We start from the raw sequence: 45617 nt of genomic DNA, 5'->3' as shown, positions 1-45617 counted from the left end.
TGTCACCTATAGCTTATAGGAAACATGTTATCTAGGTGTTTTTTCTTTGTCTCACCAAATGGGGTCAGACCACTGTAAAATCATAGAAAAGAATAGCGTTTTTCATTTTGAAATCGTTTCATTTTGCTACTTGCTAGCTTCACGTTAAGAGTAGCAAAAAAATTGTCCAACAGGATGCCTATATCATTTAAATAAATAGTGTTATGGATAGTTATATAATTTGTTACTGCGAAGTCTAGCAAGTCATCATTTATACTAAACATGCCAATATTGATTTTGTACGATTGTCCGTTACTTCATAATAAATTTCTAATCCTTTTCGAGTACCTGTTACGATTTTAGCAGCCTTTAGTTTGGATAAATGTTGACTAATTGTACTTTGGGGCATTTGTAAATTCCCATACATTGTTGTTACATTCGTAGCGCCTTTTGCAAGCATTATTTTTACTAAGGATAAACGGACAGGATGTGCCAATACCTTTAATACTTCAGCGATTTCTACATACATTTCTTTTTTTTCTTTCATGTTTCTTTCTCCCCTTTTATATAAATATTAATGATATCCATATATATAATTCGAAAGCATATACGTTTTTGTGTCCGTCATTTTAAAAAAATATAAAAAAACTTTAGCCCGAAAACAAAGGAGTGTCTTAACATAACGTTTCACTATCAGTAATGAATAGAAATCTCGTTATGGAAGCAGAAGGTTTTATGTTACTACTCTATATTCAACTAGCTAAAATCAATGAAAAAGAGAGCAGATAATCTGCTCTCTTATGATGCTTCCTTATGTTCCGTGGAATGTTTAACACTCCCCATTCTCTTTAGTTTATTCCACCCTACTGCTACTCCTCGAATCGATGAGAATATAGATTTAATGACAACATACGTCATAAATTGACGATAAATAAAGCGTTGTAAAATTAACCATGCTAATGGTTTTGGATTCTCTTTCTCTAATTTAAATGCAAATAGTGAAGCGAGAAGATCTATGACAAAGAATACAAGATAAAATCCTAATACTTTTAGCGGATTGCTACCAAAAATCCCCATAATCATTAATATATCTGCTAAAGGTGCAATAAATTGCAGAACATATTGGAATAACCACATATTGGGCAATGCAATAAATCCTAATGCTTTATGTTTGGAATGAAACAGCGCTTTTCGATGTTTCCAAAGACATTGGAGTGTACCATATGACCAACGATATCGTTGTTTAATGAGACTTTTCACATCTTCAGGTGACTCCGTAAAAGCATATGCTTTTTCTTCATATACAATTCTATGTCCTTGACGTAAAAATGTAATAGTAAGATCCGTATCTTCTGCCAATGTGTCTTCGCTTAAATAACCAGATTCAACTACATTCTTTTTACGCCATGCTCCAATCGCTCCAGGGACTACTGTAATACAATTTAACTCATCAAAAGCTCTACGTTCTAAGTTAAATCCTGTAATATACTCAACATGTTGCCAAGTAGTCAATAAATTCCGTCTATTTCCAACTTTAACATTCCCTGAAACTGCCGCTACATTATGATCTTCAAAGTGTCTAATCATTAAAGAAATAGCATCTTGTGCAATAATAGTATCCGCATCTAACGTAACAATGATTTCTCCTCGTGATTGCTGAAACCCTAAATTCATTGCCGATGATTTTCCGCCGTTTTCTTTCTGAATTAAACGAACTTTAGGATGCTTATAAAATGTTTCTTCCATTACTTTTGACGTACCATCTTTCGATCCGTCATCCACAACAATAACTTCAAACTCTCTATAATCACTATCCAAAATGGAGCGAATCGTCTTAGCTATCACCTTTTCTTCATTATATGCTGCTATGACAACAGTAACGAAAGGTTGATAAGAAGAATTAGTAAATAAGCGGGCGCTTACTGTCTTTTTCTGCTTGTATGCAAAATAAATTAAAAATAGGAATCGAAAAATACCTAATCCAATAGCAATATAAAAAATCGTTGTTAATATATGCTTTGCATATCCCGCTCCTGAAAAGACAGCTTTATTGTAAAGTAAATATTGCTTACCCTCAGAAGAAACAGGTGGCATAATTTCATCTCGTTCTTTATTCATTAAATCTGAAATTGTTACAAAACTATATCCATGCTTTTTTAGGTCTTTAATAATGATCGGGAGCGCCTCTACTGTATGGGTACGATTCCCTCCCGCATCATGGAGAAGAATAATATTTCCCTCTCCCTTATAAATAGGATTAAGAGCACGTCTTACTAATTCATTTGTTGATGGTGTTGCCCAGTCTTCGGGATCAACTTTTTCCCCTACCATTGTATAGTTCATATTTTGTGCACGTAAAATAGGCAATATTTCATTTGATGAATCCGGGTTAGCATCCGCTTCATATGGTGGTCTAAATAAAACCGTAGAATGTCCAGTTACTTCCTGAATTAAACGTTGCGTCGTATTAAGTTCTACTTTCGTTCGTAGTAAAGACGTATCAGCTATGTTAGGATGCTTGAAAGTATGATTGCCAATTTCATGCCCTTCATCGTATATTCTTTTTACAATATTAGTATTTAGTTGCGCGTTTTCACCAAGTACAAAAAAAGCAGCATTTATTTTATTCTCTTTTAATATATCTAATATTTCTGGCGTATATTTCGGGTCTGGTCCATCATCAAATGTTAATACTACTTGTTTTCCATTTGGTTTTCCATATCGTTGCACTTCATACGCAGATGGTAAGGAGTGATATACTTCATCTGTAAGGTAACCATCTTTGCCTACTTTAAAATCTCTCAATCCATTTTTTCTTTCATTCTCAATCTGTAAAATTTCACCTTGTCCAGAATAATTTACTTCATCTAAACTATTGATTTTATGTAATACATTAGGATTTTTTTGTACCTCAATAGGATTTTTTAAAACCTTCCATATTGTAGGGTCTTCTGCTCCTAGTCTCCATAATGCAAACCCCTTTGCATTGTTGTCCATTGCGATTTTTACTTGATTATAGAGAGTAACACCGTCTAAGAACCAAGCAGTATGTTCTTTCTCTCCTGTTTTATATCTAAAATAAGGGTTTCCACTCATCTTATCCCATTGTATTTTCATATTTGAATCATGAGCCATTGCCATAACTTCTGAGAAAGTTAAAGACTTCGCAGCTACTTTACTATTTACTTCCCAATCATATCCATAGTTACCGAAAGCAACTATAAGCTTATTAGACGGAATATTCAGTTCTTTCAATGTATGTTGGAACCATTTATTTGAAGCAATTGGTCCTGGTTCCCCAGCTCCATAGTGCTCATCGTACATCATTACAATCATTCGATCTATTATTTTTGCTAACGCACTATAATCAAAAGCCTTATCATTAGCTGGAACATCTTGTGTAACGAGTAAATCATGTTCATGAAATTCCGTAGTAAGTTCTTTCATAAAATTTGTTAAGTTTTCTCTATCACTTTCAGGTACAGCCTCAAAGTCAATATTAATACCTGAAAACTGATTCTTTTTAACTTGGCTTACTAAATCATTAATAAACTTTGTCTTTACATCGTTTGAAGAATTCAGTAACTTATGAATTAGCCCACTATCAGGACCAGAAGCTTCCTCAGTATAGTTAGTAAGCAAAGGCATAATCTTCACTTGATTTTTTTCTGCCAACTTTACTATCTCAGGTTTTATCTCACTTCTAATCGTTAAATCTGCTTTTAAATGATACCACTCTGGTACTAACGTAGTTAATGAATCGATATTTTCTTTTAAAGAAGCGGTACTATTTTCATCCCAGTTTACATAAAAACCATACACTTCTTTAGGTTGTTTACTATCCTTCGGCGAATTCACCAAATTTTTATTATCCTTCGTTTCGGTATTTAGTTTAAATTCTTCCTTCTTTAACTGCTGATCACTAAGTTTTTGATTAATTGGTACAAGTTTAGTATCTTGTTGTACAGCGGTATTCATATTTGGAATTTCTGGTGTTGAAAAAATACTTTGAAAGAAAAAATAAAATACAACACTTACACTAACTATTGAGATACATAGAAACCAAATAAAGGCTATGTTTCTCCTTCCTTTCGGATCATAAAAAACAGGTTTTTCTTTATCTTTCTCTTGTTGAATGTTTTTCTCCATTATATTTTTCACATACTCCTTCTTAATAGAACTATAAAATAATAAAGTGCAACTTTAATCAGCCCTCACCAATTGTGCATTTACAAGCAGCCCAACTCCCACCTAACTTCTTTGCCCCAGCCAAATTTTGAGATGGGAGTTTTACTGCCCACAATAGCGAGATACATCCTTTTAGCTTTGAAATGACTCTCTCACTTCCAGATTCTATTGATTCTTCTTTTCATTCCCTTGCTGGTGGCCTCTATTTTCTTGTTGAGACCCCCTACTATTGTTCCCTTGCTCGTTTCCATCATTTTCTTTCTGGGATCCTCTTCCATTGTTCCCTTGCTGATTCCCATTATTTCCTTGTTGAGGATTTCTTCCATTGTTCCCTTGCTGATTTCCATTATTCTCTTGTTGAGATCCTCTTCCGTTGTTCCCTTGCTCATTTCCATTATCCCCTTGTTGGGATCCTCTTCCGTTGTTCCCTTGCTCATTCCCATTATTTCCTTGTTGAGATCCTCTTCCGTTGTTCCCTTGCCCATTTCCATTATTCCCTTGTTGTGATCCTCTTCCGTTGTTCCCTTGCCCATTTCCATTATTCCCTTGTTGTGACCCTCTTCCGTTGTTCCCTTGCTGATTCCCATTATTTCCTTGTTGAGATTCTCTACTGTTATTCTCCTGCTGATTCCCTCTATTTTCTTGCTGAGATCCTCTTCCATTGTTTTCTTTTATTTGCTTCGATGGCTGTTCCTCTGTTTTCTTTTGTTCTTTCTGCTCTTGCTTTTCATATTTTTTTTCGTCTACAGGAGACAAATCCAGTGATGCATTAGGAGATGACTCCGGCTGTGATTGCACCTCTTCTTCATTTTCCACCGGATTAGACGGCATGGCAGGGGGAGTAAGCGATTTGTTCTTTTCATTCTCTTGCTTTATATAGACACCTGTGCCAATTCCAGCTTTTCTAGCATTCTCTCGTACTTGCATCGTGCTACTTTGATATTCAACTGTAATATGTTTTAGCTCATATTCTTTCTTTAATTCTTTCATTGCCTTTTCCAACTGTGGTTCTAGTGCCTTGTCCTTTGCAACAGCTGTTAGCATAACTTGCTTATCATTCGTTAAATACTTATCCTCTTGGCTTTGCTTTATAATAGTACGTATTACTTCTTGCAATTGTTTATTTTCCCATTGCTTCAATTCTTTTAAAATACGCCTTCCATCATCATTACAAGCCTGTAAATCTATAACACGAAAATCCCTCGTTACGCTCACCTCTAAACTTGGATTTATATCAACTGAGACGTAAGCAAATACTTTTTCTTCTGGTTGGTTGTAGAAAAACAACACTGCAAATAGAAAACAAGCAACAAGTATTGATGCAGGCTTTAAAAAGGAAGGAATCGAAAAATGCGATGCTTTTTGTTCTTGCTCATCAAATGAGATTTCCTCCCCGATCATGCAAGAATCCCCTTTTCTTTTACACGTAATAAACTCTCCATTTGGTGTTAAAACAACTACGCTATGCTTTTTTATATCCATCACAATTCCTTTATTCATCATGCTTTTCCCCTCTTATGTAATCCAGAATATATGTATAGTTGTTTGCAAAAATAATACACATTGCAATAATGTATTTTCTATGTCGTTCCAACGTTTTACGACTTACCCTAACACGCGGTTCAATATGTTTAAGCGGTAACTTTTTCTTTCGGAACAGCTCTTCCATCATTTCCTCTTCTTTTATAATAATTTTCACAATTTCTATTAAGTGCTCACGCGTATCACGATGCTTAGGAGATTCTTTAGCAAGCTCTGAGAATGTGATTTTAAACTCAGCTAGCACACTTTGAAAATGAAGAATTTCCTCCTTACGGTTACTATTTTCCATCTCTTTCATATACTCCGTAAGCGACACTTGCATTTCTAACATTTCCTCTTGCTCATCTTCTTTTAAAAAGACAAAGTTATGTTTAGACTCTTTACGTATATAGTCAATTACATCTCTTTTTATAAGAAGATCAGCAAACGCTAAAAAGGATTTTCCTTTTGTATATGAATACTGTTCAATTGCTTCGTTAAACGCAAACAATCCAATGCTATATTCATCATCCTGTTCTGTAATATATCGGCGGCAGACAGATGAAATTGATTTTCTAATAAAAGGCTGATACTGTACGATAAATGCTTCTTTATCTGCTTCGTTGTTTTGTATGTTACATACGATATCTTCTATTTTCGGTTTTCTTAAGATCTTCATTACTAAACTCAACACTTGTAATCTCCCAGCCTCCTTCAAATAGCAAAATGGCCACTACACAAGTGACCATTTAACCAGATTTTCTTGGTACTTTTCTTCGGTCTTGTTTTCTTGCTGTTAGTTATATTTTTAGAGTCTAACTTTTTCCAACGTTTTCTTAATGATTTTCCTTTTCTCTCGGCACTAAAGTTAAGTTTGTATTTTTATCTACTTTCTTATTTTCTACCGTTCGTTTTGCTTATTCTTTTTCTATTTTATCTGCAATCCTTGAATAACTCTCCTCTATACCATTGGTAATTTCATCCTTTTATTTTAGATGCCCACCTAATCTAGTAATTTTATTAATACTTCTATATTCTTTCATAGTCATTTTTCTTCTAATTATTTTCTTCACTATACATATTCGGAGGAATACATAGTTTTATGGGGGTCAAAAAATATTTTTATAAAAAATACATATTTATTTCAAAAATAAAAAACCATCAATTTGAAAAAGGATAATCAAATTGATGGTTTTCTTATAATATCTATTAAATTAAGTTGGATTCTCATTATATCTAAAAAAGTACTAGCTATCCTCTGCCGATTTTCTCCATTTTTATCTTTCTTGGTTATCATAATATGTCTTATCTGCGTATTTTCTATCATTTCCTTTTAGATAAGCTAAAATTACTTTTGGATTTTTAAGTAAAGTCCAGTCTCCATATGTATCAAATCTTCTGCATGAAGTTATCATTCCATTTTTAATAGTACCGAATTTCTTATTATTTTTCTTTCCCCATTCTTTTAACCGTTTAGCGAAATCTGCATCTTCTGCCATAAGCATGTTTTCATTAAATCCGTTGATTGCCATAAAGTCTTTTCTATAGCACCAAAAAATCCCTACAGATATAGCTCCGTACTTAAAAAGTAAGGGAATTATTATTAACATTGCGGAGAGAAATATTCCTAAAGATATTCTTTCAAACTTCCCATTTACCCCACCACCAATGTATTTACCTGAAGTTAAATATTTATCTACATTAGACAACATAGACTCTGTCATTATGGTATCAGCGTCTATAGTGACGATTATTTCTCCATTAGCTATTTTAGCCCCTGCATTTCGAATTTTAGATAAGTTTTTATCGTTATTTTTCAATGTAACACAATTATAAGATTTTGCTATTTCCTCTGTTTTATCTGTGCAACGATTTAAAACAACTATAACTTCCGTTTGCTCTTTATATGCCTCTGATGCCTTTGCAATTGAATCTAAACATTTTCTAATGTACTTTTCTTCATTATGTGCAGGAATTATAATAGAAAATTTCACATCTTTTTTCAAATTGACTCCTGAAAATTTGTTTGTCTCAGTCATAATATTCCCCCCTTATTTTATAAGGTAAATATCTGCTATACATAACTTATATTAATATTTATTAGGTTATATTATAGAAACTGCAGATAAAGAGGCTCTTACTGTCGACGTTCAAAAGCAAGACGTACAGCAAGCCCCGTTAAAACACTTGCCATAAGCCAACGCTGTACTCGTAGCCACGTTGGGCGTGTGCCAAACCATTTTGCAATTTTACTTGCTGTACATACAATTACAAGGTTAACTATAAAGCTAACAGTGATTTGCGTAAGCCCCAAAACTGCACCTTGAAAAAGCAACGATCCCTTCTCTGGATCTTCAAATTGAGGTAGAAGTGATACATACAAAATAGCAATCTTTGGATTCAGAAGATTCGTCATGAGTCCCATCAGAAATAATTTCCTTGGTGGCTCATTAGAAATCATACGAGGTTCCATAATAGATGTAGCACCCGGTTTTATCGAATTCCAGGCGAGCCAGAGCAAGTAAGCAGCACCTGCCCACTTTACTGCTTCATATACAGCGGGAACAGCAACGAATAGAACTGTAAGTCCAAACATAGTTGCGATTATATAGATTACAAATCCGAGCATGATGCCCAATAAAGAAATAAATCCCGCCATACGTCCCTGCGTAACGGAACGGGAAATGAGGTAAATCATATTAGGCCCAGGTGAACAAACCATGCTAAGCGAAACAATTGCAAAAGCTACCAAGGTACTCAAGCTGACCATAAACCTTCCCCCTTTATGTTACATAAAATTTCCTATTGTACATTTTATCATGATTGAGGAGAGAAAAGATTCATACTTCTCGCTCCCTTAAGTAAAACTTTAAAATCTCCTTGAATAAATCTATTTTTTTAAATGAAATATCAACGGCATTTTATGTCTAATTCGTATAGGTGTTAGCAAGTTCGTTTGCAAACTTGTTAGCACTTTTTATTTGATCGAATACCAATGGTTATTTACTACACCGTTTAACTCATCCGCTAATGCATCCAATCTTCCCCCTTCCCCTTCACCAAGTTCTTTCAAATAATTTCCATGGTAATTTCTTTAAATCATTTTATTACATCCTATTCTTGTAAATCTAATTATTTGAATGTGAAATTATAAATAAGTTTTAACATTTTGAATCGAGGTGAAAATCATGAGAAGTTTTGGCTCATTAATGATCTCTACTGTTTGTTCAGTACTTCTTATAATTTGGAATGTCTATTCCTTCTATAACGGATTCACAACAGGACGCACATACTACTGGATTAATGGCATCGCAGCTGTTATCTTCCTTTTATTCTTTTTCCTCAACATGCGTGATTTTAAAAAGAAAAACTACAGAGCCTCATGACAATAAGAGTTGATACATATGTGGAAAAGAATTAAGAATTATAGATTGAGCTTAAAAGATTTAAAGTTCATGTTATGGTTGTTCAGTATAACTTGTTTTATATACAGCTACAATTTCATTACAGGATTAGCTTTTGACCACAAATTCCAAGTCTATTATTTAGGTGGTGCTATAGCTACATACGCCGCATTTATAGATACTAAAAATAGGATTAAAAATAAAATTTATAAGACAGCGTAATTTAAAAGGAATCCTTTATGGTTTCCTTTTTTCTATGCAAAATAAAAAAGAAGCGGATTCGCTACTTTTACTTGTTCCAATCTTTAAAATCGGTATATTTACTATAAGCTGTTTCGGTTGCATTTCCTTGCCAACGATTCTTAGCGTTTTCTCTTTTATCTTTCACATTAAGTTCGCTTATATCTTCATTTTCGCTTAGCCATTCTGGATTATCATAGCGTATTTATTGTTGAACATCCCTGTTTTAACGTTTTGAATCGTTCGCCTAAAATTTATTATACAAAATAAAAATAGCTACTCTTGAAAAGTTTCACATTTTATTTTAAATTAAATGCAATTTAATAAAATACACCTCTCATACATCACTGTTTTTTCGTTTATTGAGTCCGTTTGTTTTGTACAAAAAAAGCACCTAAATGGGCGCTTTTCACCGAATCATCTTTTTTTATATCTTTTTCTTCTGCTTCTTTTTACTTCCTTCATTTCTTCTTGCATAACTAGTTTTTCAAGGTATAAACGTACTAGCTTATAATCACTCTCTTTTCGCTGCTTTTCTTTCTCTTCTTTTTCTCTCTGCTCTCTTCTCTTTTCCTGCTCTTCCTGTTCTTTCTCTTTCTGCTCTCTTCTCTTTTCTTCTTGCTCTTTTTTCTGTTCTTTCTCTTCAATACATATGTCAACCAGTTTACTAAAGAAAATAATCTTACTATGCTTCTTTTTACCAGGTCTCAATACGAAAAGAATAAAAGTTATGATTGTAAAAATCCAGAAACCTGTTACGGTAAATCCACTAATCTGCATAGAATTAGTGGATCCATTAATCATCTTTGCATTAACGAAAAATCCAGTCGCAAGTACAGAAAATAAAACCGTAACAGCTGGTAGAATCATTGAATCCATTTTAAGTGGATCATGGTACTCAGATAAACTTTCTATTCTTGCTTTCACATACTTTAAATCATTTTTTTCTAACTCCATTAATTTATCCTTATTAGATAAACTATCAGTATCATTAGAAAACTCCTTGGTATGTACATAACTATCCACGATAAATTCAACAAATTTCTTATCTTTTTTATAAAGCAGATTTTTTTTAAAATCCTCTTGGTCCTGTTGTGTAAATTTAGACACTAGCATTCACCCTCAATTTCGACATTTAAAATTAATCAAAAGTAATACTATCTTTTTATCTAAATTTTAAAGTAATATTCAAAAAATGAATAGCAAAATCTTCACTATTACACTATCCTTGTATCTAAAGTTAATGAGAAGTAACCTTTTTTATAAATTCCTTTATATCACTTATGAATCTAGTATAGAAAACACTAAACTCAATAAGAAACACAAAAGCCACGACACTCACGCACCGTGGCTAAATATTTAAATGTAATTGGTCTTTTAGTCCTTATTGCGGATTCTTACCGCCCATGCCAGTTCTCCAGTAACATTTTGATAAAGCGGCTATGATCATTGATTATGAGCGCATAGATACGTTATCCCCACGTTATGCTCTTTTCAAAGAACGAGTAACTGTAGGAATATCGTATCATCGATTCCAATGTAAAAAGGCACCTGATTTAGTGCCCAAAATAGTGCCCTAAAGGGCGATACTGGGCCGCCTGGCATTATTTCACTGACATTTAACCAAAGTGATAATACTGCAACTAGCCCAACTACCCTCGTATTACCAGCTATTAGTGTAGGCGTTAATGAAATAGTAAAGTTAGAAGGGGTTTTCCGAACTAATTATACTTCTCTAATTCCTCTCACAGAATTTAGTGTATCTTCAATTCTTATTCTGAAAAGAGATGCCTTTATTATTACGGTTCAGTCAGAATCTCAAGATAATATTCAAAAACCAGCGAATGTTTCAACTAATTGAACACACAATGTTTCAGTAGTCTGGATAGATACCCCTCCCCCGGCACTTATATATACAGTCTAAATCTGAATGCCTCGGGAATTGGTACATCAACTAACACTATTAATGAAAGTAATTTAACTGCTACAGTAATTAACATTTAAAGTTTAATTACAACGTTAATTTATTTTATCTTTTACGACTTTAAGTTGTACCCTTATGCTAGAAGAACTCCTAGCTTTTTTGTTCACCCAACACAATCTTACAGTAATTCCCTTTTATCAGAATATAGTGTGTAGCTGACTATAAATATTATGTTCACAGAAAAAAGGCCAACAATACAAGATCGTTAGCCTCTACTTTCCATATTCGCACCTTTTATCACTTTACTTCCTAACAACCGGAATCCACATTTCACCAAATAATAAGCCATTTCTCTGCCCCATCTCAACCGTTGTATTCGGTCCACCAACATAGGCAAAATCCTTTGCTTCTGGTAAAGCTTGACCGAAGGCGATGCCAGTAAGCTTATTACTTAGCTCTTCAGCCGTCTTACCTTCACCTTTCACTACTACATATTCCCCCTTAGGAAACTGAATCACTCTAGATTCTTCTTCTATTTGTGCTTCTGTCATGACACCCGCATAATACATCATTTTGTTATTCACCGCTTCGCTCACGGAAAAAATGTATTCATTTGTAGCTAAAGCTTTTAAAGTGTCCAGCCTTCCATCTTCTTTAACAGCCGACCAAAAGTCTTCCTTTTCTTTATTTATTCCAGCAAAGTCTGTGTATTCACTCTTAATTTCAGTTCCAATACCTAACACAATAAAGCTATCTTTTTCTTCTATAGTATAATTTTTCATATACAAAACCTGCCTCTTTTTTTATTAATCAAACGATTTATCTTTTCATCTGATACGTTTATAATACCTTTAAACCATGTCAAAAAATGATACTGTTTAGGAGACCAAAATGAAAAAAGTCGAACGGATTAATACAATTATGCGGTATATCAACAACCGCTCCCACTTTACAATTTCTGAAATCATACGAGAATTTAACATCTCACGATCGACAGCTATTAGAGACATTAGAGAAATTGAAGCTATGGGGATGCCACTTGTCGCTGAAGTTGGAAGGACCGGAGGATATTTTGTTATGCATAACTCTATCCTGCCCGTTGTTCGCTTTACTGATAATGAAGTGAAAGCTCTTTTTATTGCCTTTATGGCTACGAGGAATCAACAACTTCCCTATCTAAAAAGTCGTCAGTCATTAGCAGAAAAACTACTAGGACTCATTTCAGAAACCCAGCAAGATGACCTTGTTCTTTTAAATCAACTCTTGCTGTTTGAAGGGACTAACCCTCATAATCCCGATCTACTTGAGCTTTCTGACCTCCCCCATCCTATGTTAGAAAAACTCATTCAACTCCTTCTTTTGGATAACCATTTATTGATTACCATCAAAGAAGAAAAGGAAATCAAATCTTATCCAATTTATCTACTACACCTTTATCAAGAAAAAAGCCATTGGATCATTGAAGGGTTTGACTTAAAAGAAGAAAAGAAGATAATGTTTCCTGTCGATGACCTCACCAATATCGAACCATACACGACGAAAAAAAGGCTAAATAAGAAAAAGATTTTAGAAAAACTAAGTAAGAAGGACGAAATAATCAACTTGGTACTTGAACTTGGACCAAAAGCGATTGCCCAGTTCAAAAAATACCATCCTTTAAAAGGATCAATATCTTATACAAATCCTTACCAGTCTACAGCCATTTTAAAAACTTTTATCAATGTTAACAATCCCGATGAAGTGACGGAAATAACAAATTGGCTACTTTTCCTAGGGAAGGATATTAAAATCAGGGAAATACCCGATGAAGTATTAGCAGATTTACAAAAACGAGTGTGCTTATATATTCCATAAGCAGTGAGCCTCAAATATTAAGCTTTATCACTGGACAATCATCCTATTTTTAAATACCATTTCATTTACTACAATGAGAGCATGAAAAATAATAAAAGCACGGAAAATCTCCCGTGCTTTTCTAAACGTATATATTATTCCTGAAGGTTTCGTTTATCTCGTTTCTTACCCTAACTGACGTTTAAATGCTTTACTAGCAAAGAAGTAAGCAATAACCATGATTCCGACGCACCAAGCGAGGGCAATCCAAATATCGTTTCCAACAGTTCCTTCATATAATAGAGCACGAATCGCATTCACAATTGAAGTCACAGGCTGGTTCTCAGCGAACGCGCGAACAATTTTTGGCATCGTTTCGGTAGGGACAAAGGCCGAACTAATAAATGGAAGAAAAACTAGCGGGTACGAGTAAGCAGTCGCCCCTTCCATAGACTTCGCTTTCAATCCTGGAATGATAGCTAGCCATGTTAGCGCCAACGTAAACATCCCTAGTATCCCAGCTACTGCAAGCCAATCTAGAATATTAGCGCTGGAACGAAAGCCCATTAAGAGTGCAACAAGAATAACCACCACGATAGTAAGTACATTAGCAACAAGAGAGGTTAAAACGTGGGCCCACAATATAGATGAGCGCTTAATAGGCATCGTAATGAAACGTGCCATCAGCCCACTCTTTACATCCGTAAATAGTCGCACGGAAGTGTAAGCTACACCGGATGCGATAGCCATTAGCAAAATTCCCGGCAATAAATAATTGACGTAATTTTCCGTTCCTGTTTTTATTGCGCCGCCAAACACGTAGACAAATAATAGCATCATCATAATCGGTGTAATCGCTACCGTAATAATTGCATCCGGACTGCGCATAATGTTACGCATTAAACGACCTAGTAATACACCAGTTTTACTTTTCATTTACATCTCCTCCTTTTTACCGATAATCGCAAGGAAGATTTCTTCCAATGTCGGTTGCTTTTCGATATACTCCACTTTTGCCGCTGGGAACATCTCTTTTAGTTCAGCAAGAGTACCTGTCGTAATAATTTTTCCGCCATGCAAAATAGCGATACGGTCTGCCAGTTGTTCTGCTTCCTCCAAGTACTGAGTCGTAAGCAAAATAGTTGTACCGCTACTGGCAAGTTCCTTAACTGTATCCCACACTTCGATTCGCGCTTCAGGATCAAGTCCAGTCGTTGGTTCGTCAAGAAAAATAATTGCTGGCGCTCCAATCAAACTCATCGCGATATCAAGCCGGCGCTTCATTCCGCCTGAATACTGATCTGCCCTTTGGTTTGCCGCATCAGTCAGGCTAAATCTTGCAAGTAGATTGTCAGCAACTTGAGCGGGATTGGAAACACCACGTAACTTGGCGATCATTATCAAGTTTTCCCTCCCAGTAAGCATACCGTCTAAAGCTGCGAACTGCCCTGTCAAACTGATACTTTGACGAACATGATCTGGTTGACGCTGTACATCAAATCCGCAAATGCTTACTTCACCGCCATCTTGCTTCATTAGCGTCGAAAGGATGTTGACCGTTGTTGTCTTTCCCGCTCCATTTGAGCCTAGCAGCGCGAAAATTTCTCCACGCTGCACCTCAAAATCTACCCCTTTTAAAACTTCCTTGTCTTTAAAGGATTTTTTCAAGCCTTTTATAGAAATCGCTGCATTACTCATACTTTTTTCCTCCCTATAAAGTGAAACTTTAATCAGTGGGGGTTTTGTTCATCCCCCACTGATTATTAGTTGAATCAATCGGACTTTTACGGGCAATTGATCCCCGACCTAACTTCTTTGCTTACGCTGAATTTTGAGGTGGGGGTCTTACTGCCCGTTAATGCGGGATAAAAATGTTTTGCGAAGATAATTTATTTACCTCTACCTATTTAGTATCACTGATATTCTGTATTACTTAGTACTGAGTTAAAAATATAACTGAATAGCTATGGTGGCAATTCATATGTGTAACCAGCTAATCAGTCGGTATTACTTATTCCATTTATTTTTTTCTCAATTTCGTCATAATACTTTCATTCAAATCTTCACGATACTTGGAGACGTAAGTTTTAGCGTTTGCCACTAGTTCGTCAGCAAAGGATGCCACGTCATCCCCAGTAATGTCAAGCACTTGTCTTCCTTCCGCTGCACCCGCTTCGAACAAATCGATTAATTCATACTGTATGTGTAACATATCCATCCCGTTACCCGCTGAGAAATTCCACATGTAGTTTTGAATTTTCTTAAATACAAATTGGTAGTCCTCTGGCAGAGCCTCAACTCGTGCCATCATCATTTTGTACTCTTTTTTATCACCAATTAACTTTTTAAACATTTCTAACATCTTATTTTCCTCCTTTTTTATAAAACCGAGCAAGAAATTCCCAAAGTATCGGCCGGAACATTTTATCTTATGAACCTATTTTGACTTCAAGACGTTAATTTTTGACGATACAAAATCCCATTTTTTCCAAAACAATTCAAGCTCCTGGCGGCCTTCTTCATTTAATGAATAAAACTTACGAGGCGGTCCCATATCTGATGGTTTCTTTTCAATATTCACAAGCTTTTTCTTCTCTAATCGTACGAGGATGGTATACACCGTACCTTCCACAACTTCGGTAAACCCAAGATCATTCAGGTGGCGGGTAATCTCATAGCCATACGTTTCACGGCGACTAATGATTTCCAGTACACACCCTTCCAGTGAACCTTTCAGCATTTCAGTTAAATTTTCCATGTCCTGATCCTCCTTTACCCCCTATTCTGTCTGACTTATATTCAGTATTACAGAGTACTAAGGCGAATTTTTTACTGAGTAGTTTTTTTGAATTCATACTATTCAGTATCACTTATTACATCTACATTGTATGACTAAGTAGTGATAGATGTCAACTGATTTTCAAATTTTTTCTAAAATCCGCTATTACCTATTGTCTACTGCAAATATTTTGAGAAACAACACTACTCAGTATTGCTTATTACAAGTACATTGTATGACTAAGTAGCGATGAATGTCAACTCGATTTTTATATTTTTTCTAAAATCAACTATTACCTATTCGATACAGCCTATTTTCTTTTTTTATTTTGCCCCATACCTATCCCACTAAGAAAAGAAAATACCCCAAAACAAAAATTCTACATTTTTATTTTGGGGCGCTATACTATACCAAAGTTAATGAATATGGCTAGCTCTTCTTATTAATAAGACAGATCATTTTTTATTACGATAACATCATAGCCATATCTTCTGCTGCATTTGTAATCAGTTTTAAACCGAATGTTTCTTGTAATACATCAAGTACGCCAGGTGAAATAAATTCAGGAGCCTTTGGACCGATGCGAATATCTTGAATTCCAAGACTAAATAGCCCGAGCAAAATGGCAACTGCTTTTTGTTCAAACCATGATAGGACAATACTTACTGGCAATTCGTTCACTTCACATTGAAAAGCATCTGCTAAAGCAGCCGCTATTTTCACTGTAGAAATGGAGTTGTTACATTGTCCTAAGTCAATGTAACGCGGAATTTCCGTGCCAGGTACAACACCGTAATCCACATCATTAAAGCGGAATTTCCCACAAGAAGTTGTTAAAATAACCGTTTCTGGCGGAAGTGACGTTGCTAATTCACGATAATATTCTCCGCCTTTTCCCGGTGCATCACAACCGGCGATAACAAAGAAACGCTTTATTTTCCCTTCTTTTACTGCATCAATAATTTCTGGAGCTAATGATAATACTGTATTATGATGAAACCCTGTAACTAACTGTTCATCCGACTCCATATGTACTTCTGGAAGTTCTAGCGTTTTTTGAATTAATGGTGTAAAATCATCATTTTCAATTTTTTGTATACCCTCTAAACCTGCAATGTCATATGAAAAGAATCGATCAGAGTACGAGCCTTTAATTGGCATAACACAGTTCGTTGTAGCTAATATGGCACCAGTAAATTTTTCAAAAAGGCGTCTTTGATCATACCATGCCTTACCGATGTTTCCTTTTAAATGTTTATATTTTTTCAGCTGCGGGTATCCGTGTGCTGGTAGCATTTCAGAATGCGTATAAATATTAATGTCTTTTCCTTCTGTTTGCTTTAATAGTTCTTCTAATGCAAATAAATTATGACCCGTAACTACAATTGCTTTACCTTCTACACGATTTTGTGTAATTTGTACAGGCTCTGGCACACCAAAATGATTCGTATGTGCCTCATCCAATAACTCCATCACCCGTAAAGCTGATTTCCCAACTTTCATAGCCATATCAATATGCTCTTGTTCGTTAAAATTAGAATTTGTTAATGTCATATATAAAGCTTCTTGTGTTGTAGCATCTACAAATGCATCCGTATACCCTAGCTGAGCAGCATGAGTACGATAAGCCGCAATTCCTTTTAGCCCAAACACAATCGTGTCTTGTAAACTAGCAATCGTTTCATTCTTTCCACAAACACCCATTACTTTACATCCGCCTGTTGGCGTTTGTTCACATTGATAACAAAACATATCATCCCACCCTCTCCCAATCATTCATTACACCTTAAGCATAATACCCATTGAAAAAAAGTGATGTGATATCAATCACAATAATATATAAAGATTTGTGACAGTTCATATTGTTGACATAATATTTTTATTGACACTAAAAAATATACATTAGTGTGTCCACATCTTTCGATACTTTTAAATAGCTAAATAATTAATTTGGAGAAATATATACAACGAAAAAAATTTTTGAATCCCTTGTACAAATAGTTGCAATTCATCACATATGAAAATAGACATAAAAATACGCTCTTCTTTCTATCATTCAATAGAAAGAAGAGCGTATTTTTAATTTTAAGGAACTGTCATTTTTTATTAAAATCTTTATTGTAAACCTTTTTATTTACAATACATTTACACTATCTTAACATTATTTACATTATTTATATGATATATTTAAATAGAACCTACTTAAGAAATTTCATGTATATTGTATCTTTGTGATCTCTTATCTGATTGATAAAAAGATCATGTTATATTTTTATAGCAGGGGTGAATTAGGATGACTGAAACTTTAAAAACACTTATAATGCTTGATGCTACTTACGTTGTTATTGCAATTATGACGGTACTAGTATTTGTATACTTGGAATTAAAATCTCAGTAATATATGCTGGCATAATCGACAAATTCAGCATTTAAATATAGTTAGAAGAAAGAGAGGAGAAAATTATTTCTCCTCTCTTTCTTCTAACAATGTCTTATTTTAGTAAATCCAATGTATGTAAAAGTAACCCTTTGTCCCCTACATCACCATGACCAGGTACGACAGAATTCATATTTTTATATCGTTTCAATACATTTCCAATCGATACAGACCATTCATTTACGTACGCATCCGCCACATTTCCTAAATCTTTTGCTTCCGCAGATTTTACTAAACAGCCTCCAGCTAAAATTTGATATTGTGGCAACCAAACAACAATATTATCTTCTGTATGTCCTTTCCCTGGATAGAACGTTTCTACTTTTGTATTGCCAAACTTCAAACTCGTAATTGTTTGTAAATCTCCAAGTGGCTCTTCATATCCACTTTTCTTTGCTAGTTCCGCAGTTAATGCTGTACTATGTGCTTTAATGCCTCTTTCTTTCAACGTTGTTATTCCGCCAATTCGATCAGCGTGCGCATGTGTAATAATGACATCCGTTACCCGCTTCTTAAATTTCTTTTCTACCATCTCGATCAATTCCTTCGTTAATTTGTCATCCCAAGAAGAATCAACAAGTACTAATCCTTTAGAAGTAGTAAGAACTAGACCGTTCGAAGGAACCGCTTCTCCATTAAAATAACCTAACTCCGTATGAACCCATACATTTTTGTTTAACTGAGATATTGAAATAGTTCCCGTCTCATTTTTTATTACTTTTTGCTCTAGCTTTTGTTCTGCTTTCACAGAAGAAATTGTACTAATAAATTGAGTTATTCCTAGTAAACTAACACATACCCCTAATTTTAATAATGTATTCTTTTTCATTTTCTCCATCCTTCCTTTCAAACTAAATAGTTATTACCTATATTAGACAATTCATCTCCAATCTTTGTTCCATCATGTCTTACATATTTTTTTAGAAATAATAAAAAAGCGTACAAAATGTTGTACGCTTTAAAACTTAACCTTTCACTCCATAATTCTCAAACTCTTCCTCATTCCCATAAAATACATTCAAATCAATATACTTTTCTTTTCCATTATAACCGCTTAATTTCCCACGATTCGTGTATTGCCAAAACGTCCATTTTCTCTCATCAGATAAACTTGTTTTTGTAAGAACACTACGAATCCATATATCACATTTGGGATACCCATCCTTTATATACAAATCATATGCCTCTTGAGTTGCATACAATATTACTTTCTTACCGTAATGTTTTTCTAGCATTTCAATCATGACCGACAACTCTTTCGCAACATCTTCACGCTTAGGCGGATTATCTTTTTTGTTAGCGTAAAACTCAACATCAATTACGGGTGGCAGTGCTTGTTTATATTTTGGAACAGTTCGTATAAATTGCTCTGCTTGTGTTTCACCCTTACTATCGAAACTAAAAAAATGATACGCTCCGATGCGCATATCTGTCTTATTCGCATTCGTCCAATTTTTCGAAAAGTACTCATCCACAAACGAGCTTCCTTCAGTCGCCTTTATAAACGCAAACTTCATATTTTGCTTTTCCAACTCTCTCCAATCTATATCCCCTTGATACGATGCGACATCTACACCTTTTATTTCATACTTATCAGCACTTATTTGATTCGGAATGAATATGCCTTGAAAAACTAAGTAAACGACAACACTTATTACACTAATTAAAGTAAAGATTCCTCCTATAAAAAGCTTCTTTTTCATTCATATCACCCATCTTTACAAATTAAAATTCTACTTACCATTCACGCTTTTTATTAATTTTCATTTTTTCTTCAAACGCCTTCTCTAAATCAACATTTAATTTATTTGCTAAATCACATACATTCCAAATTACATCAAACATTTCTAAACCGATCTCTCTTTTCGCATCTTGTATTGTATCACGCTTTAATATGACTTCCGCTAATTCACCTAATTCCGCCATCGTATATATGGTGCGCTCTTCAATTGTTGTATCTTGAAATCCTTTTTCTTTACTGAAATTTGATACATACCTCTGAAACTCCACAATATTCATACTTAATCTCCCCTCATTACCAATACTCCATTTTTCTATTACACTTAAAACCAAAATTATATTTTGTTAAATTATAACATTCGGACTATAATTTATTTATAGCCCATTAACGGAGGTGTTTGCAATGACTCTCTTCGCTTCCCCATCATTATTCATAGTGGCAATCCTTTCATTTGCACTAGCTTATTTCATTGGAGTAAAACAATACACTTGGCTCTTATCAGGATTCAACGAACGCCGCGTGCCTGATAAAGTGAAGTTATCAAAAATAGTTGGTCTTTATAATTTAGTTGCTGGTGTCATTGCCACAATCGGTAGTGTCTTCACTACTCCTAATGTCACGATCGTTATTCCTATCATTATAATTGGACACTTTATTATCGCCGCTTATGTAAATACACGCATGGTGCAGTGAAAAAAGATCACCCAAATGGATGATCTTTTTTATAATTTATCAACATATTGCTTCGCTTCTAGTAAGGAAAAACCAAAAGCTTCTCTTACTCTCTTAACTGCTGTAATTTTTTTGCCTTCTTCTACAGGCTGGCGTAGTTCTTTATTAATTTCAGGTTCTCTTTCTATAATTCCCATTTCTTTCGTAATTAATTGTAATCTATCTTCAATTCTCTTTAAACGCGCATCATTTTTCTTTTCAATTGTAGTTAATTTTTCAGCGATATAAATGAAACCAAAGGCTACTATCGGTATAACCATCCAGAATTCCATGAATGTTCCCCCTTACTAACTTTCATTTGTTTTATTTCACTAACTTATGTAAATTTTACCACATCAAACATTTAATGTATAATACTACTATATCAAACTGTTAATAAAACCTATTATTTTAGGGGGACACTTTATGAAAAGATTTTTAAATACGTTACTTCAATTTGTAGTTCTTTCAATCGTGCTACATTTATTATTTGATATAGTTGGTTGGCTTGTTTTCAATGCACCAATTAAAAACAAACAAATCATTATTTCTTTAATAACAATCTCATGGGTTATGTACATGTACCGAGACAAATTTTTTCAAAAGTTCACTTCAAACTAACTAAAAAAGAAAACACTTCATTGGTGAATGACGAAGTGTTTTCTTTTTTTTTACTACTGTATAATAAAAATAATATTCTGTCTTTAAAGAAAGGAGTCACCATGAACTTAAAAAGTAGCAATATATACGAAAAAATGAATCAATATTCCGTTGCAGGTTTAAGCCTCGCTGTTATACGTAATGGCAAACTAGATGAAGCGACTGCCTTTGGAACACTTGAAGCTGGAACAACTAGAGCTGTTACTACAAATTCTCTCTTTAATTCTTGCTCTATCAGCAAATTCATCACTACAATGCTCGTACTAACATTATCAGAGCAAGGTATCGTATATTTAGATGAAGACGTAAATGATAAACTCACATCTTGGAACATTCCTACCAATCTATTTACTTCACAAAAAAGCATCACTTCGAGAAACTTATTAAGCCATCAATCTGGACTCATTGATCCACCTAATAGTTTTGAACATTATACACCTGCAAAAGGATTACCTAATATGTCTGAGCTCCTTTCCGGTAAAACACTATATTGCCCCGTACCTATAGAAGTAGCTTATAAACCAGAAAGTGAATTTCATTACTCGGACGCAAACTTTTGTATAATCGAGCTACTACTAGAAGATATTACAGGAAAATCATTTAATCAGTTATTAGAAGAACATATCTTCCAGCCACTACCAATGAAAAATAGTACACTCTTCTCTCCAAAAGACATAGATAAAACTGATGTTTTTGCTTGCGGCCATAATAAAGATGGAACTGTAGCAAATGAGAGATTTCCATTTTATCCATTCGCAGCTGCTTCAGGCATTTGGACAACACCAACTGACTTATCAGCTTTAGTTATTGAAATCATTCATTCCTTACAAGGAAAGGGCAAACTAAAACTTTCTCAAAAATTAGTAATAGACATGATTTCTCCTCAAGGTTGCTCAAAATGGACTGGATTAGGTGTTTTTCTAGATGATTCTAATGGAAAATTACAGGTTTATTCACTCGGATGGGGCGTTGGATTTCAATGTATGATGGTTTGTTATCCATACTGCGGGAATGGTGCTGTTATTATGACTAATTCCGATTTAGGTGTTCATCAAATGGAAGGGATCATTGGTGAGGTTGTGAAAACGTTATCCTTATAATGAAAATAAAGAAGCTGTTCCTTCCAGCTTCTTTATCTATATAACATTTTTCGCAACAATTTTTATATGTTCTGGTGCGATAATCTCCGTTATACTTTCTTGGAAATCTTCCCGCAACATTTCTTCCAAATGTTCTAACTGCACTTCAACATGTGTGCATTCTAAATTATGTATATTTAACAGTGCATAATGATCTTTTTTCTTAATTACTAAATATTGATTTTCCTCTGTCACAAGTACAGAACCTAATCGGACTCCTAGTAAGCGTTGATCATCAAACTTCATAATTACTTCTCCTTCCCTCATATAAACAAAACTAAAATGAAAATAATTACATTTATGGAAAAACACGCTTATTTAGACTATATCATAATTTACTAAAATAGAAATATCTTTTTCTGTTTTAATAAAAATCCCTATTTTTTCATATATTTCGATACAAAAAACTTTCTCAACATTAAATTTGAATTTTCAGTTTTTAATTCTATGAAAATCTATTATAATAAAGTTAATAAATGTTTGACCTCTCCTAATTCATGTACATATGGATGATCAGTAGTTGCTGCTACTGATCTATTTTTTTGATTTCAGAAAGTACATACGCTGCATCCTTTCCTACACCACAAATAAGTGCGGACCCCCTTTGAGATTGCCATGGTAAACCGATATAATACAATCCTTTTACTGGACTGATTCCCTTTATATGATTAGGAAATCCTTTCTCATTCACTGCCTGTTCAATTTCAATCCAATTATAATTTTGTACAAAACCAGTTGACCATATAACGCTTTCTGCACTATAAGTATCACCATTCTGAAACATAATGTTATTTCCTGATGCACTTACTACTTTTTCTTGCAGTTTGATTGCTCCATTACGAATAAGTTTCTTACCTTCAAAACCGAAAATAGGGTCCTTTCTCTTCTGAAACCATCTTCCCCTCTTTGTATTTATTTCAGCGTACAATAAACCCACTTTTTCTAGCAGATTAAAAATACTTTTTCCAAAAAGTTGTAACGGTAAAAACGTTATAGGATGACTAATAGATACCGTAACTTCATGCGTTTTTGCAAGTTCTACTGCTATTTGCATTCCTGAATTTCCGCCACCTACTACAAGTGCCTTCCCCTGTGGAATTTGCGATGATGATCTATATTGTGATGAATGTATTTGAAAAATATGTGATGATAGATTTGCTGAAACTGAGGGAATAAATGGTTGCTGAAAACCACCTGATGCAATAATAACTTTTTTCGTTTGTAAAATTTCTGTAGGAGTATGTAATTCAAATATTTCTTTTTCTTTCTTTATTTTTAGAACTTCCGTTTGTAATTGTACCGGTAATTGAAAATGTCTTGCATATTCTTCTAAATAAGTTGCAATTTCATCTTTACATGGAAATTCATTTTTTTCACCTATTAACGTCATACCCGGCAAGCTACTGTAAGACCTTGAGGTAAAAAGCTGCAAAGAATCATATCGATTTCTCCATGAATCACCAACTCGTTTTCCTGCCTCAAGTAATAAAAAATTATACCCTTCTTGCTTCAAGTAATATCCCATTGTTAATCCAGCTTGACCCGCCCCAATAATAATTAGATCTTTCATTCTAATCCCTCCTCTCCTTAAACATATGAATACTTGTTCATATATTCATACGTTTCCATAATCATAACATTTTCTTTTTATATGATTCAATATCTACTCAAAATAAAAAAGAGCAGTTCACTGCTCTATGAACTACTCTTCATTCCATTTCTACAATTTTTCCTCGTACAGTGTAATTCTATTTGAAAACGGATCAATTACAGTTAATTCAATTGTACCCCAAGGTGTTTTTTCTATATTCGGCTTCGAATAAGCATATTCTTTACTTAATAATACAGAATGATAATCCTTTACATCATCTATTTTGATCCGAATCGCACCACCTGGTGAGGCATCACCATGATGTTCTGATAAATGTATCACAGCATCCTGTAACGAAATTTGCAAATATAATGGCCTATTTTCCTCATACCGATGTTCCCAATCCAGTTTAAATCCTAAAAAACCTAAGTAAAATAGTTTTGCTTTTTCAATATCAAAAATTCTAAATATAGGTGTTATCATTTATACTCTCCTCCTATTTATAAACATCTGCTGCCAATTCTCTCAAAACATCCACGTTTACTACTTCATAGCATCCATCGTTCTTCTTTATTATCTCTTTATCACAAAAAATATTTAATGTTCGCAACAAATGCCGATAGCTCGTTCCTAACAATTCCGCTATTTCCGTTAAATTCCCACTAAATACAATTCTATTTTCATGCTGAACTGCTCGTTCCCCTGCTGCTAACATGTAACTCGCAAGTCTATTTTCAAGCGGATACAATAAATTAATTGTACTATTTTTTGAAAGTCGATTTAACTTATGTGCTAACGATCCACAAATACATCTTAAAAATTTCGCATCATGAAATAGCTGATTTCTCACTTTTCCTAATGGTAAACCAACACAATATGAATCTGCCATTACTTGTACATTTGAAGTAATCCTTTGGGAATGAATTAACTCCACATCTCCAAGTAACTGCAAACTATCGTAAAAACATAATAATACGGATTTCCCGTTACTTAATGTGTTAAACGCTTTCGCTTTTCCTTCAACAAAGAAATATAAATAATCTATCTCTTCATTTTCTCTACAAATAAACTCATTCTTTTTAAAAAATATAAGTTCCATATATGGCTTCATATCATGACTAAAAAATGAATCAATATTATTTTTCTTCATATACTCTGCTAATTTAATAGAATTACATACTTTCTTCATAGTTCCCCACCTTTACAACTCATCCCCATTGTAATCAAAATTTTCTTCTTCCACTATGACATATGTCATAACAATACACAATTTCAGCATGATACAGTCATTACAAATATGAAATACAAAGGGGATATTACATTGTATAACTTTCTTTCTGTCTTTATTGGTGTGCTCATCGCCGTTATGCTTCCACTGAATGGGATTTTATCTGAGTTAATTGGCAAGTACACAGCAAGCGTTGTCATTCACCTTGTCGGTTTAATTGCAGTTATCTTCATTTTAATCATAAACAAAAATAAAATTCGTTTCGATAAAAGTATTCCACTTTTTTTATATAGCGCTGGAGCGATTGGAGTATTCACTGTTCTTTTTAACAATATAAGTTTCTCCGTCCTTGGTGCTTCTATTACGATCGCATTAAGTTTACTCGGTCAATCTATTGCTTCCATCATTATCGATCATTTCGGCTTATTAGGAATGAAAGTTGCAAAGTTTGAAAAGAAAAAACTAATTGGATTATGTTTCATCTCTTCTGGAATTATAATCATGACAATTTATTAATGGGGGCAAGAAAATGTTATATATTACGATCGCTATTTTAGCTGGTGTTTCTATCGTTGTTGCTAGAATTATTAACGCGAATTTAGCAGCGAAAATCGGAAATTGGGAAGGCACGTTTTTTAATTATATTACTGGATTATTTTTCTCTATGTTATTTTTAATTTTCAGTTCAGATTCATTGTATATTCCAATGCAGACGTTACAATCTATTCCTATTGCTGTGTACTTAGGCGGATTAGTAGGCGTTATCGTTATTTCATTATCCAACTATATTACTCCTAAAATATCAGCCTTTTATTTAACATTACTCATCTTTATCGGACAATTATTTGCGGGGACTATTATTGATTTCTTCCTGACAAATGAACTCTCAATCGGTAAAGTTATCGGTGGCATTTTCGTATTAATTGGGCTCACTTACAATTTACTCATAGATCGCCCGATAAAAACTGTGAAGCATAACCAAGTTCAACTATAATACTTTACGCTTACCTATCATATATTAATAGAAAAGCTCTTCACACGAAATAATAGAGAGGAGAAAACCCTATTAAAAAAATTATTTTATTGCTAGGTAGCGTATTAATTATTTGTGGAATTGTATGGTTTATAAACTCGGGGAAATCTATTCAAGATCTCTATACTGCAAATAAACCGAAAAAGAAAGCTACTATTATTTCAAGCTCGCGAGATCCAAATGAGCCTCCTGTTTTTTTAGGTAAACAGGAAATAAAAGATATACATGTAGAATCAATTAAAACAAAAAAGGATATCTTTCTCACAAAAACAGATGAATTAAAAACGTTTATTAACAGTATGAATACCGCAAAAAAAGGCAAATTAACATTAGATGAAGAAGGATCAGACTTAATAGATTGTGATATGTGGATTACTTTCGAAGATGGAACTTATAAAAAATATTTCATATGGGTAGTTGATCATCACAGCAGCGAAGTGATGATTGCTCAGCAAGATACTCCTGATGATGTAAACCTTACGTACTATCAGTTAAACGAAGATAGTTCAAAAAAAGTTTATAATTTATTTAAAAAAATTATTTAAACAAAAAAGTCATGAGCACGTAAGCTCATGACTTTTTGCACTATATATATTCCGGGAACACTTTACAGCTCTTTTCCTGCTCTATATCATGTCCAAAGAAAACAATTGGGTTCTCTTTCCTAACAATTTCTTTTAAACGCTTAATTGAAGATAAAGCTAATTCCGAATCAACCCCCGCGAACGGCACTTCATCTTCAAAATTCTCTTTCGTATACGATGCATCGATCGTTAATAACACTGGGCCAGAGTTTTCCGTCTCAATGAATAGTGACTGATGTCCTGGAGTATGTCCTGGTGTATACAATAATTGAACACCTGGTACGACTTCATAATCCCCTTCAATGATTTTGTAGTTTAAATTCGGCAATATACATTCTTTCAAATATTCTTCACTATGTTGTGCCGTCTCATATTCAGCACGCTGCACAAGAATCGGTGTATTTGTAAAAGTACCATTTCCCCCTGCATGATCAAAATGCAAGTGAGAACTAATAATATAAAGAAGGTCTTCCGGCTCATAACCAACGCGTTTTAAAATATTTACGATCCTATCTTCTTCAGTCATTTTCGGTAAAATCTGCCCTTCAACAAATGTACCGTCAAATAAATTTTCATTATTAACCGCACTTTCTGGCATACCTGTATCTACTAAAATTGGCCCTTCTTCTGTCTCCAATAAATAACACCATACTGGTAAGTTTAATAAATTCCCCGGTGTGAGCGTACTATTAACAGAAGAATGATCTAACATACAACGACCAGCTGGCACGAAATAAAGCTTCTTTACCGTCATTATGTATCCACCTTTACATTTCGTTTTGAATAAAACAATACAGTAAAAAATTCTACTTTTTAGAAATAAACTCCTTCTACTCTTTCATTCCAGCATACAAAAAAATGTACTTTTTACATAACAGCATTTCACCATCTATAATAAAGGAGTAAATGATTCTTACTTTAATGGAGGGACTACAAATGAAAGCAATTGGTTTACATGAATACTTACCTATTGAAGAAGAAAACAGTTTAATTGATATTGAAGTTGAAAGACCTGTTGCCGTAGGAAGAGATATACTTGTTAAAATTAACGCGATTTCCGTTAATCCAGTTGATGCAAAAGTTCGCTCTCCGAAAGATAAAAAAGAAGATGTAGCGAAAATACTTGGCTGGGATGCTAGTGGTGTTGTCGTACAAACTGGCGAAAGTTGTACGTTATTTAAAGAAGGCGATGAAGTGTTTTACGCTGGAAGTATTACGAGACAAGGTACATATAGTGAATACCACCTAGTTGATGAAAGAATCGTTGGTAAAAAACCTAAAACTTTAAGTGATACTGAATCTGCAGCAATTCCTTTAACAGCTATTACGGCGTGGGAAGGTTTATTCGAGCGTTTAGGCATTAATTACGCTAAGAAAAGCGAAAATACATTTAAAAACATTTTAATTATCGGCGGAGCTGGTGGTGTCGGTTCAATCGCAATTCAGCTTGCGAAATGGGCTGGATTAAATGTAATCGCAACTGCGTCTCGCGATGAAACGATAGCATGGGTGAAAAACTTTGGAGCTGACCATACAATTAACCATCATAAACCTTTAAAAGAGCAACTACAAAGCCTTGGATTCAACGATGTAGATTATATTTTCTGCTTAAATAATACAGATCAGCATTGGCATGGTATAGGTGAAGTAATTAAACCACAAGGTAAAATTTGCTCTATCGTAGAAAATGAACATCCTCTTGAAATGGGCATTCTAAAAAGTAAAAGTGCGACCTTTGTTTGGGAGTTTATGTTCACAAAGCCGATGTATGAAACTGGTGATATGATTACGCAGCATGAACTATTAAATAAAGTGAGCGAATTATTAGATGAAGGTATGTTAAAGACCACTTTACATGAAACATTAGCACCAATTAACGCTGAAAACTTAAAGAAAGCACATGGACTACTTGAAAGCGGGCACACCATTGGAAAAATCGTATTAGAGAAATTTTAATCATGATAGTGACAGATAGTATGTGAAATTATATCAACGATTTTTCCAATATATCTATCACAAATCAAATTATATCAATAATTCGACAAGATATATCGATTTATCGACAAATAACAACAATAAGAAAAGGCTGTTCCAGATGAACAGCCTCTTCTTTATTTACTTGAAATCTCTTGATCATTTTGAGTATCTAATGGCGCTCGCTTCCCTATTCCGAAAGCATAGAAACTAATTGTAACGATAGCTAAGAAAACAATACCTACAACTAGTGAGATACGAGTATCATCGTTAAACCACATTCCGATTAATACCATAATTAAAAAGGCAATCGTTAAATAGTTTGTAACAGGAGCAAATGGCATTTTGAACGGATGATCTTTCATCTCTGCCCCTTTTTCTTTTCTAAAACGAATTTGACTAATTAAAATGACGAACCATGGTACCATACCTGGAAGTACACTCGCACTATACACATATACAAATAAGTTTTTTGGCGCAATATAACTTAAAACTACACCAACCGCTAAACCAATTATTACACCAACTGTACCAAATAATGGAACACCGTTACTAGAAATTTTCGTAAAGTATTTCGGTGCTTGTCCATTTACACCTAACGTATACAGCATACGTCCAGCACTATAAATACCACTATTACAGCCAGACATCGCCGCTGTAATAACAACGAAGTTAATAAGTCCAGCCGCTGCCGTAATACCAACCTTCGCAAAAGTTGCCACGAACGGACTACCAATTGTACTTAATTGATCCCACGGATACACAGTTACTATAACGAAAATAGCACCAATATAGAATATTAAAATACGCCAAATTGTACTTTGAATCGCTCTTGTAAGTGTCTTCTTCGGATCTTTCGCTTCACCAGCAGTGATCCCAATTAATTCCACACCTTGATATGCTCCAACTACAAGTGATAATGCAAAGAAGAATCCTGAAAAACCACCTGTAAAGAAACCGCCATTTGACCAAAGATTAGATATGCCAATCGCTTCTCCGCCGTTACCAATTCCGAAGAAAATAAGGCCAAATCCAGCAATAATCATTAATAAAATCGTAACGATTTTAATCATCGCAAACCAAAATTCAAATTCACCAAATGACTTAACAGAAATTAAGTTAGCTGCACCAAGAATAACCATTGCAATCACACCTGGTATCCAAGCCGGTAGACCTGGGAACCAATATTGCATATACGCTCCAACTGCGATAATCTCTGACATCCCAACGATAACCCACTGGAACCAGTTACTCCACGCTGTCATATAACCAGCTAACGGGTGAATATACTTATGACCGAACGTCGCAAATGAACCTGTACTTGGCTCCATATACAACATTTCTCCCATGGCACGCATGATGAAGAAGATAAAAATACCTGCAATTGCATAGGCAAGCATTACTGACGGACCTGTCCACTTAATCGTGCTAGCTGAACCCATAAACAAACCAACACCAATTGTTCCGCCTAAAGCAATCATTTGAATATGACGTGCTTCTAAACCTCTTTTCAATTCTTTGTTTGCCACTTCACTTCCCCCTCTTAGATGATTCATAGCCGCATTTTAAAATAAGATGCTTTCCCCTAATTCCTTTTGGCCTGAAAATGATGAAGCAAACGTCATTTTACACTAGCTTTAAAGCTATCCTAAAATCGTTTTTTGCCTCTTACAAAATTCTCAAAACCTTTCATCTTCCAATATTCTATAAATCTTAAAATTACTTATTTTATATTAATTCATTTATCTGAAAAATTCAATTATTTTTTCAATAAATTAATATGCATAATTATGTTTAATTTTTAACTGAATTAGCAATAAAATACATCTATTCAAAATGGTTCCGATATGAATATTATTACAATATAAATAACCGAGGAGAGCATATCTTCCTCGGTTTCACATCTCATGTACTTCAATCTTTATAGTTGATAACGTATTTTAAAAGAATTTCATTCCTATTGCTACTACCATTTTCAAAATTTATTTTCATACTTTTTAAACACTCTATTAACATCTCAAACAAGAATACAATATATTAGTAAAGTTACATACCATATACACCCTTAGCAAGGACCTCCTTATCAAAGCGAACAAATTTACTCTGTACTTCCATTCCAGCTGCTTCATATACGCGAGGTGCGCCTGTAATATTTTCAGAATCTACATTCAGTTGAACTTTTAAAATCCCTTCTTCGTACAATTGACTAAATGCATGGTGTAATAGTGATAATCCTAACCCTTGTTTCCGCTTAGAACATCTTACACCTAGGTGCGTAATTTCAGCTTTATTATCAGTACCCTTTTTACTAAATATAAAACCAACTACCTCATCCCCAGCCATTGCTAGTGACCATAATGTAGGATGAAACCCATCTCTTTCAGTACGTTGCAAAAACTCTTCTAACGTAGAAGGTTGCGAATTCCAGTGGTCCGCAAAGGCTTCATTAAAAGCTTGATGTAATCTCCCATCATCCACACCCTGTGTGTAATGTCGCACTGTAACCCCATTTGGCCATATTGGTGATGGAACATTCCCCTGCAATTCAATCCCCATCCCCCACCAAATACGAGTTGGAATAAAACCAGCTTCTTCTAACATTTTTTCCTCATAAAAATTATTTGCTTGTGTTACAATCTTGCCATTCAAGCGAGACGAATTACTAACAAGCTCCTTAGCCCACCCTTCAAGCTTTGACCATATTATTTGTTCAATACCTTGATTCATATAATTAGAATGAATAAGTACAGCAGATGGAAACTGTCTTTCACTCCCTGTCAAAATACCATAAGCAATTATTTCTTCTTCATTCATAACAACGTAAGAACTTTTACTAACATCAATACCTTTCCATGAGTTCGTAATATCCTCTACCGTTGTATCAACTTCACCGTAAATGGCTTGATCATAAATTGTACATAGTTTTAAAATTTGTTGTAAATCTTCTTGTGTAGTTGCTTTAACATTTAGACCGTTCATATTGTACCTTCTTTCTTTTTAATTAATTTAATTTTAACACTATTCTAATAACTTATTAAAAAATAATAAAAAAGAGCCTCATTTTCCAATGAGACTCTTTTCCTAATACATAATTAAACTGCTTTTTCAACTCGTTTACCAACAATAAACACCTTAGTAAACACCAACATGATAGCTACAATAGCTAGAAAATAAAGTGGCATCACCAGTAACGAGCCCGTATGAAGTTGACTCATTCCCCAAATTGTCACCGTCACTATTATATAGTACCCTAAGCTAAACAATGCTCCAGCTGTACCAATGACATCTTGAAAATCTACTAATGCTAAACTTAAACAGTTAGGTAATGCTACCCCAATTCCTAATAGCAATATAAACATCGCTACTAAAAATCCAATCATATATATTATGTTTGGATTTGATCCAACTGAAGTAATAATAGATAAAGCGACTGCTCCACCTGTCATTACAAAACAACCAATATATATAATTTTCTCTGGTTTATAAGTGGTAAGTAACCGCTTTGAAAATTTCGCCCCAATAATAGAAGCGGAAGCAACAACAATTCCTAGAAATCCGTACATACTAGGCGATAACTTAAAGTATTCAATAAAGATAAACGGCGCTTCTGCATAATAGCTAAATAAAACGCCATTCGCTCCTCCAATTAATAGCCCATATGTTACTACTTTCGGATTTGTAATCAACTGTTTTAAAACAGAAAACACATTTATTTTATCCGTTACTGCACCCGTTTTTGTTTCTGGAAGAGAAACAAACGTATACAGCAAAATTCCGATACTCATAACTACTAAACTTAAAAATACTATTTTAAATCCAAACATTTGATCAAGAAAGCCACCAATTAACGGTCCTATTGCTGGTGTAAAAGCAATGACTGCCGAAATTTGAGCAAACATAACGTGACGTTTATGCCCTTCTACACTTTCACGAAGAATCGTTTGCGTCACAACTGATCCTGCACTTGCTCCAAACGCCTGAATAAAACGACTTAACAATAAAAATTCAATGGAACTTGCAATAAAGCATAAGAAGCTCCCCGCGCCATATATGACAATTCCAAGTAACATCGCCGGGCGACGACCAATTATATCGGATAACCATCCAATAAAAAATACACCTAAAGCAAATCCAGCAAAATAAACACTAAGCGTTAACTGCACCTCATTATTACTTACATGTAACGCCTTTGAAATGTCTGGTAAAGACGGTGTATAAATTGTTTCACTAATTTGCGGAAATGCCACAAGAATAATCATTAACCAAAGTGATGGTACTGAGACTTTTTTCATTTTTCATACCCTCCTATAACTTTGAAAATCTCAGAAATAAAAAGACTTTCCTAAGCTACGGAACAGGAGGGGCCATTATAGAAATCCGATCATAAAACAACAAAGAAAACACCTCAATTACGTATGTTAATACTTATAGGAGGGTAATATTAACATTGATTTTTAAATATACTTTTTCAATTATATTACATATTATCTCTACTTTTCTAGTGTTGATGCCTTGATTATTTGTTAGAAGATTATCATTTTTATATTATCTGAAAACTAATTCATTTCAAAAAACAGTAAAAAGAGCTGATTCAAAATATAGTTTAAGTCAGCTCTTTTCTCACTTTTTTAGTACTTTTATGCTGATCTATTTTGTTTTTCTCGTGTTGCAAATTGTTTTTCACTACGATTCCCCATAAATCTAAAACATAAAGATAGGTGCAATCAGAGAAAATTTAACAAAAATAATTTATGAAGCATTTGAAGATAAACTTTTATCTGGAGTAAGACCTTTCCGTTAAATATAGCGTTTATAAAAGGGATTAGCCGTACATAATACGAGCGCCTAAAATACAATTCTGTTAGAAAATTTTGCGCTATATTCTCTTTTATTTTATTTATGATAGCTGATTAATAACACATTCTAAAAATTTGTCTACCTTTTCTTTCGATGTCTCCGGCGCATGATAACCAATCGTAAATGTAAGTCTTCCATTATAAGTGCTTGCTCCCATTGAAAAGAATGGTGCATACATAATGGGTGATGTCATATACCCGTCCTCAGCTTGAATTTCACCAAACTGAATAGGTTCATCAGCGATCACCCCGAAATTTGTCATTAATGGCAACGCCATCCCCATCTGTACAGCCTGCTCGTATTGCTGATTATACATTTCCTTCACCGTAGATAGCTTCATACCTGCCAGTATCTCCATTCCTGCCGCTGAAGAAAGACCTGGATTTTGGCCCTTTATTTTATCCATTGATTGTTTAACTCGAACAAGAGTCTGATTAAATGATTCACCATCTTCCATTTTAATCACTGGCATTTCCATTCCGGATAAGTTGCAAATAGCACCAGTCGTATAATTAGGCAGATATCGACGTAAATCAATTGTCAAACCGATCATTTTTTCTGCGGTGCGAGGTTCTGCATACACAGTGAAATGTGATAAAGCACGGAAGTATGCAGTCATGATTACATCATTCAAGGTAGCCTGTTGTGCTTTTGTCCATTTGGTTAGACATAGAGTTTGTTCACGGCTCAACCGCCCTACAGACATTTTGGGGGATTTATTTTTGTTGGGTTGAGATGGAAAAGACCATAACGATGCCTGCTGTTCTTGGTTAGGACGATACGCACTTTTTACGTCCGATATTCCAGCATATTTGAATACATGTGATTGATCTCGAAAACTCTCATTTCCCTCACCAAATTCCTTTATAATTTGATCCTTAGATCCTCCTAAGGAAAGGTGCGTATAAATTGCTCCAAGCAAATTAATATATTCCTTGACTCCTGCACCATCTGAACATAGATGAGATAATTTCACAACTAACATATCTGTTGTAGTGCCTCGTAATAATATTGTTTGAACCATAGGCCCCTGAATACGATCACCAGGTTCCTTAATAAAATCTATTGCCATTATTTCAAGTTCTTGATCATTTCCTTCTGCAAAAAAGCAAATAGATGAGTTAGTGCCAGATGAATGTTCCTCCCAGTAAGGAGTATCATTTTCTACAAATCGACTATTCAAAACTGGCTGCAATTGTAATGTTATCCTTACTGATTGTTCAAGTATTTCCTTTGATAGACCTACAGGAAAATAAAGAACCGCATTAATTTGTTGATCTGCAGAATAAAGACCTAATAAATAATTCATTCGATCTTGAGGTGTTACTGAATACTTTCCTTGTTCCATAATTTTGTCCCCCTTTTAAGATTTTTTGTATAACCTTATGCTCCATCTAGTTGTAACTTTTCTAGTCATTTTTCTTCAAGAGCTAATACTGCTTATTTTTCGAATTTTTTCACGAAAGCACCTTTTCCATACTGCTTCCATTCCTTTTGCAGCTTTTTGTAGGTGATATACCCATTATTTTATTGTTATCGATATCCCCCATCTTTTAATATAATCAAACAAAAACACTTTTAGTCTACTCATATACAAACATATTATAATAATGTTTACTAATTATCAATAAAACAAATAAATCATTTTTTATATCTGTTAATTAAAAACAATAATATAATACGTTTAGGGATTACTTCATAAACAACAAACAAGACGCCACCCAAATCATGGGAACGCCTAGAATAATGCTACAAACTTAATGAAATCTATTTATCCTCACGTCATTTATTTCTTTGCTTCCATACCCCATTCTCTTTACGATAAGTATGCTTTCCATTCATGAATCCAGCTGTATTACCAGGAATGCTATATTTCTTATTTTTAGCCTTCTTCTTCATCCTCTTCTCTTCTTGAATAGCCTGTAAATCCACCTTCCATTGTTTCAACAAATCCTTTTTACGTCGCATCGAATTTGTACCCCTCAGATTCAAATATAAATCTATTAATTATATTATATACATTTTATTATTCCTTCGATAAAAAGAGAGCACCCTCGCCCAGGTGCCAAGAGATACATATATATTGAGATAACTAACACGCTAGAAAAGACTTCAACCGAATCACACGGCAACACCTATTGATAATTGCTATTAATTTAATCATTAACAAATATATCTGGCCCCTTCTTCAACATGTACGAGAAGCCCGAAATAAATACAACACTAAATATAATAATAGAAGACCACATATTAAAATGATACTCTTTACCTGCAACCAAATTATATATGTTATGGACCAAGAAATTAGCACCTATAATAATTCCACCTAACATTGAACTAATTAAAATGCTCATTAAATAAAACTTAAGCTTTTGAAACATTTCCCCTCTACCTCTTTTCTAAAATAAACTTTATTTAGGTTATCCTAGAAAATCATACCATTTAATTCCCAAATGTTATTAAAGCTATATTTTAATTAAGGTTATTTTAAGGAAGGCATCATTTATTCCAATATCTAGTTTGTTCAAATTTTCGTTTAACATGTACCAAATTATGTTTTTCCTTCTAAATAGACCAACAATATATTAAAATACTTTATATATCAAGGAGGTTTATCATGATCAACTTTCATAAAACATTCCCCATCTTAGGATTCTTTTTATTTTTATACAGTTTTATCAGCATCATTTTTTTATTACTATTCCTTAGCGTTTAGTAACAACACGTATAAATATATGTTTAATGTGTAATTTCTATATTAAAAAAGAAAAAACAATAGTTTTGGATGCTTTTCTAGTTTTATTTTAAGATACCTCTTTGTAATCTGTAATAATTTGCTGACTCTCATCATCATCATTATCAATTTCTTTTCTTAAGTATTCAAAGGTAATTTCGATTTCTTCCTTACTCTCATAATAAATCCCTTTTGTACTTTTAATTTCTTGGTCTAGTTGTTTTCCTCTGTCTTGAAGCGGGTTTATTTCTGCTCTTACGAAAAGGCTTTTTAGAATTTCAAAAGCCAGAAAAAAAGTTTTGGATTACACTCAAATCTTTAATTCTAATCGGAATAGCCTGAATGTTAATAGGACTTTTTATGTAACCTACATAATCAGTAAATCCCCTGAATAAAACTCCATATTCCGTCAACACTGTAGATGACATTAGATTTTTCTCCTTGCTCCCCCTTGGAGATGAGCAGTTAGCTTTTGCTAACTGCTCCTTTATTTATAACAAAAAGTAAGGTAAAAGTTACTCTTTACCATTTTAATTAAACAACTTACTATCAATCCCCCTTTCTTTAAACCCTTGTTGCTAATGTAGTCATTCTTTTCTTATAAATTAAGCTTGCCACTGTTAAGTAATATTTGGTCATTGAGAAAAAATAAAAAGATGATGAATCGTAATTTTTTTACAAATCATCATCTTTTATTTTCCGTATTTTAACATTCTGTAAATGCATTAGCCCCAAAATAACGTACTTTTATAATTTGCCGATGATGAAGCTCATGACCAGCAATAATGTTTGCTAATGCACGAACCGTGACTTCAGAATTGTTCGCAATTCCCCTTTGCAACCAGGCATCTTTATCTAAACTTTTAAGTAAATGCACAGTAGATTGGCGAACAACTGTTAAATTCGTAAGAAGATCTTGCATAGATTGCTTATCAAAAGCTGCTCTAAGAACATACATATCGTCATTATAGCCAGGAAGTTCTGCTGTCTCACCTCTTGCTATGGACAGCAAACGATATGCCATAATACGTTCAGTATCTGCAATATGACCGATTACTTCTTTTATACTCCATTTATTAGGGGCATATCGAAAATGTCCTTCACTATCAGAAATATCCTTCAATAAAAGATTCGTTTCCTTCATTTGTTGCTCTAGAATATGTATGATATCTCCATCTGGTACTAATTTTATGTACGTTGAGTAGTATGGATTATATTCATTTGTTCCTGGTCTCTTTTGCATACTTATCCTCCTCAGTATTTCATTTACACCCTACCTCAAAATGTTATCACATTAATCTAATTATTTAAATTACAAAACAAACGGTCTCCATATATGTTCATCAACTTAAGGTAAGCGGTTTGATTCTATTACAAAGTTTTCTACATGAGGCTACAATCTAGAACATTTTTCAATAGATCCATATTGTTCTAGTAGTAATTAAAAATTTTAAAACTAAAAAAGGACTCTATTTATGTAGGTCTATTTTTCAGTATTTATAATTGATTTGTATCTAAAAATAAACATTTTATACGTATACATGCATAGTATGTTTTATCTAACTGCTATATGCTTTGTGCCAAGTATAATGTGAAGGACCTAAATACTCTTTTCGTTGACAAATAATGCTCGGTTCTTATAGTATCCATTCCTAATTGGATTCAGTTTATAAAACTCGTTTAGCACATTGTTTCAGTTTTTTTGCAAAAAATAGGTTCGTCCTCCACCTTCATTTAACGCTTGGAGGAAAGCCATTTCTCATTCGTATAATAAAAAGAGGGAGAATTGCCCCTCTTTCGTTTATATTGAGCCATTTTACAAGGTTAAATAATCCCTTTTAATATCAATCCTAAAACTGACATTACTATCGCACTAATAATAATTCGCAAAATCCAAGTTGTGTTTGTACTTATTTTCTCTAATTGCTTATTGATTGTTGCTATGTCTTTCTCATTAATAGTGGTACGCGTTTCTAAAGTACGAATGTCTCTCATAATTTCTTTTTGCTCTGCTTTTAGGCTGTCAATTTTCGCGTAAACATCTTCCATATATTCACACCCTCTGTTCATCTTAATAGAAAAATCTATATATATATTATGAGACAACCCTTTTACCCGTGAATACATTCCGTATATTCGCGCACCAAATTATTTGTACAATCTAATTGAATTATTTACACATTTCCATTTTTCTGTATAAACAAGCATTTAAATAACATGCGATATGAATAAGCATTGAATTATTCTACTTTCATAACGTATCCTGAACACTCTTTATATGCCGTTTCATAAAGACTTTCATCTTATTTAAAGGCTTTTTTATTTCTTTAATAACAAACAAGGTGCAATCCAACATACGGGAGCACCTACAATAATTACTATTATTTAAATCACCATTCTCATATTTACAACTCATTATAGTCAGTATAATTTTCTGAAGAAATTCTCTTTTTTAGCTGCTTAATGTAAACTAATATTAATTTGAAATAACTGTAATGATAAACTTTCTAGAACAATAAATATACTAGCTGAAACGGACCTATAGCCGATATTTTTTCCAGTAACATTAATGGTGATTTCAGCTAAATTCGTTTGAATATTATTTCCCTCAAAAATCTTATCTTCAACCTTTACAATATCTGCTTCAAAATCTACTTCTTTAAAGGTTTTCAATAATTTTGTTTCTAATAAACTAAAATCAAAGTTTTCATCTTTTATTACGGCAAATTTAATCTTCATATTGATTTCCTCATTTTTAATAAATTAAAATCATTAAATCAATATAAATATATATTATTCTATTAGTTAATTCAAAATATACGCTTCATATGTATCATTACTAGATATCATTTCTAATGAATTAAGTGAAAAAGAAACGAAATAAACAAAGTCTCTCTTTCAACCACTTAACCAATTAATATAGAATCCCCCTTGTGTCCAATGACTAAAATTTTTTCATTTTAAACCCGTAGATTCTGAGAATTTCTTGTTTTAACATTACTAAACCACTTCACGCATTCTGTAGCATTGGTAATAACAATATAATGAAGCAGATTAATATTAGAAGTACCACTTATGTTTAATATAATGCGGCTCTAAATTATTTTGCTCATTGCTGCTTTTTTATTTCTCACTTGAAAATTATGTAATATATTTCAAATAAATTATCATCTTCCCCGTATTTTTATGATTGATTTTTTGTTCATAAATTCGTAACACATATACATGAGTTATCATGCTAAAATTAGTTTATTCGAAAAAGTTATTCTTAATGAATCGATAATTTTTAATACCCTGTTTAAAGCCTCGCCCCCCTGCGAGGCTTTTCCTATTTAACTAGAGTAGTAGTTGTGCTGTTACGCATTCCTATCTTTAGCTATATACTATAAATAACACTGCATGTTCATTTTAACTTTTCAGCATCAGCACACGTAAAATTCTCTCCTGCATCATTTGATTTACAAATTTTATTTATCGATTTTTCGGTTATTTTTTCATTTTCATTAGAAACTCGGTCTAAATCCATTCGAAATACTTGTTCCGGATTCTCCTTTGAATTTCCTTCAATATGAATTGTACGATCGAACATCTCAGCCGTGAAGCTGCTAGATGTATTTATCATTTCCACTCCATTATTTTCACCTACATAGCGTTCAACTACTTTTTCGGCTGCCTTTAATTGCTGAGATGTAGGATACGGTATAGATTCCGCTAAAATAACTACACCTACTAAATAAGTAATATACAAACCACCTGCAAACAAGATAACTTTTTTTACTTTTTTATTAATCATGCTCTAACTCCTTTTTCTTCTTTTGCTATTAAGATATATAACTTTCCTAATTTCTATCAATTTCTTTTTAGTACATAACATTCGTTTTACATTTTATAAAAAGCACCTCTCTTACTAATTTTCAATTTGATATTAACACGATATTTATCGTTTTTCAATAAATAATTATTATATAACATTTTATTTTTACTGTTTTTTAGTTTTAGTTAATCTAAAAACAACCCATTTATTTAATTGCACTACATCATCAGCAAGTTTAAAAATTTGTTAATTACTAAAATAAAAAAGAGAAACTATATGTAAATACCCCTCGTTATATCTATGTAGGTTAGTCGTTAAACTTCAGCAGTCACTTTATTCGAGAACGCTTTACCGAATATTCAATCTAATGATAAAATTGACCCAATTAATATTTTCGTTCATCACTGTATAAAAAAGTACAATAAAGAAAAATTCAGTACTTTCACAGTTAAGTAAACGCGAACTTTTTCTTCTATCTACTTACTATTTAAGGTTAATAGTGACATAACCAGCTCAAAAAATTCGACTTAAATTCATTAATGAATGGAGAGGTTTATATGAAATTAAAAGACAAAGTAGCAATCATAACTGGTGGTGCAAGCGGGATTGGCGAATCCACCGTTCGTCTTTTTATTGAAGAAGGTGCAAAAGTAGTTATCGCTGACTTTTCTGAACGTGGAAAAGACCTATCAGATGAATTGAACGCAAATGGATATGATACGTTATTTATTAAAACTGATGTAACAAAAGAGGCAGATATTAAACAGCTCATTCATGAGACAGTAAGTACATACGGTAAATTAGATATTATGTATGCAAATGCCGGCGTTGCTGATGATGCACCGGCAAACGAATTATCCTATGAAAAGTGGAAAAGAACTATTGATATTAATTTGTCTGGGGTATTCCTTTCTGATAAATATTCGATTGAACAATTTCTTAAACAAGGTACAGGTGGTGTCATCGTTAACGCTGGTTCGATTCATAGTTTTGTTTCATTACCTACCCCAACAGCATACTCCTCTGCAAAAGGTGGTGTGAAACTATTAACTCAAAATTTATGTACTGCCTACGCTAAATATGGAATACGTATTAATGCGGTGTGCCCTGGTTATATTGACACCCCTTTACTAGGTAGTGTTAATCCTCAACAGAAAGAATATTTAGCTTCCCTTCATCCACAAGGCAGACTTGGAACACCAGAAGAAGTGGCTAAAGCTGTCTTATTTTTAGCAAGTGATGATGCTAGTTTTGTTAATGGTACAACACTTCTTGTTGACGGAGGCTATACTGCACGTTAATGAAAAAATTTCAATGCACATCTCTAAGAAATATAGTCTTTAACAAGAAAAAGCGCCATCACAAGTGACGGCGCTTTTTCTATGTAAGAGCAACTAGAAGATATACTTCTAGCCTACTCCCATTTATAGGTCCAAAATTGTTCAAGTTGCAGCCATTTCAATGTTGCTGCATCTTTGTTTTTTATTTTTGCATGTGTTTCTTCAAGCATTGCTTCTGTTTGTGAACGATGCGCGCCTAGTGCAGCTAATTTATGTTCAAATACTTCACTAATATTATTTACAACATCCGGTTCACCGAGCACTGCTTCACGATTTCTCGTAATCGCAACCGCATGAATAACTGGACGTTCTTCTTTTGGCATACGTGATACAGCGCGAACGACAGCGCGGCCAAATGCATCATGATCTGGATGTACGCCGTGTTCTGGATAAAATGTAATAATTCGAGATGGATTTACTTCTTGAATTATCGCTTCGATTTTATCTGCAACGAAATCAACATCTTCAAATTCTAACGTTTTATCATGGAAACCGAGCATTCTTAAATCTTGAATCCCCATCGCTTCACATGCATCTTTTAATTCTTTTTCACGGATATTTGGAATCGTTTCACGGTTAGCGAATACATTCTTCCCCATGTTACGTCCCATTTGTCCAAGAGTACCACATGCATACGTTACAGGTACTCCTTGATCTGTTAATAAGCGAATTGTCCCTCCCGCAGCAAATGCTTCATCATCTGGATGCGGAAATACAACAAGTACATGTCTCTCCATAAGTTTCCCTCCTTCTTACTTAAATGGCGTTAAGCTTAACTCAAGTGCTACCGCTAAGCGACCTTGGTTATCATGCCCTGCTAGTAATAAACGCTCTTTATCGTCTACTTCCCAGTGCGTAATACCTTCTGCATATACCCAGCCATGATCCATTTTCAAACCAACTCGGTATGGGTTTGTTCCAGTTATTTTCCCGCGCTCAAAGCGAATAATTGCATTTCGAATGAATGCTCCAACTGTCATCATCTTTTCATTAAAGTGTGACGCATACGCTCCGTTCGTTGTTTCTAAATGAATATATACATCTTTATTTACAAAACGTTCAATTTCATTTTGAATAAGAGAACTATCTTTTACTATTTCCATCGGAATTCACCTCTTTAAACCATTTTACGCAAAAATAATGTAAATTGCTATCTCTATATTAGAGGACAACGCTCACTTTTCCTAATAATTTGCACTGTGTTTTGTTATTTTTTTTATCATATGTGGAATTCAGAACTTTTCCTTCACTTCGTTAAATAGTTTTCTTTCTTTTTTGAATTTGCTACAATATATTTTATCCCGTATGAATGCATCGGGATACGTTTTGACGATTGAATACATATTTTAAAGAAGGTGACTCGCTTGGAACAATCAGCACATGAAGTAGCAAATTGGCAATATTATTTTGCAATTGCCGTATTTTTAGTCACGTATGGTTTTATTATTTCTGAAAAATTGAATCGTGCTGTAATTGCACTATTCGGTGCTGCTATTATGATTATTTTTGGAATTGTAGATTTACACACTGCTTTCACATCACATATTCAATGGGAAACGATCACCCTTTTAATCGGGATGATGATTCTCGTACATATTACGAGTCAATCAGGCGTATTTGAATTTGTAGCTATTAAAGCAGCAAAAGCAGCTGACGGAAAACCGATTCGCATTTTATTATTACTATCCTTATTAACCGCCGTCGGTTCTGCATTTTTGGATAATGTAACGACTGTTTTATTAATCGTTCCTGTTACACTATCCATTACACGTATTTTAAAAGTTAACCCTGTTCCTTATTTGATTTCAGAAGTACTGTTTTCAAATATAGGTGGAACAGCAACTTTAATCGGTGATCCACCTAACATTATGATTGGATCAGCTAATAAGCATTTAGACTTTAATGCCTTTTTACTAAATTTAGCTCCAATCGTAATTATTATTTCTATCGTTACACTTGGCATTATTTACTTCATGTATCGTAACAAATTAAAAACAACGCCTGAACAAATCGAAAAACTAATGGCGTTAAACGAAAAAGATTATATTAAAGATCAAAGCCTCCTTTTAAAATCGATTACAATTTTAGGACTAACTATTTTAGGCTTTGTACTTCATTCTATTATTCATGTAGATGCTGCCGTTATCGCAATGACAGGCGCTACACTTCTTATGTTAATCGGCGTAAAAGAACATGAAATAGAAGATATATTTGCCCACGTTGAATGGGTAACCATTTTCTTCTTCGCCGGACTATTCGTTCTCGTTGGCGGATTAATTGATATCGGACTTATTTCTTCACTCGCAAAAGAAGTAATCGACGTAACAAATGGTGATATCGGTTTCGCTGCGATACTTATTTTATGGGTATCTGGCATCGCATCTGCGACAATTGACAATATTCCATTTGTCGCAACGATGATTCCTCTTATTCAAGATTTAGCTACTGGCCTCGGATTATCTGTTGATTCGCCGCAAATCGAAGTGCTATGGTGGGCGTTATCTCTTGGAGCTTGCTTAGGAGGAAACGGAACATTAATCGGAGCATCAGCAAACGTAGTTGTTGCTGGTATTGCAAAACGTGAAGGACATGGATTTTCTTATATGGACTTCTTAAAAATCGGTTTACCGTTAACAATCATTGCACTATTGTTATCACATGCTTACATTTATTTACGTTATTTAATGTAGAAGTTGTACTGTATGAAATTCTATCGTCAAATACAAAAGGTTTGCAGCATAGTGCTGCAAACCTTTTTTCATCACCAAAATATACCGATAATTGCTAATCCACCTAAAATCATACCACCAATTTGCCCGACAATTGTCGGTGATAGTTGAACACCTTTTCTCACTTCAACAACTGGTCTTTCGTGCCTTAGTTGCTGCACCTCACTTTCAAGTTGGTGCACACTTCCGTGTAACTCTTTAATAAGTTCTTTTAATTCGGCGACCTCTTCATTTACTGGTTTTGCCTTTTCCAAATTCATTTTGCATGACTCCTTATAAATTCAATCAGTACACTGTAAATTTTCGCCAATTACAATTATATCTCCTGCATACTACATATATAATTTCGAATGTACTTTCTAACCTTGCAGCTCTATCCATTCATCCCGCAATATCCCCATAATGATACGATCAAAATACTTTCCATCTCTTTGAACCGCTTCTCTCATACAGCCTTCCATTTGAAAACCTATCTTTTTATACAATGCAATGGCAGGTTTATTATACGAAATAACATCGAGACCGATGCGGTGTAAATTCAATTCATAGAAAGCATACTTTAGAATAAGATGTATTGTTTCTTTTCCATATCCTTTTCCTCTATCATTCGCATCTCCTATACCAATAGCTAATACACCTGTTCTGTTATTCCACTCTATACCATGAATCGCCACAAAACCAATTAAGCGATCTTCTTGAACTGTCCTTACCATGAAAGAAACACTATTCGATCTCCGTCCTTTTAATAGCCCATCACTTGCTATTTCATTTAAAGATTGCGGGAATGCTACATCTGTATCTACATTTCTTAAATACTCACTATCTTCTTGCCACATAGCCATTACTTCAACATCTTTTTCTCTACTAGCTGATAATTTGATCGTTTTATTTTGAAAAAGATTCATTGTCATTTCAAACTCCCCCTTTTTAAGTAACGGGGATACTTATTTTAGCCTATTTATCCCCTTGTTCCATAAACAGCTTTATAAACGGGATACTTACAATAAGCGCTGACATTGGCACATCTCCTCTATACTAAATTAACTTCATTGTATAATTTTTCATTTATTCTAACAATAAGAATTACAAAAAGACCCTCCAAATTGAACTGAACCCAAAAAATTAGACAAATATATTAAGCAGCTACTAAGGATTGAACTCTGTATTGCACAGGGGA

General features: G+C 33.8%; 49 protein-coding genes. 12 read left to right on the top strand and 37 right to left on the bottom strand.

The window, feature by feature from the left end:
• Positions 1-250: 250 nt before the first annotated feature.
• From G9F74_RS25060 to G9F74_RS25035, 6 genes are all read right to left on the bottom strand, one after another.
• Positions 251-526, bottom strand: a complete 276-nt coding sequence (locus G9F74_RS25060; protein ID WP_000660069.1) for an ArsR/SmtB family transcription factor — start codon at positions 524-526, stop codon at positions 251-253.
• Positions 527-777: 251 nt separating this feature from the next.
• Positions 778-4128 (bottom strand): trifunctional glycoside hydrolase family 18/polysaccharide deacetylase/glycosyltransferase family 2 protein, encoded by a 3351-nt coding sequence (locus tag G9F74_RS25055; protein WP_033668546.1) that lies wholly within the window; start codon positions 4126-4128, stop codon positions 778-780.
• Positions 4129-4332: 204 nt separating this feature from the next.
• The gene (locus G9F74_RS25050; protein ID WP_002155825.1) at positions 4333-5670 is read right to left on the bottom strand and encodes an anti-sigma factor domain-containing protein; all 1338 of its coding nucleotides are present in this window, start codon (positions 5668-5670) and stop codon (positions 4333-4335) included.
• Positions 5660-6382: an RNA polymerase sigma factor SigI gene (gene sigI / locus G9F74_RS25045; protein WP_002093524.1), complete on the bottom strand. Its 723-nt coding sequence runs from the start codon at positions 6380-6382 to the stop codon at positions 5660-5662. The genes G9F74_RS25050 and sigI overlap by 11 nt, the downstream gene beginning before the upstream one ends.
• Before the next feature lie 583 nt (positions 6383-6965).
• On the bottom strand, positions 6966-7727 hold the full coding sequence (locus tag G9F74_RS25040; RefSeq protein ID WP_016108838.1) for a glycosyltransferase family 2 protein: 762 nt from the start codon (positions 7725-7727) through the stop codon (positions 6966-6968).
• Positions 7728-7825: 98 nt separating this feature from the next.
• A complete protein-coding gene (locus tag G9F74_RS25035; RefSeq protein ID WP_000254117.1) occupies positions 7826-8458 on the bottom strand; it encodes a LysE family translocator in 633 nt (210 codons plus the stop codon).
• A 418-nt stretch (positions 8459-8876) separates the two neighbouring features.
• Here G9F74_RS25035 and G9F74_RS30220 point away from each other — a divergent pair, with 418 nt between their 5' ends.
• Together G9F74_RS30220 and G9F74_RS25030 are read left to right on the top strand one after the other, a co-directional pair.
• Positions 8877-9074 carry a hypothetical protein gene (locus G9F74_RS30220; RefSeq protein WP_002104975.1) on the top strand — a complete coding sequence of 66 codons (198 nt, stop codon included), beginning with the start codon at positions 8877-8879 and terminating at the stop codon, positions 9072-9074.
• 18 nt (positions 9075-9092) lie between these two features.
• Positions 9093-9314 (top strand): hypothetical protein, encoded by a 222-nt coding sequence (locus G9F74_RS25030; RefSeq protein WP_000265911.1) that lies wholly within the window; start codon positions 9093-9095, stop codon positions 9312-9314.
• Between the two features lie 435 nt (positions 9315-9749).
• Here G9F74_RS25030 and G9F74_RS25025 read toward each other — a convergent pair whose 3' ends face one another.
• Positions 9750-10442 carry a hypothetical protein gene (locus G9F74_RS25025; protein WP_000033278.1) on the bottom strand — a complete coding sequence of 231 codons (693 nt, stop codon included), beginning with the start codon at positions 10440-10442 and terminating at the stop codon, positions 9750-9752.
• A gap of 1116 nt (positions 10443-11558) precedes the next feature.
• Positions 11559-12038: a GyrI-like domain-containing protein gene (locus G9F74_RS25020; RefSeq protein WP_000801034.1), complete on the bottom strand. Its 480-nt coding sequence runs from the start codon at positions 12036-12038 to the stop codon at positions 11559-11561.
• Positions 12039-12147: 109 nt separating this feature from the next.
• Here G9F74_RS25020 and G9F74_RS25015 point away from each other — a divergent pair, with 109 nt between their 5' ends.
• A complete protein-coding gene (locus G9F74_RS25015) occupies positions 12148-13110 on the top strand; it encodes a helix-turn-helix transcriptional regulator (protein ID WP_000755055.1) in 963 nt (320 codons plus the stop codon).
• A gap of 165 nt (positions 13111-13275) precedes the next feature.
• On the opposite strand, the gene G9F74_RS25010 is transcribed toward G9F74_RS25015, so the two are convergent.
• The 8 genes from G9F74_RS25010 to G9F74_RS24975 form a co-directional block, all read right to left on the bottom strand.
• Positions 13276-14025, bottom strand: a complete 750-nt coding sequence (locus tag G9F74_RS25010) for an ABC transporter permease (protein WP_016108839.1) — start codon at positions 14023-14025, stop codon at positions 13276-13278.
• On the bottom strand, positions 14026-14787 hold the full coding sequence (locus tag G9F74_RS25005) for an ABC transporter ATP-binding protein (RefSeq protein ID WP_016108840.1): 762 nt from the start codon (positions 14785-14787) through the stop codon (positions 14026-14028).
• Positions 14788-15109: 322 nt separating this feature from the next.
• Positions 15110-15451 (bottom strand): DUF1048 domain-containing protein, encoded by a 342-nt coding sequence (locus G9F74_RS25000; RefSeq protein ID WP_000891987.1) that lies wholly within the window; start codon positions 15449-15451, stop codon positions 15110-15112.
• Between the two features lie 75 nt (positions 15452-15526).
• Positions 15527-15847: a PadR family transcriptional regulator gene (locus tag G9F74_RS24995; protein ID WP_000429488.1), complete on the bottom strand. Its 321-nt coding sequence runs from the start codon at positions 15845-15847 to the stop codon at positions 15527-15529.
• Positions 15848-16333: 486 nt separating this feature from the next.
• Positions 16334-17620: a hydroxylamine reductase gene (gene hcp, locus G9F74_RS24990; protein WP_002093521.1), complete on the bottom strand. Its 1287-nt coding sequence runs from the start codon at positions 17618-17620 to the stop codon at positions 16334-16336.
• 740 nt (positions 17621-18360) lie between these two features.
• A complete protein-coding gene (gene bla2 / locus G9F74_RS24985) occupies positions 18361-19134 on the bottom strand; it encodes a BcII family subclass B1 metallo-beta-lactamase (RefSeq protein WP_000742460.1) in 774 nt (257 codons plus the stop codon).
• A 136-nt stretch (positions 19135-19270) separates the two neighbouring features.
• Positions 19271-20008: a glycoside hydrolase family 25 protein gene (locus G9F74_RS24980; RefSeq protein ID WP_000727668.1), complete on the bottom strand. Its 738-nt coding sequence runs from the start codon at positions 20006-20008 to the stop codon at positions 19271-19273.
• A gap of 34 nt (positions 20009-20042) precedes the next feature.
• Positions 20043-20324: a MazG nucleotide pyrophosphohydrolase domain-containing protein gene (locus tag G9F74_RS24975; protein ID WP_001028133.1), complete on the bottom strand. Its 282-nt coding sequence runs from the start codon at positions 20322-20324 to the stop codon at positions 20043-20045.
• A gap of 124 nt (positions 20325-20448) precedes the next feature.
• Here G9F74_RS24975 and G9F74_RS24970 point away from each other — a divergent pair, with 124 nt between their 5' ends.
• The gene (locus G9F74_RS24970; RefSeq protein ID WP_000171769.1) at positions 20449-20739 is read left to right on the top strand and encodes a DUF3784 domain-containing protein; all 291 of its coding nucleotides are present in this window, start codon (positions 20449-20451) and stop codon (positions 20737-20739) included.
• Positions 20740-20768: 29 nt separating this feature from the next.
• Here the strand turns inward: G9F74_RS24970 and G9F74_RS24965 are convergent, their stop codons facing one another.
• Positions 20769-21050, bottom strand: a complete 282-nt coding sequence (locus G9F74_RS24965) for a hypothetical protein (protein WP_000397729.1) — start codon at positions 21048-21050, stop codon at positions 20769-20771.
• Positions 21051-21183: 133 nt separating this feature from the next.
• Here G9F74_RS24965 and G9F74_RS24960 point away from each other — a divergent pair, with 133 nt between their 5' ends.
• A complete protein-coding gene (locus G9F74_RS24960; protein ID WP_000819660.1) occupies positions 21184-21378 on the top strand; it encodes a hypothetical protein in 195 nt (64 codons plus the stop codon).
• 101 nt (positions 21379-21479) lie between these two features.
• Entirely contained in the window at positions 21480-22517 is a 1038-nt protein-coding gene (locus G9F74_RS24955) for a serine hydrolase domain-containing protein (protein ID WP_016108841.1), read from the top strand.
• A gap of 36 nt (positions 22518-22553) precedes the next feature.
• On the opposite strand, the gene G9F74_RS24950 is transcribed toward G9F74_RS24955, so the two are convergent.
• From G9F74_RS24950 to yeiL, 4 genes are all read right to left on the bottom strand, one after another.
• Positions 22554-22802, bottom strand: coding sequence for a hypothetical protein (locus G9F74_RS24950; RefSeq protein ID WP_000666948.1), 249 nt, complete (start codon positions 22800-22802; stop codon positions 22554-22556).
• Positions 22803-23082: 280 nt separating this feature from the next.
• The gene (locus tag G9F74_RS24945; protein ID WP_000653874.1) at positions 23083-24126 is read right to left on the bottom strand and encodes a flavin-containing monooxygenase; all 1044 of its coding nucleotides are present in this window, start codon (positions 24124-24126) and stop codon (positions 23083-23085) included.
• Between the two features lie 150 nt (positions 24127-24276).
• Positions 24277-24630, bottom strand: a complete 354-nt coding sequence (locus G9F74_RS24940; protein WP_000632408.1) for a glyoxalase superfamily protein — start codon at positions 24628-24630, stop codon at positions 24277-24279.
• 13 nt (positions 24631-24643) lie between these two features.
• Positions 24644-25336, bottom strand: coding sequence for a transcriptional regulator YeiL (gene yeiL, locus G9F74_RS24935; protein WP_000754830.1), 693 nt, complete (start codon positions 25334-25336; stop codon positions 24644-24646).
• Between the two features lie 108 nt (positions 25337-25444).
• Here yeiL and G9F74_RS24930 point away from each other — a divergent pair, with 108 nt between their 5' ends.
• The 3 genes from G9F74_RS24930 (at position 25445) to G9F74_RS24920 (ending at position 26953) form a co-directional block, all read left to right on the top strand.
• On the top strand, positions 25445-25891 hold the full coding sequence (locus G9F74_RS24930) for a DMT family transporter (RefSeq protein ID WP_002005482.1): 447 nt from the start codon (positions 25445-25447) through the stop codon (positions 25889-25891).
• 13 nt (positions 25892-25904) lie between these two features.
• Positions 25905-26369 (top strand): DMT family transporter, encoded by a 465-nt coding sequence (locus tag G9F74_RS24925; RefSeq protein WP_000965802.1) that lies wholly within the window; start codon positions 25905-25907, stop codon positions 26367-26369.
• Between the two features lie 89 nt (positions 26370-26458).
• Positions 26459-26953 carry a YhfM domain-containing protein gene (locus G9F74_RS24920; RefSeq protein WP_000901690.1) on the top strand — a complete coding sequence of 165 codons (495 nt, stop codon included), beginning with the start codon at positions 26459-26461 and terminating at the stop codon, positions 26951-26953.
• A 40-nt stretch (positions 26954-26993) separates the two neighbouring features.
• On the opposite strand, the gene aiiA is transcribed toward G9F74_RS24920, so the two are convergent.
• On the bottom strand, positions 26994-27746 hold the full coding sequence (gene aiiA, locus G9F74_RS24915; RefSeq protein ID WP_000216616.1) for a quorum-quenching N-acyl homoserine lactonase AiiA: 753 nt from the start codon (positions 27744-27746) through the stop codon (positions 26994-26996).
• A gap of 182 nt (positions 27747-27928) precedes the next feature.
• Here aiiA and G9F74_RS24910 point away from each other — a divergent pair, with 182 nt between their 5' ends.
• On the top strand, positions 27929-28948 hold the full coding sequence (locus G9F74_RS24910; protein WP_016108842.1) for a zinc-binding alcohol dehydrogenase family protein: 1020 nt from the start codon (positions 27929-27931) through the stop codon (positions 28946-28948).
• Between the two features lie 155 nt (positions 28949-29103).
• Here the strand turns inward: G9F74_RS24910 and G9F74_RS24905 are convergent, their stop codons facing one another.
• From G9F74_RS24905 to G9F74_RS24855, 11 genes are all read right to left on the bottom strand, one after another.
• Entirely contained in the window at positions 29104-30495 is a 1392-nt protein-coding gene (locus G9F74_RS24905) for an amino acid permease (protein ID WP_001284434.1), read from the bottom strand.
• Positions 30496-31012: 517 nt separating this feature from the next.
• Positions 31013-31945: a GNAT family N-acetyltransferase gene (locus G9F74_RS24900; RefSeq protein WP_016108843.1), complete on the bottom strand. Its 933-nt coding sequence runs from the start codon at positions 31943-31945 to the stop codon at positions 31013-31015.
• 113 nt (positions 31946-32058) lie between these two features.
• A complete protein-coding gene (locus G9F74_RS24895) occupies positions 32059-33258 on the bottom strand; it encodes a multidrug effflux MFS transporter (protein WP_016108844.1) in 1200 nt (399 codons plus the stop codon).
• 605 nt (positions 33259-33863) lie between these two features.
• On the bottom strand, positions 33864-35171 hold the full coding sequence (locus G9F74_RS24890; protein ID WP_000434825.1) for a condensation domain-containing protein: 1308 nt from the start codon (positions 35169-35171) through the stop codon (positions 33864-33866).
• A 434-nt stretch (positions 35172-35605) separates the two neighbouring features.
• Positions 35606-35791 (bottom strand): hypothetical protein, encoded by a 186-nt coding sequence (locus tag G9F74_RS24885; protein WP_001253134.1) that lies wholly within the window; start codon positions 35789-35791, stop codon positions 35606-35608.
• Positions 35792-35979: 188 nt separating this feature from the next.
• Positions 35980-36204, bottom strand: a complete 225-nt coding sequence (locus G9F74_RS24880) for a hypothetical protein (RefSeq protein WP_000486799.1) — start codon at positions 36202-36204, stop codon at positions 35980-35982.
• A gap of 631 nt (positions 36205-36835) precedes the next feature.
• A complete protein-coding gene (locus G9F74_RS24875; RefSeq protein WP_000099743.1) occupies positions 36836-36985 on the bottom strand; it encodes a hypothetical protein in 150 nt (49 codons plus the stop codon).
• Positions 36986-37263: 278 nt separating this feature from the next.
• On the bottom strand, positions 37264-37800 hold the full coding sequence (locus tag G9F74_RS24870; RefSeq protein ID WP_001172124.1) for a DinB family protein: 537 nt from the start codon (positions 37798-37800) through the stop codon (positions 37264-37266).
• Positions 37801-38381: 581 nt separating this feature from the next.
• Positions 38382-38606, bottom strand: a complete 225-nt coding sequence (locus G9F74_RS24865; protein WP_000390465.1) for a hemolysin XhlA family protein — start codon at positions 38604-38606, stop codon at positions 38382-38384.
• A 411-nt stretch (positions 38607-39017) separates the two neighbouring features.
• Complete coding sequence (locus tag G9F74_RS24860) at positions 39018-39296, bottom strand: hypothetical protein (protein ID WP_000693588.1); 279 nt, start codon at positions 39294-39296, stop codon at positions 39018-39020.
• 664 nt (positions 39297-39960) lie between these two features.
• Positions 39961-40350, bottom strand: a complete 390-nt coding sequence (locus tag G9F74_RS24855) for a hypothetical protein (RefSeq protein ID WP_016108845.1) — start codon at positions 40348-40350, stop codon at positions 39961-39963.
• 578 nt (positions 40351-40928) lie between these two features.
• Between G9F74_RS24855 and G9F74_RS24850 the strand changes: the two genes are divergently transcribed.
• Positions 40929-41672, top strand: a complete 744-nt coding sequence (locus G9F74_RS24850; RefSeq protein WP_000768009.1) for an SDR family NAD(P)-dependent oxidoreductase — start codon at positions 40929-40931, stop codon at positions 41670-41672.
• A 113-nt stretch (positions 41673-41785) separates the two neighbouring features.
• Here the strand turns inward: G9F74_RS24850 and bshB2 are convergent, their stop codons facing one another.
• Both bshB2 and G9F74_RS24840 read right to left on the bottom strand, forming a co-directional pair.
• Entirely contained in the window at positions 41786-42448 is a 663-nt protein-coding gene (bshB2, locus tag G9F74_RS24845) for a bacillithiol biosynthesis deacetylase BshB2 (protein ID WP_000439466.1), read from the bottom strand.
• A 15-nt stretch (positions 42449-42463) separates the two neighbouring features.
• Positions 42464-42814, bottom strand: a complete 351-nt coding sequence (locus G9F74_RS24840; protein ID WP_000407039.1) for a YojF family protein — start codon at positions 42812-42814, stop codon at positions 42464-42466.
• Between the two features lie 261 nt (positions 42815-43075).
• On the opposite strand from G9F74_RS24840, the gene G9F74_RS24835 reads away from it, so the two are divergent.
• Entirely contained in the window at positions 43076-44401 is a 1326-nt protein-coding gene (locus G9F74_RS24835) for an ArsB/NhaD family transporter (protein ID WP_000438005.1), read from the top strand.
• Between the two features lie 71 nt (positions 44402-44472).
• Here the strand turns inward: G9F74_RS24835 and G9F74_RS24830 are convergent, their stop codons facing one another.
• Together G9F74_RS24830 and G9F74_RS24825 are read right to left on the bottom strand one after the other, a co-directional pair.
• Positions 44473-44700, bottom strand: a complete 228-nt coding sequence (locus tag G9F74_RS24830) for a coiled-coil domain-containing protein (protein ID WP_001047296.1) — start codon at positions 44698-44700, stop codon at positions 44473-44475.
• 99 nt (positions 44701-44799) lie between these two features.
• A complete protein-coding gene (locus G9F74_RS24825) occupies positions 44800-45351 on the bottom strand; it encodes a GNAT family N-acetyltransferase (RefSeq protein ID WP_000178481.1) in 552 nt (183 codons plus the stop codon).
• Between the last annotated feature and the right edge of the window lie 266 nt (positions 45352-45617).

This window comes from Bacillus sp. EKM202B, from assembly GCF_011066025.1.
GTDB classification, from domain to species: domain Bacteria; phylum Bacillota; class Bacilli; order Bacillales; family Bacillaceae_G; genus Bacillus_A; species Bacillus_A toyonensis.
This window is presented reverse-complemented; position numbering and strand designations above follow the sequence as displayed.

Coding starts and splice junctions, on each gene's coding strand:
- G9F74_RS24940 (WP_000632408.1), bottom strand. CDS start 24,630: ATGATAACACCTATATTTAGAATTTTTGATATTGAAAAAGCAAAACTA.
- bla2 (WP_000742460.1), bottom strand. CDS start 19,134: ATGAAAAAGAATACATTATTAAAATTAGGGGTATGTGTTAGTTTACTA.
- G9F74_RS24885 (WP_001253134.1), bottom strand. CDS start 35,791: ATGCGACGTAAAAAGGATTTGTTGAAACAATGGAAGGTGGATTTACAG.
- G9F74_RS25040 (WP_016108838.1), bottom strand. CDS start 7,727: ATGACTGAGACAAACAAATTTTCAGGAGTCAATTTGAAAAAAGATGTG.
- G9F74_RS25030 (WP_000265911.1), top strand. CDS start 9,093: ATGTGGAAAAGAATTAAGAATTATAGATTGAGCTTAAAAGATTTAAAG.
- G9F74_RS24850 (WP_000768009.1), top strand. CDS start 40,929: ATGAAATTAAAAGACAAAGTAGCAATCATAACTGGTGGTGCAAGCGGG.
- G9F74_RS25060 (WP_000660069.1), bottom strand. CDS start 526: ATGAAAGAAAAAAAAGAAATGTATGTAGAAATCGCTGAAGTATTAAAG.
- G9F74_RS24960 (WP_000819660.1), top strand. CDS start 21,184: ATGAAAAGATTTTTAAATACGTTACTTCAATTTGTAGTTCTTTCAATC.
- G9F74_RS25000 (WP_000891987.1), bottom strand. CDS start 15,451: ATGTTAGAAATGTTTAAAAAGTTAATTGGTGATAAAAAAGAGTACAAA.
- G9F74_RS24980 (WP_000727668.1), bottom strand. CDS start 20,008: ATGAAAAAGAAGCTTTTTATAGGAGGAATCTTTACTTTAATTAGTGTA.
- G9F74_RS25050 (WP_002155825.1), bottom strand. CDS start 5,670: ATGATGAATAAAGGAATTGTGATGGATATAAAAAAGCATAGCGTAGTT.
- G9F74_RS24825 (WP_000178481.1), bottom strand. CDS start 45,351: ATGACAATGAATCTTTTTCAAAATAAAACGATCAAATTATCAGCTAGT.
- G9F74_RS24880 (WP_000486799.1), bottom strand. CDS start 36,204: ATGTTTCAAAAGCTTAAGTTTTATTTAATGAGCATTTTAATTAGTTCA.
- G9F74_RS30220 (WP_002104975.1), top strand. CDS start 8,877: ATGAGAAGTTTTGGCTCATTAATGATCTCTACTGTTTGTTCAGTACTT.
- aiiA (WP_000216616.1), bottom strand. CDS start 27,746: ATGACGGTAAAGAAGCTTTATTTCGTGCCAGCTGGTCGTTGTATGTTA.
- G9F74_RS25055 (WP_033668546.1), bottom strand. CDS start 4,128: ATGGAGAAAAACATTCAACAAGAGAAAGATAAAGAAAAACCTGTTTTT.
- G9F74_RS25010 (WP_016108839.1), bottom strand. CDS start 14,025: ATGAAAAGTAAAACTGGTGTATTACTAGGTCGTTTAATGCGTAACATT.
- G9F74_RS24895 (WP_016108844.1), bottom strand. CDS start 33,258: ATGAAAAAAGTCTCAGTACCATCACTTTGGTTAATGATTATTCTTGTG.
- G9F74_RS24945 (WP_000653874.1), bottom strand. CDS start 24,126: ATGAAAGATCTAATTATTATTGGGGCGGGTCAAGCTGGATTAACAATG.
- G9F74_RS24995 (WP_000429488.1), bottom strand. CDS start 15,847: ATGGAAAATTTAACTGAAATGCTGAAAGGTTCACTGGAAGGGTGTGTA.
- G9F74_RS24970 (WP_000171769.1), top strand. CDS start 20,449: ATGACTCTCTTCGCTTCCCCATCATTATTCATAGTGGCAATCCTTTCA.
- G9F74_RS25015 (WP_000755055.1), top strand. CDS start 12,148: ATGAAAAAAGTCGAACGGATTAATACAATTATGCGGTATATCAACAAC.
- G9F74_RS24925 (WP_000965802.1), top strand. CDS start 25,905: ATGTTATATATTACGATCGCTATTTTAGCTGGTGTTTCTATCGTTGTT.
- G9F74_RS25035 (WP_000254117.1), bottom strand. CDS start 8,458: ATGGTCAGCTTGAGTACCTTGGTAGCTTTTGCAATTGTTTCGCTTAGC.
- G9F74_RS24975 (WP_001028133.1), bottom strand. CDS start 20,324: ATGAATATTGTGGAGTTTCAGAGGTATGTATCAAATTTCAGTAAAGAA.
- G9F74_RS24950 (WP_000666948.1), bottom strand. CDS start 22,802: ATGAAGTTTGATGATCAACGCTTACTAGGAGTCCGATTAGGTTCTGTA.
- G9F74_RS24865 (WP_000390465.1), bottom strand. CDS start 38,606: ATGGAAGATGTTTACGCGAAAATTGACAGCCTAAAAGCAGAGCAAAAA.
- G9F74_RS24955 (WP_016108841.1), top strand. CDS start 21,480: ATGAACTTAAAAAGTAGCAATATATACGAAAAAATGAATCAATATTCC.
- G9F74_RS24875 (WP_000099743.1), bottom strand. CDS start 36,985: ATGTCATCTACAGTGTTGACGGAATATGGAGTTTTATTCAGGGGATTT.
- G9F74_RS25005 (WP_016108840.1), bottom strand. CDS start 14,787: ATGAGTAATGCAGCGATTTCTATAAAAGGCTTGAAAAAATCCTTTAAA.
- G9F74_RS24965 (WP_000397729.1), bottom strand. CDS start 21,050: ATGGAATTCTGGATGGTTATACCGATAGTAGCCTTTGGTTTCATTTAT.
- G9F74_RS25020 (WP_000801034.1), bottom strand. CDS start 12,038: ATGAAAAATTATACTATAGAAGAAAAAGATAGCTTTATTGTGTTAGGT.
- G9F74_RS24890 (WP_000434825.1), bottom strand. CDS start 35,171: ATGGAACAAGGAAAGTATTCAGTAACACCTCAAGATCGAATGAATTAT.
- G9F74_RS24930 (WP_002005482.1), top strand. CDS start 25,445: ATGAAATACAAAGGGGATATTACATTGTATAACTTTCTTTCTGTCTTT.
- G9F74_RS24870 (WP_001172124.1), bottom strand. CDS start 37,800: ATGCAAAAGAGACCAGGAACAAATGAATATAATCCATACTACTCAACG.
- G9F74_RS24855 (WP_016108845.1), bottom strand. CDS start 40,350: ATGATTAATAAAAAAGTAAAAAAAGTTATCTTGTTTGCAGGTGGTTTG.
- hcp (WP_002093521.1), bottom strand. CDS start 17,620: ATGTTTTGTTATCAATGTGAACAAACGCCAACAGGCGGATGTAAAGTA.
- G9F74_RS24830 (WP_001047296.1), bottom strand. CDS start 44,700: ATGAATTTGGAAAAGGCAAAACCAGTAAATGAAGAGGTCGCCGAATTA.
- G9F74_RS24900 (WP_016108843.1), bottom strand. CDS start 31,945: ATGAACGGTCTAAATGTTAAAGCAACTACACAAGAAGATTTACAACAA.
- yeiL (WP_000754830.1), bottom strand. CDS start 25,336: ATGAAGAAAGTATGTAATTCTATTAAATTAGCAGAGTATATGAAGAAA.
- bshB2 (WP_000439466.1), bottom strand. CDS start 42,448: ATGGAGAGACATGTACTTGTTGTATTTCCGCATCCAGATGATGAAGCA.
- G9F74_RS24860 (WP_000693588.1), bottom strand. CDS start 39,296: ATGAAGATTAAATTTGCCGTAATAAAAGATGAAAACTTTGATTTTAGT.
- G9F74_RS24910 (WP_016108842.1), top strand. CDS start 27,929: ATGAAAGCAATTGGTTTACATGAATACTTACCTATTGAAGAAGAAAAC.
- G9F74_RS24840 (WP_000407039.1), bottom strand. CDS start 42,814: ATGGAAATAGTAAAAGATAGTTCTCTTATTCAAAATGAAATTGAACGT.